Source organism: Alicyclobacillus sp. SO9 (genome assembly GCF_016406125.1).
Taxonomy (GTDB): Bacteria; Bacillota; Bacilli; order Alicyclobacillales; family Alicyclobacillaceae; genus SO9.
On the sequence record NZ_CP066339.1, the window covers coordinates 1268771 to 1326441 of the forward strand.

Below are 57671 nucleotides of genomic sequence, written 5' to 3' on the forward strand. Positions count from 1 at the left end.
TCAGACGGCGGGATGGGAGGGGGTTTTATGTGAGTGTAACGGGATCGGCGATGTATGACGAGGAAACGGGTCGAATTACAGGTGCCATTCTTATATACCGTGACTTAACAGAGAAAAAGCACGTTGAAGCAAGCCTCCTGAGGTCGGAGAAACTGGCTGTCGTAGGCGAACTGGCGGCTGGAATTGCACACGAAATCAGGAATCCCCTGACAGCGATTAAGGGCTTCTTGCAGATGATGCGCGATTCCCGCGGACCCCAGCACTTGGACATCCTCCTTTCGGAAGTCGAACGCATTTCCGATATTACAAACGAGTTGCTGTTTTTGGCCAAGCCGCAGGCGGCTTCGGTACAACGGGAAAACGCCGCTTCCATTCTTGACGAAGTTGTCGCATTCATGCGAACACAGGCAAATCTGTTTAGCATTTCCATTGAACCCACTTACTTACCGGGCGACGAGGATTTGGAGTGTGTCCGCAATCAAGTGAAGCAAGTTCTGATAAACCTGATTAAAAACGCGATTGAAGCAATGCCGAAGGGCGGAACGGTATACGTTGGATTGTCGGCGTCGGACGACGAGATTAGATTTGTAATTGAAGATACGGGAAGCGGTATTCCACAAGAAAAAATTCAAAGCCTGGGTCAGCCGTTCTATACTACCAAGAAGCGCGGAACCGGCCTGGGGCTGACAGTGAGTTATCGCATTGTCGAAAACCATCACGGAACCATCGCGGTTTCAAGCTCTGTTGGAAACGGGACACGCTTTGAAGTAGTTCTTCCACGCACAGCGGTGCCAAGTGAAGCATTGAACTATAACAATGCAAAAAAATATGCCCTTTAAACTAGACACATACCGTCTAGTGGCTCCTCCCAGCTACATACGATGGACTATCGCTCAAGAGAGGAGGATGTAAAGATGTACGGAGTATTCGGAGGATACACACGCTGGGCGGTTGTGTTTCTCATCATCTTCGTTCTGTTCTTCCTGCTCGTACCTGGCTATGGATATGGCGCGGGAGCAGGTGCTGGTGCCGTAGGCGGCTACTAATAAGCAAGCAACAAGATGACTACATCCGTCGACTACTATCACAACGCGTACACGTTCATGGAGTTCGTGCAAACGCAAATCAGTTGCAAATCTCTGTTTCACCCGCCCACAGAGGGCGGGATTTTCGTGTTGTAACGCTTTTTGCCGGCTGACTTTCAGGTTGACATCTGTATAATTATCCTTAAAATTGAATGCATTCTATCAGGGCGGTGAGTAGTTTGGAGTTTCCAGAAACGAGAGTGTTTCCAGGAACCATGCAGATCTCTGAGGACGGACAACTTTATATTGGCGGCTGCAGTACCACACAACTTGCCCAAACATATGGTACACCTTTGTTTGTTTATGATGAAGACTTATTACGAGCAAATATCCAGGCCTTTCACAAGGCTTTTCAGCAGTTTGATGTGGATTACAGCGTGGCTTACGCTTCCAAAGCGTTTTGTACAAAAGCCATTATACAACTGGTACAGGAAGAAGGCTGTGCACTTGACGTCGTTTCAGGCGGAGAGTTATACACAGCTTTGGCGGCTGGTATGAAGCCGGAGCACATCCATTTTCACGGCAATAACAAGACAAGAGACGAACTGGAGTATGCTGTGGAGCAGAGCATTGGTACGGTTGTCGTAGACAATTTTGATGAATTGATTCTGCTAAACAACATTGCCAAGGCTAAAGCAAAGGCAGTACGAATCTTGTTGCGAATTTCGCCCGGCGTGGAAGCACATACCCATGAATACATTGCGACAGGGCAACAGGACAGCAAATTTGGCTTTGACTTGGAGTCCGGTCAGGCGCATGACGCAATAGTTCGCTTGACCGAATTACCACACCTTCAATGCATTGGGTTGCACGCACACATCGGATCACAGATTTTTGACAGCCGAGGTTTCATGGAGGCGGTGTCCAGACTTGGCAAGTTGTTTGATGAAGCACAGCGGCTGGGTCTGGACTTTCCTGTTATGAATCTTGGCGGCGGATTTGGTATTCGATATACGGATGAGGACCATCCCATTCCAATCGTAGACATGATCCGTGACACAGTTCAAGCTGTCATCCAACATTTTGCGGAGAAAGGCCGCCCGTGCCCGGAAATCTGGGTGGAACCCGGACGCGCCATTGTTGGACCGGCGGGTGCCACGCTCTATACAGTCGGATCACGAAAACAGATTTCCGGCATCCGCAACTATGTTTCCGTTGACGGGGGCATGGTTGACAACCCGCGTTTGGCGCTGTACGGGGCCAGATACGAAGCGTTGCTGGCCAATCGAGCCAATGATACGGATGACGGCATCTGGTCTGTTGCGGGTAAGTCGTGTGAAAGTGGAGATATGTTAATTTGGGATATTCCGCTGCCTCATCCTCAGCCTAATGATATTTTGTGTGTACTTTCAACGGGTGCCTACAATTATTCGATGGCAAGTCACTACAATCGCATTCCTCACCCCGCGGTGGTTTTTGTTCGAGACGGTAAAGCACGGAAGGTGGTTCGCCGCGAGACGTGGGAAGACGTTACTCGGTTTGACTGTGATTGCGATGATGAACCCGTTTCACTTGCTGCGGTCAGTGCCAGTGTAAATGACGAAGTGTAAGAAGACGAAGTGTAAGAAGACGAAGTGTCAGTCGTAACGATTTATCCCTAGAATGTTCTTTGTCTTGGCAACACGACGGTACTTTTGAGTGTTAGTATAGAGACGGGAGCACATGTCAGTCTGCCCAAAAAGGGGTGTTTCTGGGCCTCATTTCGTATGCAGCTATGAAGGTGGTGGACCATGCCGTTTGTGGCACTGTTGCTGGTCAGCGCATTATGGGGAATTCACCCTGTGGTAGGGAAAGTGGCTGAGCAGGAATTAAATCCAACCGCATTGACGGTGTGGCGCTTTACGCTTGGAGCCCTTTGCTATTTGCCTTTTTACGGACGTTTTCGGAGATGGTTCCAGTTATCAGCGCGAATGGTGATTTTTCTTGGCTTGGGCACCCTGTGCTGGGCCATGCTGTATCCCTTGTTTTACTATCAGTCGTTACATGACTTACCGCCTGTTGAGACTTTACTTATCATCAATACAGCTCCGCTTCTCGCCGCTGTGTTTGGATGGATGTTTCTGCGTGAACGGCTGACGGGTCGGGAGTGGAGCGGAATTACCTTGTCTTTTCTCGGTATTCTTGTGCTAGTCGCAGGAGAATGGACAGGAACCCATCACATCCTTGGTGTTGTTTACGCTGGTTTGGCAGTGTTGGCTTTTTCCGCCTATACGCTGTTGTCCCGCGTCATGTTTAAAGAGTTACCGTTATTGGATGTGCTGGTGATGACATCGACAACCGGTGCTGTAATGCTGTGGGTGTACACTCTTGTTACGGGTCAGTTCGTACCCACTGCAAACGCTTTAGGCGCTTTGACAGCATCCGGCTGGATGCAACTTTTATACATTGTCCTGTTTGTAAGTACTTTGGCGTACGCCTTGTATGGGTATGGGTTGCGGCGCGCACCTGCTGGAATTGGCTCAGCCCTAACCTTTTATCCACAAGTGATCTTTACAGCGCTGGCCCAATGGCTTTGGCTTGGCCAGGCTCCAACGGGTCTGACTCTGATGAGCGCTGCTGCAATTCTTGGCGGTACAGCGCTTGTCAGTTTGCGCTTGAGAAAGGGGGAATCTGAACCAAGTGGCTGACGATCTCGTTCTATATTTCGCATTTGGATCATGCATGAGCCCACAGGACTTTCAGCGGACGGTACCGCAGTTTGAGATCCTCGGCCCGGCAGTATTGCAGGATTACAAAGTAGCGTTTACCCACTATGCAGCGGGACGTGCCGGCGGTGTCGCAGATATTGTGAGCGCACCTGGACGGCAAGTTGAAGGTGTCCTTTATCAGTTTCCTGTTGTGTATCTTAGTAGACTTGATGAACGGGAAGGTGTTCCCGAAAATACTTATGAACGCATCACAGTGGACGTCTCCCTCAATCATCAAACAAAATCTGCTGTGACGTATACCATTGTTACGAAGTCGGAGACTGAATTGGCACCGAGTAATCTCTACCGTGATATCATTCTTGACGGAGCTGCACTGCTCAGTGAAAATTACCGGCGACAGTTGCGGGAGCATATGGAGCAGTTGCAATCGGAGTGAGGGATTTTAGCTTTTTTGGCTTTTTTGGCTTCGGGAGTCAATCGCTGAGTATTGAGTTTTGGTGCGTGTTTCAATGCTGTATTTGAGTTGGTCCACTGCATTCGCATGCGGGTTAACCAGACAGGAGAGGGGAACAGATAATGCTGACAGCCAGACAACAGAGTTTGTTGGACTTAATTGTAGAGACATCCACCAATCTTCCGCCAGATGTAAGGCGCGCTTTGAAAAAAGCTCAAATTGAGGAAGAGACAGGAACGCGGGCCTCTCTTGCCCTGAACACGATTGTCGACAACATTGTGTCCGCTGAGGAAGACACTCAGCCAATTTGTCAGGATACTGGAATGCCTACGTTCATTGTCCATACTCCAGTCGGTTTCAATCAAATGGACTTTTCAAAAGACATTGAGGTTGCAATACAGGAAGCTACAAAGCTGGGGAAATTGCGTCCGAACTCCGTCGATCCGTTGACAGGCAAGAACACCGGGGACAACATCGGCCCTGGGACACCTGTCATTCATTATCACCAATGGAATCGTGACGATGTAGAAGTGAAATTGATCCTGAAAGGCGGCGGATGCGAAAACAAAAACATCCAGTATGCGCTGCCGACGGAATTAGAAGGCTTAGGACGAGCCGGCCGTGATTTAGAGGGAATTCGCAAGTGTATTCTTCACGCAGTGTATCAGGCTCAAGGATACGGCTGCAGTGCTGGCTTCATCGGCGTAGGCATCGGCGGGGACAGAACTGCAGGCTATGAACTCGCCAAGGAGCAGTTGTTTCGCCCGCTGGAAGACACCAACCCCAATGAGACCCTGGCCAAGTTGGAAGAGTACGTCATGGAGAAAGGCAATCAATTAGAGATTGGCACCATGGGATTTGGCGGCAAGGTCTCCCTGCTTGGCTGCAAAATTGGCGTCATGAACCGAATTCCTGCCAGTTTCTACGTATCTGTGGCTTATAATTGCTGGGCCTTCCGTCGCTTGGGTGTCATCATGAATGCACAAGACGGAACGATTACGAAGTGGCAGTATCGTGACAAGCCGGAAGGTATGGAGCGTCCAGAAGGCAGTTTCGATGAAGACAGTGCCATTGTTTTGCAAGCTCCTGTATCCGAAGAACAGATTCGCAGCTTAAAGGTCGGCGATGTGGTACTCATTAAGGGTGAAATTCATACCGGCAGAGATGAGTTGCATAAATACCTGATGCAAAACGACGCGCCGGTAGACCTAAGAGGCGGTATTGTGTATCACTGTGGGCCCGTCATGCTGCAGGATGATGACGGGAACTGGCAAGTGAAGGCAGCAGGACCCACTACAAGTTCCCGTGAAGAGCCTTATCAAGCGGACATTATTGAGAAGTTTGGATTGCGGGCTGTTATTGGAAAAGGCGGTATGGGACCGAAAACCTTGGCCGGCCTGCAGAAAAGCGGCGCAGTCTACCTGAACGCAATTGGCGGCGCAGCACAGTACTATGCACGCTCAGTGAAACAGGTCAAGAGTGTCGATTTTCTTGAAGAATTTGGAGTTCCAGAAGCCATGTGGCACCTTGAAGTAGAAGGATTCCCTGCAATTGTCACAATGGATGCCAACGGCAACAGTCTGCACAAAGAAGTGGCAGATGGTTCCATGGTAAAACTCGTTGAATTAAAGGACGACCCGGTTTTGATTTAACAGCAATCCTGTTGTGAATTGTTAGGGCTGCGTTGTTCTCACGGACAACACAGCCCTAATTTTGTAGTGCGAGCAGCAACTCTCAGCATGGCAATGTACCTGCTGCCTGCTGCCACTGAGCCTTGAGCATTTGAAACACACCGCTCGCGCGGATTGCCAAGCCGATGGTATGCCTCCATGGCAAGCCGCCCTCGTTCCCTGCCTGCAACGAACAATATACGATTCTCCTGATGCAGTTGCTTTTTTCATCAAATCCAGTGACTCCTAATGATTCTATTCATACCGTTCATACCATTTATGGTGTGGATCCCGTTGCCCTCGTTGCCCCTGTTGCCCCGGTGCTAGGTCTGGGACCGGTGCCAGGGCTGGTGCTGATGAGGGGTCAGGCTCGGTGAGGCTGTTAGTGACTCGAAAGATCATTATTGGCGGATGTCGCGATGCCTTAGTGATCGGAAAGATCACTAAGGCCACCTGACCAAGGTATTAGTGTCATGAATGGACACTAAACTCCCGAGCGTGCGGCGGGAGCGTAGGTAATAGGAATCAACGGGATCCCTATTGTAGAGGGACCGCTGGCAATAGTGAGAGAATCGATCACTAATGCTTCACCGGTGCCGTGATAGGGAGCGAAAGGATCACTAACCGGCAGGAGCGAGAGCAAACTTGCCTATAACGGGAGCTTGGAACGGTTCGCTGCCGGCCAGGACTGGGTGAGCGAGGCAGTTAGTGATCGCGATGATCCTTAATGGTGCTGGCCCAATGGGATTGTGATCCCAAAGATCATTAATGTCAGGTTGCCCAAGCCATTAGTGTCATGAAAGGACACTAATCTGAGTAGAGTCAGGGGGGACGTGGATTATAGGGATCAACGGGATCCCTATTGTAGAGGGACCGCTGGCAATAGTGAGAGAATCGATCACTAATGCTTCACCGGTGCCGTGATAGGGAGCGAAAGGATCACTAAGCAACGGCATCACGAACCAACTCGCCAAAATTCACGCCCGCATCAATTTAACGGGTTCTAAGTGTATGAGGAGCATTTTCCCGCCCGTCTTTTTCGCCAATATCGTTCGAACTCGCGGACCCCAGCGCGGTGCTGCCGAGACTGGGATGGGGCTGGAAACGGAAGGAGCAGAGACAAAGCGACCGCGTAGAGAGGACCGCCGGGCAGATGGCTGAGCAGGAGGTGAAGACGCGATCGCGGAGAGGGAGGACTAGGACCGTGGGTGGCGACGACTTCGAAGTATAACACCAGAGTCGAGGAAAATAGAGATCCGAGAGGTGCTTATCGTCTAAAATCAGTATCCGACCATCCAAATAAACCGCTGAGACAAGCTTATTTCCAAGTTTGTCTCAGAATTCGACAGCCATTGGGGTGGTTAAGCACTTGGGAGGAGCTTATTTGTATGGGCATAGAGCCTCAAGCCCATATAAGCGTCCCAGGGATCGCTATTTGTGCTGACCAGCTTCACGGGATCACCCACCGTCACAGTCTCGTCACATCTCAACTGCGTCAGGTGCCCATTTGTGGCGGATTTGTGAAGGGAGTGCTCTAGGAGTGCTCTAAGAGTGCTCTACCTGGGGCGGTCGATTGCTCCTCTCGTTCCGGCTGGAACAATGCTGTTTTCCGTTGGTGGAGTGTTTGCGTGAAGTGACTTGTGAAGTCACGATGGAAATGAAGTACAATACAAGGACACACGGATGCTATGTGGGTAAAAGCAGTTATCGCGAGCCTGACAGCAAAGGCTGCGGTTTTAGCTTGGATTTCAGTGAAGTAAAGTGAAAAGGTCATGACTTTGGGGGATTGTCCAAATGACTGAGCAAGTGGATGCACAGAACCTGATTCATAAGAAACGAACAGGAAATGCCTTGACGGATGCCGAACTGCAGAACCTGATTCGAGCCTACGTCGAGGGACAAGTTCCTGACTATCAAATGAGTGCGTTTGCGATGGCTGTTTGTCTTAACGGAATGTCTGATATGGAGACTACGGCCTTGACACTAGCCATGGCACATTCCGGCGATACGCTGGATCTGACATCCATTCCGGGTATTCCGGTGGATAAGCACAGTACCGGCGGCGTCGCAGACACCACGACGTTAGTGCTGGCCCCTCTGGCTGCGTCCATTGGCATTCCAGTAGCAAAGATGTCAGGGCGCGGCCTCGGCCACACAGGCGGAACCATCGACAAACTCGAATCCATTCCAGGTTTTTCGACGCAACTTTCCACTGAAGAGTTTCTGCGTCAAGTCCGTGAAGTTGGCATTGCCGTAACAGGTCAGACGGGCGATTTGGCTCCCGCCGACAAAAAACTCTACGCATTGAGAGATGTCACTGATACGGTTCAATCCATTCCACTCATAGCAAGTTCAATTATGAGTAAAAAATTGGCTAGTGGTGCTAAAGCAATTGTTCTTGACGTAAAAGTGGGCACAGGGGCATTTATGAAGACGGAGGCTGAGGCTCGCAAACTAGCCGAGACGATGGTCAACATCGGACGACTGGCAAAGCGCCCGGTGACTGCGGTGCTGACAAGAATGGATGAACCTTTGGGGCGGGCTGTCGGAAATGCCCTGGAAGTACGAGAAGCCATTTTGACTTTGCGAGGGCAAGGGTCTCCCGAGTTACGAGAACTGTGTCTCGTGTTAGGAAGTGAGATGGCCGTATTGGCAGGCAAGGCGGCGGATATAAAAGAAGGAAGGAGATTGCTCGAGGACGCATTGTCTTCTGGAATGGCGCTGAAAAAGTTTAAAGAGTTTGTTGTGGCGCAACACGGTGACTCAAGAGTGGCAGACGATCTGACGCTGCTTCCGCAAGCCAAAGTCGTGAAGTATCTAAAAGCGGACGTGGACGGCAGTGTGCAAGAAATTATTGCCGATCAACTGGGATTAGAAGCCATGCATTTGGGTGCGGGAAGAGCCAACAAAGAAGACCGGATTGATGTCAGTGTTGGCATTGTGTTGCACCGCAAGACGGGACACCCAGTGGTGAAAGGGGAAGTCCTTGCCGAAATTCATGCAGATTCCGAGGAAGCTGCACAAAGAGCACTGGATGGGGTTCGTGCATGTATTGTCATTGGCCCGATGGCTCAGTTCCCCACTCCTTTGGTGATTGACACCATCCGTTGGGTGAATTCGAAGACACCCGAAGGGAGTCGACGCGCTTCGGACAAAGTCGATGCCGCGATGAATAAAAGGGAGAGCAAGAGAATCGTCGCGAGCGAGGAAACAGTGGAGAGCAAGCGTCAGGTTCGGGAAATCAACAAGGATGAGTCAGGAGAGTCAGAAGAGTCACATGAATCAAAGGGATCCCTCAGTGCATCAGACCCGTCTTTGCACTTGCTCCACGAAGCAGAATCAGCTCTTAAAAAGGCATATGTTCCCTATTCCCATTTTCCTGTTGGCGCCGCTGTGCAATTGGCAAATGGTCAAGTGTTCACGGGATGCAACATCGAAAATGCTTCTTACTCACTGACAAATTGTGCTGAGCGTACCGCTGTGTTCACTGCAATCATGAATGGACTATCTCGTGATAATCCTCCAGTAGCGCTGGCGGTCACAGCACAAAGCAATGTACCAGTGGCCCCCTGCGGCGCTTGCAGGCAGGTTCTTGCTGAATTTTGTCCTCCGAGCATGCCTGTCTATTTGAGCAATGTTAACGGTGACACAAAGTTTACAACTGTAGGAGACCTGCTTCCGTACGCCTTTGACAGCAGTCAGATGGAGTGATGTCAATTCCATTGTGACCTTTGCCAGGTTGCTGCGTAAGCTGGTGTTTCAGTGTACAGTATAGGAATAAGATGTAATTCAGGAAACGGAGGTTGTCTAATGTTGATGGGAAACAATCATTTCGTAAATCACAGGTTGGACAGTGCAACAGATACAGAAGGTACCGCAGGAAAACTGCCGGCACGCGAGGAAGTCAGCGCTGCATATCGCTGGCGGCTGGAAGACATTTATGAGACCCAGGCGCAATGGGACGTAGATGCCAAGACTGTGCAGGAACTGGCAGCAAAGCTTGCTGCACTGCAGGGGAAACTCTCTGAGTCATCAGCCGTTTTGTTGCAAGCACTACAACTCGAAGATCAAATCGGAGAAAAAATTGGCCGATTATTTGCCTTTGCAAAAATGAAACGCGACGAAGATAACCGAAATACTACATACCAAGCACTGACAGACAAAGCGATGTCCATACTCGTACAGCTTGAGTCTGGCAAAGCCTTTCTCGTTCCAGAAATTTTAGCTATGGAAGAAGCGAGACTCGAAAAATTCCTTTCAGAGAACGAGCAACTACAACTGTATCGATTCATGATTGACGAGATTTTGCGGGAGAAGCCGCATGTACTTTCCGCAGAGGCCGAACAGTTGCTTGCAGCAGCAGGTGAGGTGACCGAGGCGCCAAGCCAGATCTTCACAATGTTCAACAATGCGGACATGACCTTTCCGATGGTCAAAGACGGTGACGGCAACGAGATTGAACTGACTCACGGTAGATTTATGCAATTGCTGGAAGACCCAAATCGTGAAGTTCGCCGCGAAGCTTTTGACAAAATGTACAGCACCTATGTCAAAAGTAAAAATACGTTGGCGTCCATTTACGCAGCCAGTGTTAAAAAGGACGTTTTCTATGCTCAGGTCCGCAACTATGAATCAGCTCGGCAAATGATGCTTGATGGAGACAATGTACCGCTGTCCGTATACGACAATCTGATTGCAGCGGTCGATGAGGCACTGCCGGCGCTGCACAAATACATCGGTTTGCGCCGTCGGATTTTGAATTTGGATACAGTTCATCCCTATGATTTGTATACGCCGATTGTAGGCGAGTTAAATGAGAAAATTCCATATGATGACGCAGTACAGACCGTTATCTCGTCACTGTCCGTGTTAGGTGAGGATTATCAGCGAATTGCACGGGACGGTTTAGCGGGCGGATGGGTAGACGTGTACGAAACAAGAGGTAAGACAAACGGCGCTTATTCGTGGGGTTCATACGGCGTACACCCATATATTCTGTTAAATTATCAGGATTCTCTCGACAACATGTTTACGCTTGCTCATGAACTCGGTCACGCTATGCATACCTACTTCTCTAATGCGTCACAGCCTTATGTTTACTCCAACTACACAATTTTTGTGGCGGAAGTTGCTTCCACCTGCAACGAGGCGCTGCTTTTGGACCATCTGCTGCAGACGACGGATGACAAGCGCCGAAGAGCATATCTAATAAACCATCAGCTCGAATCTTTGCGAGGAACGTTATTTCATCAAACCATGTTCGCTGAATTTGAAAAAGCGACTCATGAAAAGGTTGAACAAGGGGTTCCATTAACACCGGAAGTTTTGAACCAATTGTATTACGACTTGAATCAGAAGTATTATGGGTCAGCGGATTCTGTGGTGGATAAGGACATGGAAATTGGCTGGGCCCGGATTCCCCACTTCTACCGAGCGTTCTACGTCTACAAGTACGCAACAGGAGTATCGGCGGCAACAGCATTGTCACAGAAAATCCTGCGCGAAGGGCAGCCAGCCGTAGATGACTACTTGTCTTTCTTGCGAAGCGGTGGTTCGGACCAACCCATCAACTTGTTGAAAAAGGCTGGAGTCGACATGGAATCGCCAGAGCCAGTTCGGGCAGCGTTGCATCAATTCTCACAACTTGTTGACGAATTGAGCCAGTTGCTTGATTCCAACTAAAAGGCAGACTAGACTGTAAGACGTTGTTCTAAGTCTTCTTCGTTTTTTGGCGGCTGGTATCGCTTCAAAACGGTTGAGAGAGGTATAACTCTTTATTATGGATAAAATCGGGAGAAAAGTTGTTTTGACAGTTTCATTTCTTGTGGCCGCAGTTGCATTTGCGGCCGCGTTCTTGTTTCATCAATCTCTTACACCTATACCGCTTTGGGATAAGGTTGCAATGAGTTACGGCGGTGTGTTTTGCGTTTTCTGGTTCTTTGACACGGCAGGGAAGAAAGTATCCAAGAAGTTTGCCGGTGATGACGAAGAACCCCCTCGGCCAGCACCTCGGCCGCCGTCAGACACCAGGCAGCGGGTTGTTCTTCCTGGGGAGTCGCGGTATTCCAATGAGGGGTCTTCGTATGAATCTTTTAGTTTGACACAGACCCCCGAGGTCTCTTTGCAACCGGACCGTGAGCCGTGGATTGGTGACAATTCAGGTCAGGGGAGAAATGCTTCTCCGTCTCTTTCCTTGGAACGTGTGCGCACTCACCAAAAATTGCAGTGGCAAGAAATGTTGGACGTGTTCGCAGGCGAGATTTTAGCCCTTGACGGCGTGATGCCAGAAACCGATGAGGAGGGCCATGCAAAGGACTGGAGAGCAGAAAAGCTTCTTACTGCAGAAGGAGTCTACAGTTTTTGGATTGAGCTTGACAACGAGAAGATTGGAACCATTGTAGGCAGGATAGTGCAGAAGAATACAGCGGATACAGCAAATGATATCGAGAACGATGCGGATTCGAGTGCGAATGCGAAGACTCATGCGGATACAGCCTCGAAAAAAGCTGACGTGAAAACTGACGATGCAGTTGCGAAGTCGGACGTGAAAGCTGATGCGGTGGTGGAAATTCGAGTTGTTTTTGTACACACAGCCTGGCGGAGACGTGGAATTGCCCGGGCAAGTCTGGAGAAATTGACGGAATTCCTCTTGTTGCTGGAAGAGAGCTGTAAGCTCCACTGTGAGATTTCAGACAACAACTACCGAGCCCGGCGGTATCTTGAAGCCTGCGGGTTCAGGGCAGAGGCAGAGAATGCTGTGAACAATCAATTGAAAGAGCGGCGTCAAAGGGACTTGGAACATACCAAATTGGATGACGAAAAATCCCTCACCACAAATTCGCGTCAGATCTGGATACGTGTCATCTCGTGAACACAGAAAATTAACCCGCTGACTCGGAAATTTGCCTGGGATTTTTCAGAAGTTCCAGCGTGATTCTAACTGTTGTACCCTGATTGGGTTGGCTTTCAATTGCGATTTTGCCTCCGTGATCTTCGATAATACGCCGAGAAATAGCGAGTCCCAGTCCCGTTCCGCTCTCCTTGGTAGTAAAAAACGGCTGGAATATTTTATCCATCTCCTGTTTCGGTATACCAATACCTGTGTCGTGGATCTCGATGACACAAGCCGCGTCCATCTGTTTGACTGCGAGTGTCACCGTTCCTCGATTACTGGTACATGCATGCAGTGCATTTTGGACGACGTTTAGCAACACCTGCTTCAGATGATTCGCATCTCCCCAAGTCCACAACGGTTCGTCACTCATGTCCACTTCGAAGTTGACACCGTGTAATGCCGCTTCCGGTTGTGTAAAGTGGACTGCTTCGCTGACTGCTTGGGAGAGATCGATGCGGTTGTACTCTGTTTGTACCGGTCTGGCCAGTGACATAAAGTCCTTTACCAGTGCATTGATTCTATCCAACTCCGTCACCGTCAAGTCCAGAAATCTTCGCTCTTCGACGTCACTAATCCGCTCTGTAAACAACTGTAAAAAACCTTTGGCTGCTGTCAAAGGATTCCGAATTTCATGAGCAATTCCAGCCGCCAGCGAAGTAAGTGTAGACATCTTTTCCATATCTTTCAGTTGTGATTCCCATCGTTTGTGCTGGCTTAAATCGTGAAAGAGACCCAGCGTTCCTTTACTTTCTCCTTTATGGTCTGTTAGTTGGCGAATATCCACAAGATAGGTCCGCCGATCAATTTGCACCTCTTCATGCAACGGAGCCCCGTTCAGTGTTAGCGATTGCATCTGCGTTCGAGCAGTCTCGCTAATTGGAATCGGATGGCGTTCATCCAAGACGGACGAGCTTTCGTCGGTGAAAATCACGTGATAATCCAGCTGACTGATGAGACTGTGGTGAATCCGCGTAATGTTTCTTTTTGTCTCTTCAAGCTCCATCCAGTTGGACAATGCAACACTTGACGACTGCAACAGCATTTTCGCTGCAGGTAACGTGTCTGCCTGAGGGGTCGCAACAGCCAATACGCCGACAAGTAGACCACTCTCTCTGAACTCTACTTGAACTCCAGCCCAATTCCAGGATTGCCACTGTGACGAAGAATCGGATGAGCTATAAATCGTTGTATCTGATTGTTCCGCCAAAGTACATGCAATTACATTTTTTTCGTCAGTGCAGTCCCCTGCGACAATCCCCGGTCCAATGCCAGCTCGGTGAAGAGACGAAATGACACTCTCATCCCCGAAGTCTGCGAGCACAATTCCATAAGGATCGCTGACAAGAATAGCGCATTGAAAACTGTCCATCGTCGCAAACAGACGTTTGAAGTGTTTTTCCGCAGCCTTTACGAAAATAGCATTTGCTGTACGCCGGGACTCAAGTTCTGATTGAATTACGTGTTCGGGTTTGTGTGACAGGAGGGATGGTTGAAAGACGACTTCAGAACGTCTCCAAGGTTCCGCCGCAGATTTACGGCGGGATTGCGATGACCCTCTTTTTACCACTTTTGAACCCACCTATTCTTTGTCAATGTATCTGTTACTTTGTCAATGTATTGGTTCATTTGTTATAGTACACAATTGTATTATCCTTTTTTTGAAGAAGAAGAACAACCCTTGGGAGAAGGAATAGTCAGGATTCGACAAAGGTTCTTAGTCTTCGCCGAATCCTGGAAGTGTTTTATAGATCGGTGTGTGATGCAATCAACGGTGCGTGATGCAATCAACGATGTGTGTAGCAATCAAGGAAGGTCAGCGGGGGGGTCACGCGCTCCCTATTTTGACCGCACCAGAACTTGGGCGGTGTCCTTGTGTTGCTTCGTGCAAATGTACAAACAAATCTTGTGTATTTCGATGAAGGGACTTAACTCCGGTTTCGGTTACCCCTCCTGGGACAGACACCTTTTCGACAACTTCGGAAAGTGTCATTCCCTGCTGTAGAAGTTCCGCCAGCCCAATGACCATTTTTGTGAGCAGGTATTCTGCTTCACCGTGGCTGACTCGTCCTGTGCCGGACGCAGCTTTCGCCCACTTGCCAAGCAACAGGGATAAAAACGCGGGGCCGCAGCTTGCGAGATCGGAAGCGATACGGATTTGTTCCGGATAAACCACATAGGGTGTCGCAATCTTTCTCAACAACTCTTCAAACTCTTCTTGGCTCTCGTCGTCAAAACGACCTCCGTAATTGACAAGTATAACTCCACTATGCGCCGTTTGTGTGATACTGGGAATCACTTTTGCGACCTTTGCTTTCGTGAAGCTCTCCATTGTGTCAGATGGGAGGGAACTGATGGTTGTAACGAGCATTTGATGAGGATCCATTTGTGGCCCAATACGTTGAAACAGCTTCAATCCGTCAGCATACTTAGTGCATACGAATACGATGTCGCTGTGACTTGTCAGTTCCTGAACACTTGAGGAGATTTTAATAGTGGTGGCGTCTTGTTGCAGTTTCTTTGCCTTTGCGGTTGTACGGTTAAAGATCCGCACAGTCAGGTCCCTGTGTGCCGCAAACGCTTTGGCCAGCATTCCTCCCATATTGCCGGTGCCAATCACGCCGATGTTCATGGCTCTCCCTCCTCGCCCATTTTCAACGATTACTGTATATCTATTCGAGCAGCGCCCATTTGCTCACCATAAATTTTTTTGCATCTAAACTACGGTTACAGCATACATTGGTAAGAGCTTCTAGCAGGAATCGTGCCAATACATATTGAATATAACACAACGAACGATTATGACTATCGGAATTTATGAGAAATGTGCTATACAGCAGGGCATTATTAGTTATAATGAAACTGTCTATATGCATTATTTTATGGTAAAAAGAAGGCTCTATAGAGTGTGTCTGGAGAGGGGGGCTCATTATGAATATGGAGCTTGGGTTGTACCAGGAACAAACACAAAGACTGGTCATGACCATGCAGATGAAACAGGCCATCCAAATGCTTCAGTTTACAATGGAGGAATTGGACACGTATTTGCAGCAACAGTTTAACGAGAATCCCTTGCTGCAGTACCGTCCAGCGTCTGTACTTCAGGAAACATCCTACCCCGGCAGCGGATACAAGGTTCGCCAAAATCATAGTGGAAATTCAGGGACTCTGTCTTTTGAGCAATATGCACGCTCCCAAGAAACAATGCAGACCTATTTGTCTAACCAGGTCTCGATTCAGGATAAGCCGAGGCATATTTTGAGGGCTGCCCAGACTCTCGTTGGGTGCTTGGATGAAAGCGGTTACTTGCGGGGCAGCGATGAGGAACTGCAGTCGTTGTGCAAGTGTGACAAGGAGACACTGGAGGGTGCTATTGGGGTGCTCCAGCAATGTGATCCCGTTGGCATAGGTACCCGCAGCCTAACACAGTGCCTGCTGCTCCAAGCCGAACGTTTGCCGAATCCACTTCAATACCATGCGACTCTCGTTATCTCACATTACCTCTCGGATGTCGCCACCAGCAGACTTCATCATATTGGCAAGGAGCTTAACCTAACCCTGACTGAGGTTCAAGAAGCCGTTGACGCTATCCGGATTATGAATCCAAGACCAGGTATGAGTCTTGGCGACAATAATGCACAATATATCGTGCCCGAGGTTTTTGTTCGCAAGGAAGGGGACTTTTTCCGGGTCTTTACCAATGCGGATGCAGAGCCTGAGGTTCACATCGACAAAACCTACCAGGCCCTCTTGGCGCAGCAGTCTGACCCTGCAGCAAAACGCTTTCTGCAGCAAAAATTACAAGGTGTATATTGGCTGCGCAAAGCGCTTGTGCAGCGCCAAATCACATTGGCTCGCGTTGCGACAGCCATTGTCGATGTTCAGCAGCGCTTTTTTACCCAAGGCCCGTCGGGACTTCAGCCTTTGACACTAAAACAGGTGGCAGACACCGTTGATCTGCATGAGTCCACAGTCAGTCGAACCGTGCGAGGGAAGTATATGGAAACGCCTGTCGGCGTGTTTGAGTTAAAGTACTTTTTTACCTCCGAGTTACAAACCAGTTCCGGGAATCACAGTGTTTCCGCTCATTCTGTCAAACACCTGATTCGGACCCTGGTAGGCAGGGAAGACGCCCTCCATCCACTGTCGGACGAAGCCCTGTCAAAACAACTGCTTGAGCACGGCATCCGGGTCTCTCGTCGTACCGTAGCCAAATACCGTGACGAGATGCGGATTCCCGCATCGTCAAAACGCCGGCGGTTTGCATAGGTCTCATGGTGTCGGTCATAGGAGGAAGATAGGGGGAGATAGGGAGGGAGGCAGCAGGAGAGGTAGCAGGAGAGGTAGCAGGAGAGGTAGCAGGAGAGGTAGCAGGAGAGGTAGCAGGAGAGGTAGCAGGAGAGGTAGCAGGAGAGGTAGCAGGAGAGGTAGCAGGAGAGGTAGCAGGAGAGGTAGCAGGAGAGGTAGCAGGAGAGGTAGCAGGAGAGGTAGCAGGAGAGGTAGCAGGAGAGGTAGGTCCACGTTCACACATTGGACACAAATGCGGCTCCCTTCAGCTGGAAATGTGACGAGAGTGTGTCAGACGGGCGCCCGGGCCGGTCGTGCGGGAAAATAGCGATCCCACAAGTGCTTATATGGGATATGCCTCTTATCAGCTACAAAATAAGCTTGTCAGAAGTGCTTAAGTCCCCAAAATCACAAGAAACTCGGGCTTTGATCACCAATAAGCTCTTCTGAAGAGTCTATTTGTGTCACGGGTTACCGATGGTGGCGAATAAGCGCGTCTGGGATCTCTATTTTGTACTCGGGCACTCGGGCACTCGGGCACTCGGGCACTCGGGCACTCGGGCACTCGGGCACTCGGGCACTCGGGCACTCGGGCACTCGGGCACTCGGGCACTCGGGCACCCCGATTCCGATTCCGATTCCGATTCTGATTCTGATTCTGATTCTGATCCCGTTTACCTCAGTATTTGTAACACATGTTACAAATACTGGATGAGTTCTCGCCAGATTTTTAGTTGCGAAGCAAATCTAGGAGAGGTAAAATAACCCTAGCAGCGGTCACTTTTGCTATCAGTGGGACTAATTTTGTACCACCGGGACTACGAGAGTCCCTCGCCAGGCACCTCGCCGCGCACGCGCATGATACCTGCACGGCATCTGGATGATACTTGCATGGTATCTGCAGCAGATATGCAGCGACGGTGCCGGATATTTGGTTCCACACTGTGATGTGATTAGGACGTCGTGCAAGGAGGTTCGTCGTGAAGCCAGTGGATTTAGGCGCAATTCGGCGCGTTGTTCCAGAACTGATTGAAGATTTGCAGGCACGTGTACGCATCTTGCAGCGCGTGAAACTGCTGCAGCCTATCGGACGCAGAGGCTTGGCCGTCCAGATGGGTTTGACGGAAAGAGTGCTGAGGTCTGAAGTAGACGTACTGCGCCAGCAGGGACTGCTGGAATTTGCATCTGCAGGCATGTCTGTTTCGGATGAAGGCGAGAGACTTCTGGAACAATTAGATATAGCACTTGCTTCTCTTGATGGCCGAGATGCATTGTCAGGGGCATTATCGCGAATTTTAGAGATACCGCATGTGGTTGTGGTGCCAGGAGACAGCGACGAAGAGAACTGGGTAAAACAGACACTGGGTTATCAAGCTTCGCAGGAACTGGCTGCACGGTTGTCCAGGACAGATGTTTTAGCTGTGACAGGCGGAACCACAATGGCGGCTACAGCAAAGATGATGCCGCAACACGAATTTCCTTCTGTCAAGGTTGTTCCGGCAAGAGGGGGATTAGGCGAAAATGTGTCGCTGCAGTCCAACACAATTGCGTCGGAATTGGCAAAACAGCTCGGTGGGACTTCCATCATGCTGCATGTTCCTGATCAGCTGAGTCAAGACACATTTCACAGACTTGTCCAGGAACCGCATATTCAACAGCGATTGAGTGAAGTTAGGGACGCCACCTTTGTTCTCCACGGAATTGGTGACGCCATGAAAATGGCAAAACGTCGTCAGATGGACGACTCCGAAGTAGAAGTCCTAAATACTTCCGGAGCCGTGGCAGAGGCGTTTGGTTACTATTTTAACGCTTATGGCGAGACCGTTTACTCCATGACGACTGTCGGACTCCGGTTGGCTGATATCAATCACATTCGGGTCATAATGGCAGTCGCCGGCGGTCACAGCAAAGCGCGCGCAATGGCGGCAGCGGCAAAAGCTTATCGGATTGACGTGCTTGTCACCGATGAGGGAGCTGCCAAACAAATCATTCAGCACTATGGAGGCGATGAGCAATGACATTGAAAGTTGGAATTAACGGATTTGGACGCATTGGACGCAACGTGTTTCGCGCTGCTATGAATCGTGAGGATATGGAGATTGTTGCCGTCAACGACTTGACGGATGCAGAGACGCTGGCAATGCTGCTGGAATATGACTCTGTGCACGGCAGGCTTCAAGCTGATGTCCGGGCTGTAGAGGGAGCCATCATGGTGGATGGGAAGAAGGTTCAGGTTTTGGCTGAACGCGATCCCGGAAATCTTCCTTGGGGTAAACTCGGTGTCGATCTCGTTATCGAATCCACCGGCCGCTTCACTAAGAAGGAGCAGGCAGAAGCACATATTACCAAAGGCGGTGCCAAGAAGGTTGTCATCTCTGCACCTGCCAAAGGCGAAGATATTACCATTGTCATGGGTGTCAACGAGGATAAGTATGATCCTGCCAACCACCACGTGGTTTCCAACGCCTCCTGTACGACCAACTGCTTAGCGCCAGTAGCGAAAGTGCTGGATGAGGAGTTTAAAGTTGTCAAAGGCTTGATGACAACAGTTCATTCCTATACAAATGACCAGCAAATTCTTGACTTGCCCCACAAGGATATGAGGCGTGCTCGTGCCGCAGGACTCTCCATCATTCCAACGACGACCGGCGCAGCAAAGGCAGTCTCCTTGGTTCTGCCGCAATTAAACGGTAAATTGAACGGTATGGCTATGCGTGTACCGACACCAAACGTATCCATTGTTGACTTGACAGTGGAAGTCGAAAAGGATGCTACTGTCGAGAGTGTTAACGAGGCATTGAAAAAGGCAACGGAGGGAAGCTTGAAAGGCATCATGGGGTATTCCACCGAGCCTCTGGTTTCAAAGGATTACAACGGAGATCCTCGCTCTTCCATCGTAGATTCACTATCCACCATGGTGATGGACAACATGGTGAAAGTCTTGTCCTGGTATGACAACGAGTGGGGTTACTCAAACCGTGTTGTTGATTTGGCTGCATACATCGGAAGCAAAATGCCTGTCAACGTGTAATGTACATCCAACTCTGCAACTTTTGAGTCTGCAGAGGGTCTGATACAATAGAAGCCAATGGGGAGGATCCGCGTGTTCTCCCCATTTTACTGGGGAAAACACGTGATCTGCTGGTGTGACATTGATGTTGTTAAGGCATGAATGAAGTGCATGCACCCATGAACATGAACGCCGCCGTAAGGAACCACGAAAGACCGGAGAACGAAGCTCGTACGAGCCAAGGAGGCTTCTTTCCATGAACATGAACAAGAAAACGATTCGCGACGTGGACTGGCAAGGTAAGAGAGCGCTGGTACGCGTGGACTTTAACGTGCCGATGAACGGAGATACGATTACCGACGACACGCGGATTCGCGCCGCCCTTCCTACAATCCGTTATTTGATTGAAGAGGGTGCGAAAGTCATTTTAATGAGCCACTTGGGACGTCCAAAAGGAGAGCGGATGCCTGAGTACTCGCTGCAACCGGTAGCGTTGCATTTGATGGAGCTTTTGAAGGAAGCTAACGTCAAGTATGTGCGTGATTGTGTCGGCGACGATGCGGAGTCCGCGGCAGCAGCCATGGAAAACGGGGACGTACTGTTGCTGGAAAACCTCCGTTACCATAAAGAAGAAACTAAGAATGATGAGAGCTTTGCGAAGCAGTTGGCTGGTCTTGGCGATGTGTATGTCAACGATGCCTTTGGCACAGCCCATCGGGCTCATGCATCGACAGCTGGTGTTGCAGCGTACTTGCCAGCAGTCGCAGGTTTTTTGATGGAGAAGGAAATTGCGGTTATGGGGGAAGCGTTGGCTAATCCTGATCGTCCCTTTGCAGCCGTTATTGGCGGTGCCAAAGTATCTGACAAAATTGGAGTCATTGAAAACCTGTTGGACAAGGTCAACCAAATTTTGATTGGCGGCGGAATGGCCAATACGTTTTTGAAGGCTCAAGGTAAACAGCTTGCCCAATCGCTAGTTGAAGAAGATGCGCTCACTACAGCTTCTACATTACTCAAAGCGGCTGAAGCCAAAGGATGTGAGTTTTTACTTCCCACCGATTTGGTCGTGGCAGAGAGTTTCGACAAGAACGCTGCATACGAAACCTATGCCGTCGATGCTATGCCTGAACAGGGGATGGCTCTCGATATTGGACCGGAAACTGCCAAGCGCTACCAGTCCGTCATCGAAGCGGCGAAGACGGTCGTCTGGAACGGCCCCATGGGCGTCTTTGAAATGCCTTCATTTGCAGTGGGTACCAAAGCGATTGCAGAGGCTATGGCAAAAGTCGACGGGACTACGATTGTAGGCGGCGGAGACTCCGTGGCTGCAGTTGAAGAAATGGGCCTGGGGAACAAAATGTCCCATGTTTCAACAGGCGGCGGCGCTTCCTTGGAATTTCTTGAAGGCAAAGATTTGCCAGGCGTAGAAGCTCTTACAGACAGGTAATTGGTTCGGTTTTAGCTTGCATCCTGGTTTAGCACCAAAGACTCACAGGAAAAATTCAAAGGAGGACTGCTGCGTGGCGAGAAAACCTTTGTTAATGGGGAATTGGAAGATGAATAAAACCGTTGCAGAGGCTCGTGAGTTTGCCGAGCAACTTGGACAACAGTCGCAAAGCCTGTGCAACGATGCGGACTATGCTGTCTGCGCCCCTTTCACAAGCTTACATATTCTTCGTGTGATGCTGCCGGCCAATGTGAAACTGGGGGCACAGAACGTACACTTTGAAGAACACGGTGCATATACCGGCGAAATTTCCGCGTCTATGTTGAAAGAGTTTGAGACAGTCTATGTGTTGGCAGGTCACTCAGAACGCAGACAACTCTTTGGAGAGACCGACGAAATCATCGCCAAGAAAGTAAAGGCCATACTCAGTCAGCAAATGACGCCCGTGCTTTGCGTCGGTGAAGTGCTCGACCAACGAGATGCGGGGAAGACTTTGGATGTAGTTCGGAATCAGTTGAACAAGGGACTGGCCGAACTAACCGAAGCAGAAATAGGCCGCTGCGTCGTGGCTTACGAGCCAGTTTGGGCAATCGGCACAGGCCGTACCGCCACGTCCGAGCAAGCTGAAGAAGTCATAGCGGAGTTGCGCGCCGCTCTCCGTCAAAAAGTCGGTGCTACAGCAGACGACATTCGCATTCTTTATGGCGGCAGTGTCAAACCCGCCAATGTAGCTGAACTGTGCTCACAGCCGAATATTGACGGTGGACTTGTCGGTGGAGCCAGCCTGCAGGCGGATTCTTTTGCGCAAATGGCGGCTGAAATTTGTAAGGGGGTGTAACCCATGGACAACGCAGACTTTACACGTCAGAAGGCGCCTGGGACGAGCCCGGTTGCGCTTATCATCCTAGACGGCTTTGGCATGCGTGATACGGTCGTCGGAAACGCAGTCGCTCAAGCTAACAAGCCAGTTTTTGATGGTATCTGGAAGGAGTATCCGCACAATTATCTACGTGCCAGTGAGTTAGCTGTGGGATTGCCTGAAGGACAGTTCGGAAACTCGGAAGTCGGACACTCAAATATCGGGGCAGGCCGCATTTTATATCAGGACTTGACCCGTCTGAACGAAGATGTGAAGACAGGTGGATTTTACGAGAATCCAGTTTTGAAGCAAGCCGTCAACCACGCGTCGGAGCATAACAGCAGTCTTCATCTCTTGGGTCTTGCGTCTAACGGCGGCGTGCACAGTCATATCCGGCACTTGTACGCATTGCTAAAACTTGCAAAGAATAGCGGACTGAAGAAGGTCTATGTGCACGTTGTGACAGACGGCCGCGATGTATCTCCCACATCTGGAATCGACTTTGTACGCAATTTACAGCAACAGATGGATGAAATTGGTGTGGGTCAGATTGCGTCTATTGTGGGCCGGTATTATGCAATGGACAGGGATAATCGCTGGGAGCGCACCGAACTGGCATACAGAGCCATGGTTTACGGCGATGGCAAGAAAATGACAGACGCGGTTCAGGGCGTTCAAGAAAGCTATGATGCGCATGTGACAGACGAATTTATTAAGCCCATTGTCATGACAGATGAGAACGGCAATCCGGTGGGTCAAATCAAGAGTGACGACGCCGTCATTATGTTCAACTTCCGTCCTGACAGAGCAATTCAGATTTCTCGAGCTTTCACCAACGAAGACTTTCGCGAATTTGACAGAGGAGCGGATTCCCCTCATGTCTACTATGTTTGTATGACAAAGTTCAGTGAGTCCGTCAATGCAGACGTCGCCTACAAGCCCGTCAGTCTGGACAATACTATGGGAGAGGTCCTGGCTCAAAATGGACTAACCCAACTGCGGGTCGCAGAAACTGAAAAGTACCCTCATGTCACATTCTTTTTCTCGGGTGGACGGGAAGCAGAATTTCCTGGGGAAGAACGCGTTTTAATTCCTTCGCCCAAGGTCGCAACCTATGACCTGCAGCCTGAAATGAGCGCTTACAAAGTGGCGGATGCCGCAGCCAAGCGAATCAAATCAGGGGATATTGACGTAATGATTCTCAACTTCGCCAACCCGGATATGGTTGGACATACGGGTAGTCTGGAAGCTGCCATTAAAGCTGTAGAAGCGGTGGATACATGCCTTGGAACAGTCCTGGAGGCCATCGAAGAGCAGGGTGGGGTCGCCTTAGTTACGGCCGATCACGGTAATGCCGACATCATGATTGACGACAAGGGTGATGTCTGCACAACACATACCCTCAGTCTCGTACCGCTGGTGGTGACGAAGCGCGGTGTCACTGTGCAAGAAGGCATACTGGCAGACCTGGCTCCCACAATGCTGAAGCTCTTGGGAGTAGCACAGCCTGAAGAAATGACGGGCAAACCGCTGATTTAAGTAATAGCGCTGATTTAAGTAATGGCGAGGTAAGACCGGTATGGTGCAGATTCCGCCTCCGTGCCATAATAAGGGGCGGTACATAACCGGATAGTTGAGAAGGATGCAAAGGTCTTAAAAAATACACTGCGAAGGAGAATGCCTGATGTCCGAGATTTTTGATATTCATGCAAGAGAAGTCCTTGATTCTCGTGGAAATCCTACTGTAGAAGTTGAAGTTGAACTAGACAGCGGTGCTGTAGGACGTGCAATTGTGCCGTCTGGTGCATCTACGGGTGCCCATGAGGCTGTCGAGCTGCGAGATGGAGACAAGAATAGGTTCAATGGCAAAGGTGTGAAAAAGGCAGTTGCCAACGTGAACGAAATTATCACACCGGAGTTGGTGGGTGAAGAATCTACTGAACAAGTAGACATCGATGAAGCACTGATTGCTCTTGACGGAACCGACAACAAAGGAAAACTGGGTGCCAATGCGATTTTGGGTGTCTCCATGGCTGTTGCAAGGGCTAGCGCCGCAGAACTGGGATTGCCTTTGTATCGCTATCTTGGCGGGACGTACAGTAAGGTACTGCCTACACCCATGATGAACATTCTGAACGGCGGCAAGCACGCAGATAATACTGTGGATATCCAGGAATTTATGATTGTCCCCCATGGCGCAGAAAGCTTCCGTGAAGCACTGCGGATGGGCGCAGAAGTGTACCATAGTCTGAAGAAGGTTTTGAGTGCAAAGGGCCTCGAAACCACCGTTGGCGACGAAGGCGGATTTGCTCCGAATCTGAAAACCAATGAAGAAGCGATTGTGGCAATTGTGGATGCCATTGAGAAAGCGGGCTATAAGCCAGGAGAGCACGTCTCCATTGCTCTGGATGTAGCGTCTACGGAACTTTATGAAGACGGCAAGTACAACTTCAAGGGTGAGGGTGTCGTAAGAACAGCAGATGAGCTCATTAGCTACTACGAGTCCCTCGTGTCCCGTTATCCCATTGTCTCTTTGGAAGACGGTTTGGCCGAAGATGACTGGGACGGTTGGCAAAAACTCACCACGGCTCTTGGCAGTAAGGTTCAGCTCGTTGGCGACGATTTGTTTGTGACCAATACTAAACGATTAAGACAAGGCATAGAGTCTAAAGTAGGCAACTCCATTCTCATTAAGGTAAATCAGATTGGAACCTTGACAGAGACATTTGCGTGTGTTGATATGGCAACCAGGGCAGGTTACAGCTCAGTGATTTCGCACCGATCAGGTGAGACCGAAGACACCACAATTTCGGACATTTCTGTCGCACTGAATACCGGTCAAATCAAAACCGGTGCTCCAACCAGAACAGACCGAGTTGCGAAATACAATCAACTGCTTCGTATTGAGGAGATGCTTGGTGCCAGTGCCACTTATGCAGGTCTATCCACATTTGTCCGCTCGGCCAATTCGTGATAGACTTAATCTCACGTATGCGGGGACGAGTGGAGGTGACACGGGATGTTAACGGCTGCCAAGATTGTCTTGGTCATCCTATGTGTCTTGTTGATAACAGTGATTTTGTTCCAATCTGGACGAAGTGCAGGACTGTCCGGAGTCATCACAGGAGGTGCAGACCAGTCCGTAAATAGGAAGTCGAGAGGACTGGATTCCTTCCTTGCCAAAGTCACTGTGGTCATTGCAGTTCTGTTTTTTGCAACGACACTTTTTATTGCTTATATGTTTACGCACACACTCTAAGAGAAAGGCGTCGTCCTCGCAGGTCGGCGCCTTTCCTGCGGCTATTGTGGACAAGGCGAATGGCAGGTACATATGACGGTACATGCAATTTCTATTTGAACTGCAGGATTTGGAAATTGACGAGGATGGACGCCGGGAAGTACACTCGCAGAGTCTCGAGATTTCTTGTGTTCACAGGAACAACCGTGGGAGGAACGTAGCATGGGCAAAGACGCGTGTATCCTTGTGCACGGATTTACAGGGAGCCCAGAGGAATTAGAACCCTTAGCCAGTGTGTTGGAGAAATCCGGATACCAGGTTCTGTTGCCAGTTCTCGCAGGGCACTGCGGAACCAAGGAAGACCTGAAGAAAGCCACGGCTGTCGGATGGATACGGGGTGTAGAAGAAACCCTGAAGGAAGCTATGCACCAGTACGAAAAAGTACATTTAATCGGATTTTCTGCAGGTGCTATGGTCTGCGCAGTTTTAGCCGCAAAATACCCCGTTGAATCGGTCACCATGTTGGCTCCAGCAGTGTACTACCTTGGCTCAAAGCAAACGTTTCGAGAAATGGCCAACCTGATTAAGGCAACATGGAACTCCAATGGCTTCTCTCGTGATGACCTCAAAACGCGGATGGATAAAATGTCTCAGGTTCCTCTTAAGAGTGTTCAGCAGATGCGGCGCCTAGTCACCAGAGGAAAGGCAGCTCTTCCTGATATATCGCAGCCAGTGTGCATTATACAGGGCCGCCAGGACGAAATTGTAGAACCAAGAGGTGCTGAATACGCCCACGCGACCGTCTCTTCATTTATTAAAGAGATTCACTATTTAGAAAATTCCGGTCATATGCTTTGTCTCGAAGGAGACCGAAACAAGGTGCAACAGTACGTATTAGACTTCCTTGACAGTCTGCAAGTGGAGCAACAGCGGAATTCGTCTTAAGTTGACGTTGATGTTGTTAAGGTTGTCAGGACCGGATGGGTGCGGGCGTTAAGGTGAGGCAGTTGGAGTTAATACGGTTAGAGTTGGTGCGGTGAGTCAGGGAGGGTGCGGTTCAGGTGGGGCTGTTAGAGTTGGTACGGGGTGAGTTGGTGAGGGCGGTTTAGTGCCTGAAAAGATCCCTATTCACCGTAACGGCTGTGGGATTGTGATCCCAATGATCTCTAATGCCACCTTGCCGAAGAGATTAGTGTCATAAATGGACACTAATCTCGGCAGCGTCAAAAGGGTGCGGGGGTGTTAAGGAGCAAAGGGATCCCTATTTTGGAGGACCTGTTGGTGATAGTGATCGAAACCATCACTATTGTCTGGGAGGTATCAAAATAGGGAGCGAAACGATCACTAAGCCACAATCTTCCTCATATCTTCCTCATATCTTCCTTATATCTTCCTCATATCATTCCTCGAATCGAAGCAGTTTTCAATTTTCCACCAATCTCTAGTTGGAAGTTGCGTTCCTTTTTACCACATTAGCTTTTCGTCGATGTCATCAGAGACCGCGCACCGGCTCTGCTGTGCATCGAACTGGATGTAACAGTATTCAAAGTTAATAAATTCCTCTATTCTGCTCATGTCTTGTTCAAACCCGTTAAATCCTGTCGATCCCGCTGCCGTGGCAGGCTGGCAGGACTGGCGTGCGGCAGTTAGTGATCGCCGTAGTCCTTAATGGTGCTGGCCCAATGGGATTGGGATCTCAATGATCCTTAATGCTCCGTGCCCGGGAACGTTATTGTCATAAATGCTCCCTAATGTGGGAGACGGCAGAAAGGAGGGTAGGTAATAGGGAGCAACGGGATCACTATTCAAGACGGTCCGCTTGCAATAGTGATCGAATGGATCACTATTCTTTGGCGCGCTTAGTGATAGGGAGCAAAAGGATCCCTATCACTAAGCGCACTGGACAGGAGAACTGAGCCCGGACGAAGAACCTTAGAGCGACGCTCAGCTGCGTTCAGCACCATCTTCCTCCACTCCATTTCCGAAAGTGTATTTGTCCATGGCCAAACCCGCTCTTTGCTTTTTTGACATTATGGTATAAAGTGGACGCTTAGAGTATTGTCAAGCTGTGCCTGGAAACAATGATAGTAAGACAGCGCTGAAGACAGCAGTTGCTTGCTGCGCGAGTAATTGTAGACCCTTGTTGTAGAAGTAAGTCCAGTTGCTTACTGGGAAAGTAAATCCAGGTGATCTACTGGAGAAGCGACGGCGGCTGCTTTACTGGAGAAGTACAGCAATGACGGTGACGTCAAAGTACAGGGCTAGTTCAGGCCAGCGTGAAAGCGGGAGTTGAGTGTATTGTTTGACCGTGAAACGGTTTTGGAATTTATGAGGCACGATGTGTACAGGCCTCTTACCGTGCAAGAACTGACAGAGGAATTTCAAGTGGAAGCGGCAGATGACTTCAAGGAGTTTGTACGGCTTTTGAATGAAATGGAGGATAACGGAGACGTTGTCCGGACCCGAACCAATCGCTACGGTGTGCCGGAGCGGATGAACCTTGTGGTGGGCAAGTTGCAGTTGAAAGCACGGGGGTTTGGGTTTCTGTCACCGGATCAATCCGATGAAGAAGACGTCTACGTCGCTGCCACCGATTTAAACGGGGCCATGAGCGGTGACCGAGTGATGGTGCGCATCGAAAAGCGGGCCTCAGGGAATCTGCGCGAGGGCCAGGTGATTCGGATATTGGAGCGGGCTCAACAGCGAGTCGTCGGTGTTTTTACCCGCCATCGGAACCACGCCTTTATTGCACCCATGGACAGGCGGTTCCCTCAAGATATTTTCATTGACAAGGACGACATGGCAGATGCCCATGACGGCTATGTTGTCGTTGTTGAAATTACGTCGTTTCCGACCGTAACCAGGGGGCCGGCAGGCAGGGTTGTAGAGGTTCTGGGTCATCCGGATGCACCAGGCATCGACATTTTAGCTGTGGTTCGCAAGTACGGTCTGGAGGAAACCTTCCCTGAAGACGTTCTGACCGCTGCTGAGGAAATTCCCTTGGAGTTGTCCGAGAAGGATTACGAAGGCCGCAGAGATTTGCGGGATGAGACTATTGTCACCATCGACGGCGAAGATGCCAAAGACTTGGATGATGCCGTTCACGTGCGGCTTCTGGAAAACGGAAATTATTTGCTTGGTGTCAGCATCGCGGACGTCGGCTATTACGTGAAGGAGAACGGTGTGCTCGACAGGGAGGCTTTGAGCCGTGGTACCAGTGTCTACCTGGTCGATCGCGTTATTCCCATGCTCCCCCAACGCCTCTCCAACAACATCTGCTCTCTGAATCCTCACATTGACAGGTTGACCATGACCTGTGAGATGGAGTGGACACCTGATGCTGAGTTGGTGCGGCACGACATTTACCCAAGTGTCATCCGGACAACGGAGCGTATGACCTATACCAATGTCAAGAAGATTCTCGCCGATCACGATGAAGCCGCTCGCCAAAGGTACCGCCCGCTGATTCCAATGTTTGAGCATATGGAAAAGTTGGCGTTGGTCTTGCGGGGTCGGCGGATGAAACGCGGCGCAGTCGACTTTGACTTTGACGAAATCAAGGTTGCCGTTGACAACCTCGGGCGTCCTATCGATATTGCTCCGCGCCAGCGATCGATTGCCGAACGCATCATTGAAGAGTTCATGCTCGCTGCCAACGAAACCGTTGCAGAGCACTTCCACTGGCTCAATGTACCATTTTTGTACCGTGTTCACGAAGAACCGGATGTCAGTAAGATGTCCGAGTTCAACGAGTTCATCCATAACTTCGGTTATCACGTAAAGGGCGTCGGGAACGTTGTGCATCCCCGTGCACTGCAGGAAGTCTTGGATAAAGTGCGGGGCAAACGCGAGGAGCGGGTGATTTCAACCTTAATGCTGCGATCGATGCGGCAAGCTCGCTATGCACCTGACTGTACAGGCCACTTTGGTCTTGCTGCTGACTACTATACCCACTTTACGTCACCCATTCGTCGTTATCCGGATCTTATGATTCACCGGATTATGCGTGAGATTCTCACGAAGGGCAAACTGTCCGAACAGCGGGAAGAGCAATTGCATGAAAAGGTTGACTACGCAGCCCTTCGTTCCAGTGACAGGGAGAGGAATGCGCAGGATGCTGAGCGCGAATGTGATCAACTCAAAATGGTCGAATACATGCAGCAGCACCTCGGTGAAGAATTCGATGGTCTCATCAGCGGTGTGACTCAGTTCGGTTTATTCATCCAGTTGAAGAACGGTGTGGAAGGCCTGATTCACATCAGTTACTTGACCGATGATTATTATGTTTTAAACGACAGGCAGATGGCTCTGGTGGGTGAGCGAAACCGACGTGTTTTCCGCCTCGGCGATCCCGTTCGCGTCAAAGTTGCCGCCGCCAACAAGGAAGCCCTCACCATCGACTTTGAGATGATGGAGCATTACAGAGAAGGTACAATGGTCTTTGCATCAGGGCAGGCCGTCGTCGAATACGACGAAGACTTGGGTCCCGAAGACAGAGAGCGCCGCGTTGCAGAGCGCGAATACCTCTCGCGGCCCCAGCGTCCCGGCAGAGGCGGCCGAGGACGCGACAGGTCTGCACGAGGTAGAGACGACCGAGACAGGAACGACAGCAGAGGCGGTCGGAGTCGAAGCCAAGGAAAACGGAACGGACCCGGAACCCGCAAGGGCTCAGCAACCCGGAGAGCAGGCGGGTTTGGTGCCGGGGATGACAGCCGCACAGGCAGCAGCCAGAGCAGCAGTAAAGGCAGTAGCAAGGGCCGAAAAGGAAAGTATACCAAGACCAGGTATGGAAAAGGCAAGGGCAAAGGTAGAAGTAAAGGTGCCGTAGAGACTTTGGACCATGACGTTGATGGTGCAGTGCCCGGGACTTCAGAAATTGAGAGTAAAGCCAAGTCCAGCCAAAAGAACGGAAAAAAAGGCAAGAAGAAGCGTAAAAAGAGCAAGAGCAAGGCAGCCAAGTCAGAGTGAGCTCGTAAAAGCTTGTAAAGGCTTGTAAAGGCTTGTAAAGGCCGAAGTCACCTCAAGTTGCATGGTCGGGAACCAGGTTGACGCTTTTGACCATTCCGCGGTATAATTGCAACCCGCCCCGAAGGCCATGACTGACTGCGTCGGTCATGTCGCCTGATGACAGGGCGGAAAAAGCAGGAAACGACGGAACGAATTTAGACTGTCGTAAAGTCGCCGCATGATGTAGAATAGAAGTGTAGCCAAGCGCAGTAAGTACTGTGTGCTACGCGTACTTCGTGCAAGGCAACAAACAGGCATTACAGGAATTACAAGCACTACGGTGTTTAACCAGTTACCACTTGTGCTCGAGCTGTACAGCTATGCTGGTGTTATGCAGTTGTGTTGTGCAGTGACGTCGAGCCTCATACATGGGGGCGTTTTGGATTCGACGGGGATTGTTTGAGCATGAATGGCGGGTCGTGGGGCTGCGAGGCCACGTAAAAAACGCAGACCTAAATGTAACTGGCAAAGCAAAAAGCTTTACCTCAAACAGCAATTTAGCCCTAGCTGCTTAATTGTAGTTAGGCCATCACATTGAGTGTCGCCCGTGCACACGCTGTGATGCCAACCTAGCGGGATAGCTGACGGTAGATGTTCGCGGACCGCCAGCGAAAAATCGCGAACTTACTCATGGCGGAGCGTGTGCGTCCGCGTCGTCTGAGGACATCTAGTAGGCGTACTACACCCGTAGAAGTTCATGTGGCGAGGTCTTCGGACGCGGGTTCGATTCCCGTCGCCTCCACCACACGAAAGCACCCGAAAGGGTGCTTTTTTCGTGTGGTGGAAGGGATGAGGCAGAAAGGCCGCCACGGGTTCAGTCCCGCGCGGACGAGCGGTCTGTGCGAGGAGCACGGCATCTGTTTCAGTCCGCTAAGGTTTGCATCGTGGAGTTGGCGTCCGCAGGCAAAAATTAATGGAGAAACGGATATTCCCGTCGCCTTCACCAAGGACGTGCCAGTGCATTCATAACTCCACCGCAAGATACACGAACTTCATGCCAGGAACCGACCCGACTTATATCAATCTACTCCACATTCGTTCGATTATGGCTAAACAAACACAGACCAGTCCGCGATTGCAAAAATCGTCTATACGCTCAATGACTTTCAGCTAGTGTCTAACAGCCAATCATCTGGAACTACATATTCGTATCATCGAAAAACTCTAGCGCCAGCTTCTCGAGTTCGCCGAGTTTTCGGAGCAAGTCGTCCTCTTCAATCATCCGTATTACTTTTTGCAGGACATTCTGTTGACTCTTACTGAATTTGAATACATTCTGAACCATTGCTTCTCCTTGCGAACTGAGAGAAAGTTCGGTGATTCGGCCATCGTCTGGATAGGGATGTTTCTGGATAACACCCGACTTAACAAGTCCCTTGACTAAAGTGGAGACGGAATTGTGGGACAAGCTAGTGCGTTTTGCAAGTTGCGTATACGAGAGTCTCGAACTGCTGAGTGCCAGTGCCCGGACCAAATAGTACTGAGCTTCAGTTAGACCAATACTCTTGCCAACTTTGGTTCGGATGCGTTCCTGTACTTTACAATAACGGCGCATGGCCATGTATAACTGAAATGGTAAGTCAGAATCAGTCGTTGAAACATTAATTTGTTGGTCGACATCGGACATGAAAATATCCTCCAATCCTTATGGGGTAACAGGGCGACATCATGACATCAGAAAATCTGTATTGCATATCAACATATCGTCCTGTAACACCAGCCCGGAACCATTGACCATCTGATGAAGAAGGCGTCTTGTCCTAAGATCTCTACCTTGTCTTGTCATCTCCAATACAAGAATCCCAATTCATGTGTAGCCAACTCATTACGTGAGGTTATCAAATAAGGCTTATTACTAATCTCGTTTGGACATATGTCGTTATTGATATTTTATAGTATAATTGTGCATGTCAAATATGTTCAACTGGGGTCGAAAGTGGTGTAACAAGTGAAGAATCATATCTGCAATTCCTACCTCCCTATGTGGACCACTCCAAGAGCAAGTGTGGAATTACTTTCGTGATAATCCCCCAACGTGTTGGAATAACCCGATAACCAAGAACGGATAACGACGTGCACTCATTAAAGGGGAGAAAAATGTGAAAAAACGCAAGCATTGGCTACGAAGTGGTGCTGCTCTTATGGCAGCTGGGTGGGTGATGCTGCTTACACCTGCACCATCCGCTTTTGCAGGCACAACGGTTTCTGCGCCTACGCAGACCACTAATCTCGGTGGAAAAACATATTACGAAATCACTTCGGTTGGACAACTAGAATACATCGATGAGCACCAGACTTCTACGTGGTTGTCTCGGAACTATTTGTTGATGAGCAATATTGACCTCAGTGGTTACAACTGGGTCCCGTTTGGGAGCAGCAGTATTTCATTTACCGGCACATTCGACGGTGGCGGCTATACGATATCCCATGTAACCATCAATAATAAGACGTTTTATACAGGTTTCTTCGGTTATATTCTTAAAGCTGGAACTATTGAAAACGTCGGATTGACTAGCGTGAATGTAGCCGGTACCGGTTATGTCGGTGGGTTAGTGGGAGAAAGCTTTGGAAGCATTACAAATGCCTATGTCTCCGGGAGCGTGAAATCAACCGGATCAAACGTCCCTGCCGGCGGTTTAGTGGGAATGAACTACGGATCCATTACAAACGCCTTTGCCATCGGGAGTGTGAGGGGAGGGAGCGCTTCTAATGCCGGCGGATTAGTGGGAGACAACGAAAGTTCCATTTCGAATGCCTATTTCACCGGAAGTGTGAGTGTTGGCAGTGGCGCTAAGGCCGGAGTTGTGGCATATAACCATGGAAGTGTGAGTGATAGTTATACGAATGTTTCTCCATTAAGTGCTTACAATGTAAAAGGATGGAGCTCCGTCACTGGATCTTCCGTGCAGTCGTTATCGAATATGGAACTACAATCGACCTACGGTTCCGGGTGGGATTTTACGACCTCGGCAACAGTTGGAATTCCCAGTCCAAAAACATTTCCTACTAATCTTAATTCAGTCACGGTATCCGGTACCACAGGGGCGGCAATCACGAAAGGAAACAAAATAACTTATAAATATCTAGAAAATACGATTGGTACAATAACGCTCAGTGATTCTAGTGGACACTCACAAAATGTGTCTGTTAGTCCCGGTCAGTCAACGGTAACTATCACCAATGGGGCATTTCAAGGTTTGACGCTTCATTATACGGATCACAATAATAATCAAATATATGCAAATACCATCACCATTACAGGACCCTCGTGGGGGATTCGATCCGGGAGCACGACACCCTATTTGCTTGGGTTCAAGCCAAGTCTTACTGTGAATCCGCTCGCGCCGACGACGTATGGTCATTCGGCCGCGAAGGATACGTTGTCAGTGACCAGTTCGCTAGTTGACGGAAGCATCGGAGAACCTATCACTATGAAATATGACATTTTCAACCACTCGAATGTTTCCGTAGCCAGTCTCACCTCTACCGTGTACGCTACCGGCGGCGCCCAATCAATCAATTACCCGATTTCCCTTGCTGGACTGGCCGCTGGAACCTACACCTTGCACGTGAGTGCAAAGGATACTTATAATACGGCAGTGTATGCGACGCAGCAGTCTTTTTCTATCGAGCCGACTTTAAGCGGCCTGAGTCTAAACCAAGGGACGCTGTCATCTCCTTTTGCGAGCGGGACAACAAGCTACACCGACAGTGTGGCATATAGCGTGAGTTCCATCACGGTGACACCAACTGTGGGAGACCCTGGGGATACTGTGAAAGTCGATGGCAACACCGTGGCAAGCGGCAGTACGTCAGGCAGTATTCCACTGACCGTTGGAAGCAACCCGATTACAGTCGTGGTGATCGCGAAAGACGGCACGACGACGAAAACCTACACGGTTGACGTAAATAGAGCGCCGGCGAGCAGTAACGCCAACTTGAGCGGTTTGACGCTATCCAGCGGCAGTTTGAGTCCAACGTTTACATCCGGGACAACGAGCTACGCAGCGAGTGTGGCAAATAGCGTGAGTTCCATCACCGTGATCCCAACCGTGTCTGACAATACTGCTGCGGTCACGGTGAATGGGAAGTCGGTGACGAGCGGAAGTGCTTCGGGCCCAGTCGCCTTGACCGTTGGAAGCAACCCGATTCTGGTGGTGGTGACAGCACAAGACGGAACGACAACCAATACCTACACAGTTGATGTAAACCGCGCGAAGAGCAGCAACGCCAACTTGAGCGGTTTGACGCTGTCCAATGGCAGTTTGAGTCCAACATTTGCTTCTGGGACAACGAGCTATACAGCGAGTGTGGCAAATAGCGTGAGTTCCATCACCGTGACGCCAACCGTGTCCGACAATACTGCTGCGGTCACAGTGAATGGGAAGTCGCTGACGAGCGGAAGTGCTTCAGGTCCAGTCGCATTGACGGTCGGAAGTAACACCATCTCCATTGTGGTGACTGCACAGGATGGAGTTACACAGAAAACTTATACACTGAAGGTTTCAAGGGCAGTCGGCCATACGGTGACATACAACGGAAATGGAAGCACAAGCGGCACGGTGCCGACAGACAGCAACATCTATGCGAATGGGTCACTTGCCAGAGTGCTGGGAAACGCGAGCAACCTGACTAAGACGGGCTATACCTTTGCAGGCTGGAACACGAAGGCTGATGGCACTGGAACGGGTTATGCAACAGGCAGCACGCTGACCATCGGTACCACAAACGTCATGCTGTACGCCCAATGGAGAGTTGACCCGTCCGTATCAACGTCTCCTTCACTACCGAATGTACTAGAAGGAACATCATACAGCCAGAAACTCCAAGCATCAGGTGGTATGTCGCCGTACACCTTCTCCATAGCTGATGGTTCCTTACCAAACGGCTTGACACTGCAATCCGATGGGGGTCTGGTTGGGACACCACAACAAAGTGGAACCTTTCACTTCACTGTTCAAATCAAGGGTCACACAGGCACCACAACCACTAAGCAGATGAGTCTATACGTGATTCCGACGGCACCCACAGGTTACTTGAAGACGACATCCACGAAGCAGGTGGTCGGCAATAGTGGCGGCACACTCACGGCAAAAGGCAACCATACGACGGCCACATTGGTGATTGTATCAGGCACATTTAAGAACCCGTTGCAGATGGACATTACGACCGGGACAGTCCCGTCGAACCTGGTTCCATCGGGCTGGAACATGGTGGCTGCATACGGAGTGAACTTCGACAGGAACGACACCCCGACCCACCCGTTGTCCTTCACACTGTTGAATGCAGGCATCACGCCACAATCGAAGGTGTACAAGATTGTGAACGGGAAGTTGATTCCGGTCACAGCCACAGTGACCAAGGGGAAAGCGGTCATCACATTTACCACAGACCCGGATTTCGTGGTGTTGCAGCCCAAACCAAAACCAGTGCCGCAAGCCACAAAACCTGTGACAGGGTTTCCTGCATTTCCGTGGGCTGCAGGCGGATTGCTCAGTACCCTGACAGGTGGGCTGGTGCTCTGGTGGCAGAGACGCAAGAAGACACTGGAGTAGGTAGAACATCTCAAAAAGCAAATCACAATGACAAAATAGATGAGGTTTCCCTATATGGGGAACCCATCTTTTTTTCTCTAACCGATACCATCGTGCTCGGAATTTTACTCGAGGGGACAGCTATGGGTACGAGATATACAAACGCATCGCTAATTAAAGCGGCGGATTGTATCAAATTTGGGGGCTTCATGCGGAACATAGATACATATTTATACAATCTGTTCATGGTACTCTTATGTAAGAGCCGATGCCAAAATTACTGAGGACATGGGAGTAATGCGAAGAGCGGTCAAATGGCCCAGAACTCGACCGGTTGGGGCGTTCTGTTACTGAAGGACCGTGGGTGTTCGTTCCTGTCGGAAAAAATGGGCGTAGGAAAGCTGAGAATAAGGTCCGCCAGCCTCAGTTTTTGTGGGTAGTAGTTTTCATTGAGCCCGCCTCAGTCTACTTCGTGTCCAGCCTCGATTTACTGTGCCGGTTTGAGCGTAAGCGCAGTAGGCCATCACGTGCATACAGAGGATAGCTTGGTCGACGTGTGCCTCTACCGCCTTACGTCCACGTTTGTGTACACGCCGTAAACTGTACCCATCCTTCAGCATTCCAATAATTCGCTCAATCCCTGTTCGGGCGTCATACAACGTATCGAACGTACGGCTGTGCTGTGGGAACTCAGGGTCGACCTGAGGTGTCGTCGAAAAATCAACCCGGAGTACCCGGCCTTGCGTGGCACCGCCGCAGCATTCAATGTGCTTGTGGTGAGGGCAGACAAGCCCTGCCTGTGTTGCCTGAGGATTGTGAACTGGATACGTGAATATGTACTGTTGCTTTTTGAGGTCGCACCCCTTCAATACCATCTTGTGTCCAACAATACAATGGGGTACCCCGTAACGGTCAATCATATCCATGCCACGGATATCGCTCGGTTTGTCCTGCCGGCCCCTGGGATTAATGGGAGCAACCAGCTTCGCCCCAAGCACATCCTTTGTTGTCTGCTGGTTCCTGGGACTCTGGTAAATTCCATCGGCAAGCACGTATTGCACAGGCTGTGCCAGTTCCTCAAATTCAGACTTGAATCTCTCAAGTGTAGGCAGCAAAGTGAAGGCATCGTATTCCCCGCCCTTGCATACCTCTCGAGTAAGTGGAATCTGTCCCTTAGCGCCACTGAGTAAAGAAACTTTGTGGCCAATATAGGACACGGCGTTACTCTTACGGACAATGCCTACGTTGTCTTCTGTGGGTACCATGGCACAATCACAATCTTCTTTGTGCCCTCAGATTTTCATCTGTTCTCCGTATGTCGCTTCTGCTTCAACGTGTGTCGTGTCAGCCACCAACGTGTCTTCAGCCTCTAGCACACCCTGGTTCAAATTGAATTCAACGACTCGTCGTCGAGCCTTATCCCATAATCCGAAGTTTGTCATGATTTCGTCGAAGCGGGCAAATGAGCGGTAACTGGGGAGTTTGCCTGTGAACCCACAAGCTTCAGCAAATAACGGGTTTGAGCGAACTTGCAGGTAAACACTCTCTGCCATGCTTTCGACGTATAGCAACCGAGCCAGCTCAAACGACCGCATCATAGGCATAAAATCATGAGGCTTGCGGCCTGAGCGGCTTCGTCTGACGGTCGAGGTATCAGCAGTTTGTTCGGTTGGGGTTGCGAGTCCTAGGTCAAGAGCAGAGTCAGTGAGGCTGGCGCCTCTATCTGACCGATTCATCCGTTTCTCACGTAACGAGTCATACAGATGTTGGTAGTATTCTTGCTCAATGTCTCGAAAGATGTCCCAAGGGAAAGTCAGTGCGGGGATCACGAACGGAACGTCCAGATATTGTTCCCACTGACGAGAAATCAACGGGAGGGGAAGCAAACACGATTGCGTTTGTCGTGATATACTAGATAGCGCCATGGTTCTTCTCCTTTGTAGGTAGGTTTTCGTCGACTTTATTCTACCAAAGAGGGTTCCGTGGCGTATTTATGTCTAATGTCACACTGACGATTTACGTCCACCATGATTTTCGTCGCATAAACGTTCAGCAATACTTATAAACATACAAATCGCCTTGATTCATATCGCAATATTGGTCGTCAAATGCCTGAGAACAAGTTCTCTCACTCTTCTGAGTTCCTTTCGCGAAATAAAGCAACTTTATTCGTGTTCCTGATTTACCTACTGTAACGGCGAGAATTTAATTGTGGCATCGGCTCTAAACTTAGGGGCAGCTATGTTGAAGAAGAAGTCTGGCAAATTGAACAAAATAGGTCGGCGTAGACAACAGACATGATGTCTCCATGTTGGCTTAAATCAGGTGTCAAGCTAACGTCCGAACTATTCGCGGAAGGGGTATTCAATGGGCAAAAAAGATGCAAAAAGCTTTTTGATCAAAGAGAAACAGCTCTTTTGTCCAATTTGTGGTCACGATAAATTCTGGAAAGATGAAGCACGTGTTGAGAAGGGAATTGGTCAGTTTCGTCCAGATTGGGAGGCGGTCACCTTGACATGTGAGGAGTGCCGACACATTCTCTGGTTTGAACATTAAATCGACATAGATACACACCTCCAAGAAACACTGTTTCCATCGCGTCAGGGGATCTCCCCGTGACACTCGTTGGACCATGGTAGAGTCCTATCCTAATAATAGATATAGCCAACGGAGGCGAGACCTGTTGAAAACGCTGTTGATTTCGAGTATTGCTCTTCTCACACTAACTGTAAGCGGTTGTGGCTCGCCGGCGCAGGTCAACGTGGGTAATAAAGTAAACGAAATCCAAAACTCCACAAGCAAGCAGGTCTCCAGGAAACCGATGGCTCCGAGCTTTTCCCTGACGGAGCTAGACACAAGTAAAAAAGTTTCTCTAAAGTCTCTGTTGGCAAAGGGGCATCCAGTGATTTTAAACGCGTTCGCATCATGGTGTGCTCCCTGTAACAAAGAAGCCCCAGAACTGCAGAAGTTAAGCAAGCAGTACCAAGGCAAAGTAACCTTTGTTGGTGTGGACACCATGGATACAGTATCTGGTGTTAAGAAATTCGTCAGAAAGCATAATTTAACGTACCCCGTATTGCTGGACAACCAAGAGAACAGTTTTGGCAGCGAATATGATGTGATAGGACTGCCTGACACGTACGTTATCAGTTCCGGTGGGAAGATTGTTATTAGGCACGAAGGTATTCTAAGTAAAGGCGAAGCTGCGTCTATATTCAAGTCTGCCGCAAAGTTTAGTTGACGTGTGTTTAAGCACTATGTGCCCTGCGGAACGGAAGCCGACTGTCGCTGGAGCTGCACGAATATTAATTCTTGATACTGTTTGCTTCCGGGACAAGCGGGCAGGATGACGTAAGAACCTCACGTGGAGGGAATCTATGGGTACGCCAATGAAGAGTCTTGAAGGACAACGTGTGACACTTCGCCCAATTGACGTTGAACGAGATGCTCAGGAATGGTTTGAGGCGATGCAAGAGCCGGAAATGCATTTGTGGACAGGTAACAACATCCCGATCGATGTAGATGAAGTTAGGGATGTTGTTTTAGCAACCTATGCCAATCATCCTGAGATTTTTGCTTGGTGTATCAGGGAGTCTATAACAGATAAGATGGTCGGGATATACTGGATTGGCGTCCCATTTATATCGGACGAACAACGCCTAGTCACACTTGACGCACAACGCATTGCGAAACCATTTTGGAGAAAAGGATACACAAGAGAAGCGAGGTCACTCGTTTACGATTACGCATTTACAGACCTCGGCGTAGAAGAGATACGAGCGTCAGGCTCAAGGGCAGCTTAGTTAAGTAAAGATTATCCTCCCATACCTTCATTATACATCCTTTTACCTCCGATTTGCAGACTGTTTTTTCCATTATTTGTATTGTACTCTCTTAGTGAGTGGAGTTTGCGGAGAGGTGGATGATTATGAAGGTACTTCTAATTGGGGGCTCTGGACTTATTGGCTATTATCTGGTACCTCTGCTTGTGCAAGAGGGAAATACTGTTACCGTTATGTCCCGTGGTAACAAACCAATAGCTGAAAGGAACGTAACTCATATTACTGTTGATCGGTCTACAGCTTTTGAAGAGCAAGGACTTTTAGGTGAATATGACGTTGTAATCGACAATGTGGCGTATACACCTGAAGATTGTAAAAGCCTGTTAGATGGTTTGCGAGGTAGAATAAATCACTACATTGTTACCAGTACGGCTTTTGTCTACCCGCAACTCGAGCGTTCCTTGGCAGAACCTTCACGTCCTCTCAGAGAAAGTGATGCGTCTTTTGACGACGAACTGCCAGAGAGAACTCCTAACAATGCTCATGACCGCTACGTTTATGACAAACAGCGGATGGAACGTTGGCTTCGTCAACATCGAGAGAGATACGGTATCAAAATCACTGTGATTCGCCCCTTGCTTCAGATGGTAGGACCCAATACAGAAGACGGACGCTTTGCATGGTTTTGGTTGCGAGTCATCGACGGCGGCCCCATATGGTTGCCGGACAGTGCCAGGCACAAGGCCGGTCCTTGCCAACTTTCCTTCTCAGGCGATGTCGCCAAAGCAATTATCGCCGTCATGCAGCATGCTACGGCAGATTATGCCGTGTATAACATTGGACAACCAGAGTTGTGGACGTATGAAGAGTATATTGACATGATGGCAACCGAGGCTGGACGACATACAGAAGTTCACTACGCTCCTGAGGAAACTCTAAATATAAGAGCGGGTGGATTCTATCGGATTTCGTTGCCATATCCAGTAGCATTTGATGTTTCAAAAGCTGAACAGGAATTGGGAGTCAAACCGACTCCAATGAGAGACTGGGTGCGGGAAACCGCAGCATGGATGACGAATCACTACAGAGATACGTCACCCAGTTGGTACGAAAACAGAAAGAATGAACTCACATGGTCGATAGATGTTACTGCAAAAAACTAGTTGTTCGCTGCATAAATATGCTTGGTCGCTTACTGATTCATCTTGGACTTATGGGAGCTAAGTGCAATATAGATCCAGCCTGTATTTCCGAGAGAAATGGTATAATTAGTTAATGACTCGGTGTCTCGTGTAATTGATGACGAGCTAAAGTTGTCAATCTGAGGTGAGGTTATATGTCGGCTAGAAGATTGTTAACCGTCGATGAAGCTCGTCAGTACTATGACAGCTTCGGAGCAAAACAGGATTCACAGAGCTTTTATGAAGATCCCGCTCTAGAAGAGCTCATTCGTGAATCACATTTTGGGACCGCTGAGTCGGTGATTGAATTCGGGTCTGGCACGGGTCGATTTGCGAAGCAGTTGTTAGTGAAGTCCTTACCTCCACACGCTACATATTTGGGGTTGGATACGAGTTCAATCATGGTTGATCTCGCCCGAACACGTCTGAATGACTATGACCAACGTGCAGAAGTCATACTAACTGACGGTTCTATTCACCTTCCCGCTTCAAACCGTTCTTGCGATCGAGTTGTTTCGAATTATGTTTTGGATTTACTCTCACCCTCTCATATTGATGCTTTTGTTGAGGAAGCCCAACGGGTGCTTAAGCCGGAAGGTTTGCTTTGTCTGGTCAGTCTAACTTTCGGAAAGGGAATGTTAAGTCGGTTTGTATCAATGACTTGGGATCGCATTCATGCGATTCAACCTAAGATAGTGGGCGGGTGCAGACCAGTAAATTTGCTGAGTTATTTGAATGAGAGCTACTGGCAAATCAAGCATCATAGTGTTCAAGTTGCGTATGGAATCAGCTCCGAAGTTGTCGTTGCGAAACCTATCGGTAGGGTGTTAAGATATGTTCCAGTGTGCCTTTGCAAAGCTCCATTGCTTGAGTTTGAAAGTCTGACTTGAAGTTGTTACGAGGAGAATTGAACGTTATTGCTACGTACAAGGAGGGATATTCCCTCCTTGTTTATTGTAGCGTCATTAGTTTTGTTCTTCATTCAACCAGCACAGCATGAAAGCTTTGATACGTCTTTGTCGAAGGTCAGTGCTGCCAGCTTTATCCCTTCCGTCATGGTTAGATATGGGGCAAGCGTTGACCGCAGATCTTCGATGGTCAGTCCAAACTTCACTGCGAGCACGCCGGAGTATATGACATCACCTGCGTTTTCCGCCACCACATGGACACCGAGGATCTTCCGTGTCTTTGCATCCGCTACGAGCTTGAATACGCCAGTCGTCTCTCGATTGACCAGAGCCCGAGGTACAGCATCAAGCGGAAGGACGGAAGTTAAAACCGCGTATCCACTGGATTGTGCCTGATCTTCTGTAAGCCCAACGGTCGCAACTGCAGGATGTGTAAATGTGACACCAGGAACGGCTGTCAAATCGACCCTTTCTTCGCTGCCAGCCAGTGCGTTCTTTGCTACAACTCCACCTTCATAAGCTGCTACATACACGAATTGGGGTCCCATGGTAACGTCGCCTGCCGCATAAATCTGGTGATTACTCGTGCGAAGATAGTCATTCACCAGAACTTCACCGCTATCACCAACTCGTACATTTGCTGCACTCAGATTTAACGCTTCAGTATTGGGCTGACGACCTGTTGCAACGAGCAAGGCTTCCGCTTCGACAACTTCCTCCTGACCATTCACCGTGAGATATACCCGTTTGAGATCTCCGTCCTGCTCGACACGATGAAATGTCGCACCGGTGATGATATTGATTCCTTGATCCGTCAACGCCGTGGTGACCGCCTCCGAAATTTCTGGATCGTACGACTTCAATACACGAGCACCCCGCTGCATCAGGGTAACCTCTGCACCAAGATTGTGGAACATCTGACCAAGCTCCATGGCGATATATCCAGAACCAATGACAGCCAACCGTTTGGGCAGTTCCTTAAGTTCAAGTGCCGTGGTGCTGACTAGGTAATCCACGTCTTTCAATCCAGGAATATTGGGCACAGCAGGTGATGCTCCGGTCGAAATCAGGAAGTTTCGAGCCTTGATCTTTCGCCCGTTCACTTCAACGGTCGCCTCATCTACAAAACGAGCCTCGCCCTGAATGAATTCAAAACCGTATTCGTCAATCAAGTCAATATACTTCTGTTGGCGGAGTGCTCCGACCAACTCATCTTTACGGTCGATAAGTTTCCCTAAATCTACAGGCTCAGCGGATGTGTTAAGCCCTTGGAATGGATTTTGCGCTGCCAGATGATTGATTTCACCCGCACGAAGCATGTTTTTTGAGGGGACACAGCCAATGTTGACACATGTTCCACCGACGGTTCCCCGCTCCACCATGGCAACTTTCGCACCATACGACACGGCTTGAATTGCCGCTGAGAATGCTGAACCGCCTGACCCGATGATAAGCAAGTCGTAGTCGAAGTTCCCACCAGTGTCGGGTAGAACGCTGGGCTGTGGATCGCTGAAGACGGTAGCGTCACCAGGCTTGTACCCTGTATCCGTAATCGCCTGTTTCGCAGCATCAAGCTGATTGAGGTCTGTCAGTTCAAATGTAGCTTCATTGCGGCGAAAACTAGCCGATATATTGTCAGCTCCCACGCTTTTAAGCGCATGGGACACATGGCGTTCACAATCATCACAAGTCATTCCATCTACGACGAGTCGAATGTGCTTTTTGCTGCTTGATTCAGTCATATGAAATCCCTCCGTTAAAATTCTGCATCACATATGAATGTATGGAAACCAGTACATAACGAGGTACACACCTGTGGCAAAAGTGATGAGACCACTCAGTCGTCCCATCCATCGGGCGCCCATTCTCACCCATTTCATAACCACTTGTTGTGACAATGTCGCTCCTATGGAAATTCCGGTGACTACTACGCCCATACCCAACGCGTAGAGAATAAAATCCCACATACCTTTCGCAAAATCACCAGCATGGAAAGAGGAAAGGACTAAAACAGCGAATAGAGGTAACGTACACCCTAGAGAACCCAATGCATATAACACACCATAGAGAATAAATGAAATTTTTGACCCTCGGCGTAGGTTCTGATTCGTGCCTCTTAACTCTAAAGCAAGCACATTCTTACCGAATATCATTAATATCCCAAAAATAATAAAGAATACCCCGACCAGAAAAGCAAGCCAAGCTACCAAGGTACCTAGTACGGAAGCAACCAAAGATGAGAGAAACCCAGCTACGATAAAAATGCCAAGAAACCCGACAGTCATCAACAAACCTGCCCAAAGTCCATCCCATGCCCGTTTTTTTTCGCCGCCGATTAAATAGACAATATAAGAGGGTAACATAGCGACACCACAAGGATTAAATGTCGCCAGAATTCCTGCTGCGAGTACGACGGGAAGTCCGCTTAAATAGCTCATGTAGATATCACCTTTTGAATCTTTTGTAGGGAAGGAGCAATTCCCTTGTAAATTTGCTTATGATGATAAAGGACGATCACAGTATCCAACGATTGAATTTTGAAATGGTTCACCCACTTACTCTGCTTGTCAATCACGTGTGTCCAATTTGCCCCAACAGAATGTTTGAAATTCTGGATTTCCTTTGGCGTATTAAATCCTTGAACGTCAATTGAAATCAGTTTTGCGTGAATTTGCGAACGGTCTTTGGCAAAACGCTTTTCGCCAGCAACGCAGGAACCGCAACTCGGAGACATAAAATACAAGATGGTTTTTTGATTCGGGTTGACAGAGACGGTTTTCCCATCGGCAGCTTTAAACTGTAACTCGTGGCTTGAAGTGGGGGATTGTACCTTTCCAGTTCTAGCTTGCCCTGCGTTCGTTCCGCATCCTGCCAGTAGTGATGTGACGGCAACCGCAGTAAGCCCTATAGCATACTTCATCGCGCATAACCCCCCCTTTTACATCCGCGTGCAACTGCTGATGTGCGCTGCATTGTCAGCCACAATACCCTTCGCAAGTTGCAATATCGTTCGGACGCGCTCATCTGCAATTCGATAAAAGACGTATTTTCCGCTCTGCCGAGAACTGACATAACCGCACCATTTCAGACAGGCTAAATGATTGGATACTTGTCCCTGGGATATATTGAGTCGTTGAACCAATTCACTTACAGTCTGCTCTCCATCCAGTAGCATTTCCGTGATTTTTAATCGTGTTGGGTTTGAAAGACCATGAAAGAACTTAGCATATAATTCTGTTTGCAGGTCTTGATCTTCGGAGAGAAAAAGTTCCAAAATAGCTCACCCTTTCTGAACTCATATCGAAAACGACAAACTTGATTTTGATACGCTTTTAATAAATTCAGTGGTTACAAATTCCCGTCTAATATATTTTCATATCTAAATATGACTGTCAATGAGGATCACAAATATTATAGGTCGAGAAAGAAAAGGACAAATTGTATATACTGTTACGATTCATCTGTCGGGTGATCTTCAGGACTTTGATAGCTTTTCTAGCCCTTTCTTTGATAGAGATTTTATTGCGCTTATGGGCTGCGACTTGAAAGTCGTCGGGAATCATGCGGTGCAAATCCGCCCGTCCAGAACTGCGGATGCGAACCTACCGTGACGTGGGACAGTGGTAACGCCGTCTTGCGATAGCTCACGGAACAATGTAGCCGCGCCAGATAGGGTGAATTCTGGCCGGAGCTAGGTTGAGAAGTGCATGGTGAACACCAGTGAACCCCATATAAACCGCGTTACGCAAGACAAGCGAAACACCATGACACGCTTGAGCCAAAAGGCAAGTAGCCGGAATCGTCACTCCCGTTTTGGCGATTCGCAGTTCTAAGCGCTACCGCGGGACTCGGGGTACCTAAACACTTCAGAGACGGGTTGTCGACGGAACAAGGTAAGCCCCACGGGGTCTGTCCTGTATGGACAGTAAGCGGAACGTAAGTGAAGCCGAACTCCCTAGGGGGTAGAGGAACGGGCAAAAAGCAAAAGCTGTCTTGTAATGGGACAGATAAGGGTAGCGGACATGCTAAGATGCCCTGACGCGAAAGCGTGCAGACTTGCCCAAGGTCATCCAGCCGGAAATCCTGCAGCATGAGACGAAAGAGCAGCGGTACGATGTCAAGGCCCTAAGGTGACATAATATTTGTCGAATTGCTACTACGTTGGACGTGGTGCCAAAATTAGCAATACTCAACTAAGCCCACCCTACCTAGATTTTTAAAATATGGTGAAAAACCTAGGAACTGGTGGATAGAGGTCGATCGCGGTAAGTTTATGCGCGTTGTCGGACCCCTCCTTCCGGAGTGTAAAGTCGGTTGGTCTTTAGCAGATAGAAGACCACTCGCATCAGTTTCCGGGCTGTAAGCGCAAGGGTACGTCCCTCGGCAAATTCCTTTGGCTCCGCTCTCTTCTTGGCATAGTACTCGGCGAAAACAGGGTCGTGCACCCGGACACTGTTTGCCGCTTCAACCATGTAGTACTTGAGGTAGCGGTTGCCAGAATGAATCAGTCGAGTTCGGTTGGCTGTGAATTTCCCGGACTGGTGAACGGTCCAAGCGAGCCCGGCGTGTTTAGCGGCTTCCGCGTGGCTCTTAAACTGGCTTACATCCAGCTCAGCTACAATGCCGGAAGCAAGAATGGGACCGATACCGGGAATGGAATCAAGGGTTTGCGGGATCGTCGCCAAGTGGTCCTCAATTCCTTTGCGTAGTGCCTTCAGTTGCTCTTGTACCGTTCGAATCACGCGAATACTAGAAGCCATTGCGAGATTGACCGAGTCCGACATCGACTGGGGTAGCCGGTACGAGGAGCGAGCAGCCTTCTGTAGCACTTTAGCAACGACCTCAGGATTTTCGAATCGGTTCTTGCCATGTGCCACAAGGAATTCAATGAGACGCTCAAGGGGCATCTCACAGAGTTCCTCAACGGATTCGAATTCCTCCATGACAGCAATGGAAGTTGCCGAGAGCTTGTTTCTCTTAAAGGGACCTGTGCTGCTGTAGTCACTGAACTTGAGATACAAGTTCGTCATGAGGAAGTTGCTCTCTCTAGACAGATCCTGCATCAGGTGGTAGCGGGCTCGCGTCAAGCGCTGCAACGCCATGAGCGGCTCGCTCCAGGTAAAGGGATGCGGGAGAAGGCCTGTCCGAAGCTTAGCTGCGATAAACCAGGCATCTACTCTATCGTTCTTGGGGGCACTCAGGTAATGGGATTTCTTAAACTCCCTGATAAGACTGGGGTTAAAGACGTAGACCCTACGCTGAACACCAAAGTCCAAATGACGTTGCAGATACATGGCGGCATGGGTTGAGTAGCATCCAGTATGTTCGAGACCAAAGAGAATCTCTTCAGCCTGTTTCTGTTTTGCCAGCTTGGAGATACGATCCTGAAACTCTAAAATCCCAGGACGATTGTTGGTAACGGTGAATCGACTCACAGGTCGTTTCTCATCGTCCTGTGTTAAGCAGCAAACCACGTTCTCTTGGCTGCCTACATCAATTCCGACAAACAAGGAGGAAGTCAATATAATCACCTCCTTCAGGTTGGGATGCAGATGCCTGCGACCTCGGGATGACCCTGGGAAACCCATGAACGACAGCCTTGCGAGCTATTGGAATACACCAGACGTCATCGGTGCACGAGCCTCCTTCTGCTGGCAGGAGGGATGACGGACCGGGAAACAGTCAGCGTGTAGGTCTATTCCATGGGGCCAGGGGAACAATCTTTCCTCGGAAGACACCCTCAGATGAGGGGCAACGGGAGGGATAGGAACATTCCCTTGGTAGACACCTACGGCTATTTTCCCAAGATCAGCCCGAGGTCGTAAACACTCACTTTGTCACAGAAAGGTCTATCAACATTTGATTAGGTTTTCAAGGAACAGAAATTTAATAGAGCAACTACATTATGGTTTTACGTAAACCAATTCAGCAGCTGTTCTTAATATACAAGGAGTGGTCTGTTATGAACCGAAAAGCCGTCTCACAAGACGAGTCAACAGGCCACATTCGTGAGAATCCCCGCGAAGTCCACGAAGACGCAATCATGCGCGCGTGGGTAGAAGCTCAAACAGCGGATACCAGTGAGCATGCAGATGAGTGGATAGATTGGAAGGGAATCGAACGTCACGTTCTCAGGTTACAGCGACAACTGGCCCACGCAGTCGAACACAACAATCGTAAAGCTGTGCGTCACTACAAGTGGCTCATCCGCACTAGCCATCACACCAGGCTTCTGGCCATTCGGCACGTGACACAAGAAAACCGTGGACGCCATACACCGGGAGTGGACGGAAGGACCTACGCCACGCCAGAAAAGAGACGTGAGTTAAGTGGACTCGTCAATCTCCAGAGTCGCCTCTTACCCGTTCGGCGTGTGTATATCGTCAAGAAAAACGGAAAACTCAGGCCGCTCGGCATTCCAACTACCCATGATCGCGTGTGTCAGGCCATTCATAAAGCGGCTATGGAACCAGAATGGGACATCCAGTTTGCGCCCAACACGTACGGATTCCGTCCACAACGATCGACATGGGATGCCATGAGTCAAGTCTTCGCGAACCTCTGCAAGTCAGGCTCGGCACCATGGGTCATCGAAGGGGACATACGCGGCTATTTTGACAACGTCGACCATGCGAAACTCTTGGCCAAATTGGCCCCGGAGGACCGTGTATATGTTCGGCGTATGTTGAAAGCCCCGGTCCTCGACCCCGAAGAAGGCCTGCAGGCAAGCACGCGGGGCACTCCGCAGGGTGGCCTAGTTTCGCCGTTAATTGCGGTCATCGCGCTGCAGGGTATGGAGAAGGATTTGCGGCAAAAGGCCTTCCAAATGAAATTCGGAAGTAGCCGTGCTAACCCTGGCATCAACATCGTCTCTTACGCGGATGACTTCATTGTCACGTGCAAAACGAAGGAGCAAGCAGAGCAGTTCGTTCCAGTCATCGCCCAGTGGCTTGCGGATAACGTAGGCGTCGAACTCAGCCTAGAAAAAACTCACATAACCAATGTCAATGACGGATTCGACTTCCTCGGATTCCATGTCCGCAAGTACAAGGGACAGCTATTGATTAAACCCGCTAAGGACAGTAAACTCGCTGTTCTACGGAAAATCAAAAGTATACTGGACGCGAACAAGTCAGCCAAACAATCCATGGTCATTCGACTGCTTAATCCTATTATTCGCGGGTGGGGCAATTACTACAGCACACAGGTCAGCAAAAAAGTCTTCGCATACTGTGACCATCGAATTAACCAGATGCTGTGGAGATGGGCAAAACGACGTCACCCTAAAAAGAGTGCAAAGTGGCTATACCAGAGGTATTTTGCCCGAATCGGAAGCCGAAACTGGGTATTCTCCGACGGCACCTTCACTCTAGCCACCATGACTGATGTTCGCATCATTCGTCACATCAAGATACAGGGACGCCGTTCGCCTCACCGACCAAGTGACCACGAATACTTTGAGGCAAGGCGACAACAACTGCTACTCAAGCGTTTGAATGGCTTCCAGAAGAAAGTGGTGCGCAAAACTAACGGACGATGTGCTCTCTGCGGATGTAATATATCTGCAGAGCACTTCCGTCGCTGGCAGGTCAACGGAGATAATGACATCCTTTTCGCTCGAATGATTCCCGAACGATTAGGTGGGCACAACACGATTGAAAATGTAGTCGTCACGCATCGATGGTGCTACGAAAAATATCGCTCCATCAATGACTATGATACTTTGCCAGACAATCCAGAACGCTATCTTTCCGGTCAGGAAAGCATTGTTAATGGACAAGTGGTTTGGCATGAAAAACGCTCAGAAGGCCAACGACGACAGCAAAACTGCAGGATGGCTTGAGCTGCATAACGGTAAACTGTTACGTGCAGTTCTGAGGGGAGAAGGAGGTCGCAAGGCCTCCGACTTACCCGACGGCGTTAGCGACGTGCGCCATGAGGCGCTATGTATCGAAGCCACAGACACTGTGGCTGACGGGTACCTCACCCCGTCAAGGCTAGGATGGCATGCGTTGGGTTTGAGTAAACCCTGGGTGTGGAGCCCATCTAACAATGTACCTGTGAGGGAGAACCGACCTCCCAAGAAGCGGGGCTAGCCTCCAAGACCTGCTATGGTCAGCGAAAGCAAAGGCATGTCTGAAGCGTGGTCAAGCCCAACACCGGAAATCGTCGGATGATACGGGTGGGATGGAACGAACACACCCCCCTGTCGCTTGGGGGTATGGCCCGGTTTAACCGGTGGTCAAGGTGGTATAGAGGTACAACCCCCTTGAATCTTCCCCGCGTATAGTGGTGACCTAAGGCAGTGAGACGATACGTGGTGAACATGGGAACCGATGCATTCGTCCCGATGGGATGGACAGCTACGTTGAAGTGAATGTGTCGGGGCGGAGGAACCGTAGTAGTCGGAGATGGGGAAAGCCCACCACATGGCGAAGGGTTCCAGTTTAAAGTAGGTGCGCGCAAGTAAAGTAGGACTCCCACACGGGAGTGATTGCGATTTCTTCCACCATCACTCGACTCTCCGTTGAGGAGATAAAGAGATTCAAAACACAAACGCGCCTTGCACGACGGTCTTTGGAACAGCAACCTTTTTCAAGATTACATCATTTGCTGAGATGGAATGTCTGGATAGACTACTCAATTGAAAGGGTGCTAAAGAACTCTGGTGCACATACACCCGGAGTCGATAACAAGGCAAAGAAAGATTACACTACGTCGGAAACTAGAGAACGACTGCGGGAGGACGTGAAACATGCGCTCCGCAGTATCCTAGAACCCATTTACGAGGGCAAGCAACACCCACACAGTTATGGCTTTCGACCGTACCGCGGTACCCATCAGGCCATTGAGAGAGTCCGCTTTCTCATTGGCCGACTCGATACGACTGGGTCGTAGAGATTGATATTAAGGGGTTCTTCGACAACGTAGACCATGAAATCCTGCTGAATATTCTGCGCAGGACGATTCACGACCGAAGATTAATAAAAATCATCCGCAATATGCTCAAAGCCGGCCTCGTATATGAAGGAGAGTTCGAAGAAACTGACCTTGGCACACCTCAGGGTGGCGTAGTGAGTCCGATTCTTGGGAACCTATATCTGAATGAACTGGATGAATTCATCGGTAACAAATACGAATTTCTGTCACCCAGGGAAAGAAGGAAAGCCCCTATCCCTTGCTACATCGTCAGGTACGCAGATGACGCAGTCATCCTCTGCAGAAGCAAGGAACACGCCGAAACGATGAAGAAGGAAGTTTCGGAGTTCCTAAGTAACCACCTAAAACTTCAGTTGTCTGCAGAGAAGACACTTGTGACACATGCGAAAGATGGATTCGACTTCCTCGGATTTAACATCCGAAGGTGGAGACGACAAGGAAAAGACCGTGTCCTCGTTAAACCGAGCCGAACAGCAATCCAACGGTTTAAGAGTTCGGTAGCAAGAGATTCGAGAGCACTACAGATAGCACCCGGTACTGCTGCAATCGCGCTGTTGAACAAAAAGATTCGTGGTTTTGCTGAACACTTCCGAAGAGGGAACGCAAAGAAGATATTCAGTACCCTCGACAATTATATATGGTGGTTGGTGCTTCACAGGCTCAAGCAGAGAACCCGAGAACCGCCAAGAACTGTAGCACGACGATTCCTGTACCCCTACAACCAGGCGGCGAACCTCCCATACCACCGGAAGTCCACGGCGAAAAACTTTGAATTTAAAGACGATGACGGCAATGTACACATGCTAGATAAGTTGGGTTTCTACAAAATAGAATACCCAGACAAATGCTCACAAAAGAATCCTTACGTGCTTGAAGACCGTGAATGGCTTGATGGGAACCGGAAACTACGTGAACTGATGAAAATTCGAGAGGCACGATTCATTCAGAAAATATATGGGCTATCTAAGAACTGGGCATCTTACCGAAAACACGTGGTGCAACGACAGGATGGACGCTGTGTGAAATGCGCTCGCAAACTCACAGCCCGAACTACTCATGTTCACCATTGGCCACGCTTCGCAGGAGAATGTCAATCCGAGAGGGAACTCATACCAGACTATCTTGTAGCCTTATGCATTCCGTGCTACAAGAAAATCCGACAGCAGAATGTACGCAAGAAGAAACAAGCGAGTCCTAACAACGTGCAAACAACACTACTTTAGATGGAAAGCCGGATGCGTCGAAAGGCGCACGTCCGGTTTGGGGAAAGGCTCGGGCGCCAAACTGCCCCTTTGTCGGGGGTAAGTCGGCCCGGGCCTATTCTACACAAGAGAACGCTGACCAAACTGCATAATTATCAAAAAAACGGTATATTTAGAGCATCGCGTTTCTCTGCATTTTTAAGTCGCGGAAAACAGATACGAAGTGTCACATAGGAAGAATTTGCTCCGTCTAAGCTATTGAATGGAGGAATTTGTGCATGGAGCGACATAAGACACTTATGGTGTCGGGTATAGCTCTATCTCTGATGCTTCTTGTGGTGGGGGGTGGTATGCCCCATTCGCCGAACTCAACGGAACATACTACAAGCAAATCGACCTCAATAAGACAGAACTCCACAGTCCCTGCCACAAACAATCAATCGCCTGCTGTGATACCTGATGGTATCCGTCAAAAATATGGCGAAGTCCGGAATGAGTTTCTGCTGGGGAATGAATGGGTAGTGACTACTCTTGGCAATCAAAACTCCCGTGGAGTCATTGGGATTTACAATTGTTCGCCGAAAGACACTGCATGTCTAAGTGGGCAGAAACATCTTCCATTGGCCGCTTGGAAGTTCTATAAGCCACCGTTTGCTGGAGGAGTTACCTTACTGTTAAAGAGGAGAGATACACTTATCGTAGATAATGGTGGACACCAAATTACCTTCAGTATTTCTACACATCAGTGGATGAGCAAGCCGTGAAGAAATAAATCCTATAGATCTAAATACAGGAAGTTTCTTGTTGTGGGTAGGGTGTATGATATTAAGTCTATCTTGCCAATACGATAACTGGAGGGAAGTACACAAAACTCATCTGTCGCTCGAACAATGGTACTGGGCTTAACAGTTCATGCAATGGTGGATCTCGAGTCAAGCAAGTTGTACCTGAATTCCTCCCAAGCCGTGCACTATAAAAATTCCTCTTGTAGTGCGGTAACGGAACTCTCTTTAAACTTCAGACAGCTTTTGAACATCCAGCATGGGCGGCCGTCCGTACATACGGGCATATTCCCGGCTAAACTGGGACGGACTCTCGTAGCCTACCCGGAAGGCTGCCTCGGCGGCCTGTATGGTTTCGGTCAGCATCAAACGCCGGGCTTCTTGCAGACGCACGGTCTTTTGGTATTGCAGTGGACTCATTGCTGTCACACGCTTGAAATGTTTATGAAATGCCGAAGTGCTCGTGTTCACGGACCCTGCAATCTGTTCCATGACTAGGGACTGATTGAATTGTCGGTTGAGTAACTGAATGGCCTGTGCGATTTTGTATGCATGACTACCGATAATCGCGAATTGACTTATGAGGGGTCCTTGTTCACCTTGAAGCACTCGATATAGAATTTCACGGACTAGAAGCGGAGCGAGGACGGGAATGTCTTCTGGTGCACTCTGTAGTTCCATGAGCCGGACCAGGGATTCGATTAACGCCGGGCTCGTCTTGTTCACAGTTATACCCCGACTTGATTCGGCCGGCACCGAAGCCGAAACAGAGGTTGGGTTGCTCATGTTTTTTACGATATCTACTATGACATCAGCGTCAAAGTTCAGTTTTAAACTCAGGGAGGGTGTGTCTAGTGAAGCTTCAACGATTCTTCCCTTTATCGGCAGTTCGACGGAAGTAACCACATAGTTCAAAGGATTGTACCTATAGGTTTCAGACCCCAAAGTGGCCGTTTTGGCTCCCTGTGCCACAACGCAAATGGATGGCGTATAGACAGATTCCAGCCGTTCTGAAGTGTGTGTTGCATGCATCAGTGTCAAAGCAGGCACGTGGGTTCGATGCGTACCACTAGACGGTGCATGGCGACGTATCAAAGACGCCAATTGTGGCAACGCGTTTTCCATGCGTTGTGAGTCGTTGACTGTAGGCATTTGAGTGACTCCCATCTAGGCATGATATCTGATATTTTAACCTTTCAGTATAGGTACACCGAGGAGAATTAGGCAAGGAACGGATAGGAATGGTCTAACGGTACGGCTTCAGTACTCCCTATAATCAATTTGTGAAACGCTACTCGGTCAATGACCGGTATGTTTATAACAGCATTAGGGGAGTGGAACGTCAATGAATTCAACTGGAAAAGTAGCCATTGTAACCGGAGCATCACGAGGTATAGGACGGCAGGTTGCGATTCAATTAGCGCAATCCGGAGCAAAGGTAACGGTCAATTACTTCTCAAATCGGGTGCAAGCGGATGACGTTGTAAAGACAATTGAGCAATTCGGTGGAAAGGCACTGGCCATTCAAGCAGATGTGAGTAAGGTGAGCGAGATCGAAACATTGTTTTTGGAGACCCTTAAGGAATTCGGGCGGGTGGATATTCTGGTTAATAACGCTGGAGTCATGGAAAACAACGCGCTGACGGATGTGACGGAGGAGCAATTTGATTTGCATTTTGCGACAAACGTGAAAGGGACTTTTTTCGCATGTCAACAAGCGATGAAGCATATGACGCAGGGTGGGGCAATCATCAATTTCTCGACGTCCGTCTCAGGAGCAACGCTCCCAACCTACAGCGTATACGCCGCAACCAAGGGTGCAGTTGAGCAGCTCACACGTCAACTGGCTAAGGAATTTGGTCCCAGGGACATCGTCATCAATTGCATCGCGCCTGGGCAAGTGGCAACCGATCTGTTCCTTCATGGCAAGTCGCCTGAGTTGGTCGATTCGTTCCGTCGAATGAACGCGTTTTCGCGTCTTGGAGAGCCGGAGGACATCGCGAATGCCATTGAATTGCTCGTTAGTGACAAAGCTCGTTGGATAACGGGACAGACGATTCGTGTGAACGGGGGGTTCAATTAACTGACGTGTGGAGCAGAGGGAGAGCGGACCACGCATCATAAGGTTGTGCGTTAGTCTGTTTTCCCCTTCCTCAAAATAGACGCAATCTAGGTGCACATAAAATGGATTACATGTAAATTTATTTGTCTTTCCAACTTATAGTGTTATCGTAGATTTAAACGCTTGTACTCCACATGAGGGGGTGTCATTGCATTTAGTTTTTATCAGGGTATCCGGTAAAGATATGAGATTCTATACGATACGAATAGCAGTTGGACCGCCACTCTCTGAAGTAACTATTTTCAATATGGATACGTCTATGTGGTGTGAACGAAAGGAGCGAGTCATCGAGTGAGTCGTTATCAGCAATTTGCTACAGCATGCCTGACACTAAGCATCGCTGGAATTCTCGTTGGATGTGGTTCTGAAGGCAACGGGTCAATTCCAACCACAAACAGTACAGGAACCACAGCGAAAGTGTCTTTATCAAATGATGCGTCCAATCATACTAAGATGGTTGCAAACAGCACAAACGTTCAAAAATCCTCGTCGAATCCACTGTTTCAGACAACTTTGAAGTTGCCGAATGGTAAAGTTGTCAAGCCAAATAACTCTGTACGTTGGAAAGACTTATCTATTCAGCTTATCATCACCTCCCCTCAATCATACCGCGGGGTAATTGGTAACCATTCCACAGTCATCAGTCACACGAGCGTGTTTACTTCAGCTGGACCAGCAACACTTGTTCTTAACAAACGGACACAACCAGCTGCATCAGAGTCCAATGCGGTGACTCATGAGTATTGGGTAATTGTAAATAGAAGTCAGTATGCCTATGCAATCGATGCTACCGTAATGGGGAACCTAAAGAAGTCCAAGAGTGAAGTCATGCAACTCTTAAAACAATGGCAGATTCCCAATTGACTCCTTTGCGACCGTCTCACTTACGAATAAATCGCAGGGTGCTCTCAGTCAAACGTACTAGTCCCCACATTACGATAACTGCAGCAAAAGCGGCAGTGAACAGAATCCCTGCGATGATGACACTACCTTGAATATGCAGCCAGATGGCGCCGGCATATCCAGCTGTGAGCGCCATGTGAGAGATGCGAACTGCTTTCGCTCGTATCGGTGACTTGTGGAGTCTACTGGTGAAAAATCCGCTTATGGCCAAAAGAACCAAGGCAATCCACGCACCCACTCCTGTGTAAAATTCCTCCCAACTGTTGGGCTGGTGGAATAAAAAGTACAGTCCATGAGCTGTTGCCGCTGCTAGCGTCACCCAACCGAAGAGGTTGTGATGGTCTTGGGCAAGCAGAACGATACGTCGTATAACATCCCCATCTTTGATGCGCTTACTTCTCAATTTACGGAACAACCGTTTTGAAAACAGAATGAAGACGGCAGCCAGTCCCCACAGGAATCCCGAAATACCAATCGAATTGCTGACACTTTCAAGGGTGCGACCAAGGATAAACATCGGACGAGCATCAATACTGAATACCGTAACTCCATAAACAGATTGAGCAAGGACAAGCAGACTGGATCCCCAAATCACCCAAGTCATGATTTTCAGGCTCCGATTATGAAATACGTAGGGCAGCCCCCACAACACCACAAAAAATGCTGTGAGACCGCCTGTCACGGCGACAAACTTTATCATATTTACCCTCCTGTACATTACCCTCCCGACTGAATTCGTCTTCTTCTAAAGATGGCCTTCGCCGGGAAACGTATGACTAGTTACGGTGCCTTACTTTAATGAGTGTTGGTGCGGATTCCCTGATTCGGAGACCATCGACCATCGCAACACCATTTACTAAGCAATACTTATTAATATAAACTTAGTAATTTAAACTGAATAATAGCTTGTGTAGCTTTCCGTGTCAAGGTCAGCAGTTCAGAGGTTTAAAACCCATGCAGAAGTCGTCGGGGCTGGCTCCGGGTGCGCCTGTCGATGAACGACATGGAACCTGCCCCGTGCTCCGAGCAAAGTAGCCGCGTCCCAGTATTTTTTCAAATTCAATGTAACCAATGGAGTCTGCAGTACACTAATAAAAGAGGGGGGAGAACAGGTTTGGAGTCGCTCAGTCCGAAAGAAGCAGCCTCAGTGTTGTTTGAGAGGCACGGAGACGAGGTTTACCGATACATACGTTACACCATAGGAAATGTTCCCCAGGCTGATGATATCCTCCAGGAGGTTTTTCTTCGCGTACTCCAGTCCTGGCATCGTTTCCAACACCAATCGACGCCGAAGACCTGGCTCTGGGCAATTGCGAAGAACTGCATACGAGATTACTTTCGCAGCAGTAAACGGACAAACCAGCAGGTGCCCCTTGATGAGCAACTTCTTGATGAAACAAGCGGCGATTACCTCCTGAAACTCCAGCTTGAAGACAGCCTGCAGTCATTATCGGTGGCACACCGGGAAGTCTTCGTTGAACGTATTATTCATGACAAGAGTACTGAAGAGACGGCACAGACACTGGGTTGGAGCGCGTCAAAAGTGAAAACAACGCTTCATCGGGCCATGAAGCAAATAAGGAAATCCCTTGCTGAAGGAGGCCACCATCGTGGATGAAACTGAAGAACTACGCAAGAAATTCCGCCCCCTTGCTCAGACCACGGTGCCACAGGCAGCTCGCGCGAGAGTCCAGGAGATGATTGATACCCATAATCCCAA

General features: G+C 49.3%; 46 protein-coding genes, 1 other RNA gene and 1 pseudogene (2 of these 48 running past the window's edge). 35 read left to right on the forward strand and 13 right to left on the reverse strand.

Annotated elements, in window-relative coordinates; translation table 11 throughout:
• The 6 genes from GI364_RS05640 to GI364_RS05660 all read left to right on the forward strand — a co-directional run.
• On the forward strand, positions 1 to 839 hold the end of the coding sequence (locus GI364_RS05640) for a PAS domain-containing sensor histidine kinase (RefSeq protein ID WP_198852711.1). 1219 nt of this gene lie to the left of the window's left edge; the window shows 839 of its 2058 coding nt (coding positions 1220–2058); its start codon lies beyond the left edge, outside the window; its stop codon occupies positions 837 to 839.
• 75 nt (positions 840 to 914) lie between these two features.
• Complete coding sequence (locus tag GI364_RS25095; RefSeq protein ID WP_255524601.1) at positions 915 to 1046, forward strand: hypothetical protein; 132 nt, start codon at positions 915 to 917, stop codon at positions 1044 to 1046.
• Between the two features lie 254 nt (positions 1047 to 1300).
• Positions 1301 to 2635 (forward strand): diaminopimelate decarboxylase, encoded by a 1335-nt coding sequence (gene lysA / locus GI364_RS05645; protein ID WP_233096146.1) that lies wholly within the window; start codon positions 1301 to 1303, stop codon positions 2633 to 2635.
• Between the two features lie 180 nt (positions 2636 to 2815).
• Positions 2816 to 3712, forward strand: a complete 897-nt coding sequence (locus GI364_RS05650) for a DMT family transporter (RefSeq protein ID WP_198852713.1) — start codon at positions 2816 to 2818, stop codon at positions 3710 to 3712.
• A complete protein-coding gene (locus tag GI364_RS05655; RefSeq protein WP_198852714.1) occupies positions 3705 to 4169 on the forward strand; it encodes a gamma-glutamylcyclotransferase family protein in 465 nt (154 codons plus the stop codon). Before GI364_RS05650 ends, GI364_RS05655 begins: the two co-directional genes overlap by 8 nt.
• A 140-nt stretch (positions 4170 to 4309) precedes the next feature.
• On the forward strand, positions 4310 to 5839 hold the full coding sequence (locus GI364_RS05660; RefSeq protein WP_304503172.1) for a fumarate hydratase: 1530 nt from the start codon (positions 4310 to 4312) through the stop codon (positions 5837 to 5839).
• 38 nt (positions 5840 to 5877) lie between these two features.
• Here the strand turns inward: GI364_RS05660 and GI364_RS05665 are convergent, their stop codons facing one another.
• Positions 5878 to 6054: a hypothetical protein gene (locus tag GI364_RS05665; RefSeq protein ID WP_198852715.1), complete on the reverse strand. Its 177-nt coding sequence runs from the start codon at positions 6052 to 6054 to the stop codon at positions 5878 to 5880.
• Positions 6055 to 7651: 1597 nt separating this feature from the next.
• Between GI364_RS05665 and GI364_RS24840 the strand changes: the two are divergent.
• From GI364_RS24840 to GI364_RS05685, 4 genes and pseudogenes are all read left to right on the forward strand, one after another.
• Positions 7652 to 8962, forward strand: a pseudogene (locus GI364_RS24840) (pyrimidine-nucleoside phosphorylase); the annotation flags it as partial.
• Between the two features lie 63 nt (positions 8963 to 9025).
• A complete protein-coding gene (cdd, locus tag GI364_RS25330; RefSeq protein ID WP_370541850.1) occupies positions 9026 to 9568 on the forward strand; it encodes a cytidine deaminase in 543 nt (180 codons plus the stop codon).
• Positions 9569 to 9667: 99 nt separating this feature from the next.
• On the forward strand, positions 9668 to 11539 hold the full coding sequence (pepF, locus tag GI364_RS05680; protein ID WP_233096025.1) for an oligoendopeptidase F: 1872 nt from the start codon (positions 9668 to 9670) through the stop codon (positions 11537 to 11539).
• A 124-nt stretch (positions 11540 to 11663) separates the two neighbouring features.
• Positions 11664 to 12728: a GNAT family N-acetyltransferase gene (locus GI364_RS05685; protein WP_198852716.1), complete on the forward strand. Its 1065-nt coding sequence runs from the start codon at positions 11664 to 11666 to the stop codon at positions 12726 to 12728.
• A 10-nt stretch (positions 12729 to 12738) separates the two neighbouring features.
• On the opposite strand, the gene GI364_RS05690 is transcribed toward GI364_RS05685, so the two are convergent.
• Both GI364_RS05690 and GI364_RS05695 read right to left on the reverse strand, forming a co-directional pair.
• Positions 12739 to 14319: a two-component system sensor histidine kinase NtrB gene (locus tag GI364_RS05690; RefSeq protein ID WP_198852717.1), complete on the reverse strand. Its 1581-nt coding sequence runs from the start codon at positions 14317 to 14319 to the stop codon at positions 12739 to 12741.
• A gap of 258 nt (positions 14320 to 14577) precedes the next feature.
• Positions 14578 to 15381, reverse strand: coding sequence for a pyrroline-5-carboxylate reductase dimerization domain-containing protein (locus tag GI364_RS05695; protein ID WP_198852718.1), 804 nt, complete (start codon positions 15379 to 15381; stop codon positions 14578 to 14580).
• A 299-nt stretch (positions 15382 to 15680) separates the two neighbouring features.
• Between GI364_RS05695 and rpoN the strand changes: the two genes are divergently transcribed.
• The 11 genes from rpoN to ssrA all read left to right on the forward strand — a co-directional run bounded on the left by rpoN (position 15681) and on the right by ssrA (position 31342).
• A complete protein-coding gene (rpoN, locus tag GI364_RS05700) occupies positions 15681 to 17018 on the forward strand; it encodes an RNA polymerase factor sigma-54 (RefSeq protein WP_198852719.1) in 1338 nt (445 codons plus the stop codon).
• A 998-nt stretch (positions 17019 to 18016) separates the two neighbouring features.
• On the forward strand, positions 18017 to 19054 hold the full coding sequence (locus GI364_RS05705) for a sugar-binding transcriptional regulator (protein ID WP_198852720.1): 1038 nt from the start codon (positions 18017 to 18019) through the stop codon (positions 19052 to 19054).
• Positions 19051 to 20067 carry a type I glyceraldehyde-3-phosphate dehydrogenase gene (gene gap / locus GI364_RS05710; RefSeq protein WP_198852721.1) on the forward strand — a complete coding sequence of 339 codons (1017 nt, stop codon included), beginning with the start codon at positions 19051 to 19053 and terminating at the stop codon, positions 20065 to 20067. Before GI364_RS05705 ends, gap begins: the two co-directional genes overlap by 4 nt.
• 241 nt (positions 20068 to 20308) lie before the next feature.
• Positions 20309 to 21493, forward strand: coding sequence for a phosphoglycerate kinase (gene pgk, locus GI364_RS05715; protein ID WP_198853868.1), 1185 nt, complete (start codon positions 20309 to 20311; stop codon positions 21491 to 21493).
• A gap of 73 nt (positions 21494 to 21566) precedes the next feature.
• A complete protein-coding gene (gene tpiA / locus GI364_RS05720; protein ID WP_233096026.1) occupies positions 21567 to 22331 on the forward strand; it encodes a triose-phosphate isomerase in 765 nt (254 codons plus the stop codon).
• 3 nt (positions 22332 to 22334) lie between these two features.
• Positions 22335 to 23891, forward strand: coding sequence for a 2,3-bisphosphoglycerate-independent phosphoglycerate mutase (gpmI, locus tag GI364_RS05725; protein ID WP_198852722.1), 1557 nt, complete (start codon positions 22335 to 22337; stop codon positions 23889 to 23891).
• A gap of 145 nt (positions 23892 to 24036) precedes the next feature.
• Positions 24037 to 25326, forward strand: a complete 1290-nt coding sequence (gene eno, locus GI364_RS05730) for a phosphopyruvate hydratase (RefSeq protein ID WP_198852723.1) — start codon at positions 24037 to 24039, stop codon at positions 25324 to 25326.
• 45 nt (positions 25327 to 25371) lie between these two features.
• Positions 25372 to 25611, forward strand: a complete 240-nt coding sequence (gene secG, locus GI364_RS05735; protein WP_198852724.1) for a preprotein translocase subunit SecG — start codon at positions 25372 to 25374, stop codon at positions 25609 to 25611.
• A gap of 201 nt (positions 25612 to 25812) precedes the next feature.
• Positions 25813 to 26535: an alpha/beta hydrolase gene (locus GI364_RS05740; protein ID WP_198852725.1), complete on the forward strand. Its 723-nt coding sequence runs from the start codon at positions 25813 to 25815 to the stop codon at positions 26533 to 26535.
• Between the two features lie 1353 nt (positions 26536 to 27888).
• A complete protein-coding gene (rnr, locus tag GI364_RS05745; RefSeq protein ID WP_233096027.1) occupies positions 27889 to 30558 on the forward strand; it encodes a ribonuclease R in 2670 nt (889 codons plus the stop codon).
• Positions 30559 to 30967: 409 nt separating this feature from the next.
• Positions 30968 to 31342: a transfer-messenger RNA gene (gene ssrA, locus GI364_RS05750) on the forward strand.
• Positions 31343 to 31735: 393 nt separating this feature from the next.
• Here the strand turns inward: ssrA and GI364_RS05755 are convergent.
• A complete protein-coding gene (locus GI364_RS05755) occupies positions 31736 to 32224 on the reverse strand; it encodes a MarR family winged helix-turn-helix transcriptional regulator (protein ID WP_198852726.1) in 489 nt (162 codons plus the stop codon).
• A gap of 472 nt (positions 32225 to 32696) precedes the next feature.
• Between GI364_RS05755 and GI364_RS05760 the strand changes: the two genes are divergently transcribed.
• The gene (locus GI364_RS05760) at positions 32697 to 36152 is read left to right on the forward strand and encodes a cadherin-like beta sandwich domain-containing protein (protein ID WP_198852727.1); all 3456 of its coding nucleotides are present in this window, start codon (positions 32697 to 32699) and stop codon (positions 36150 to 36152) included.
• Between the two features lie 425 nt (positions 36153 to 36577).
• On the opposite strand, the gene GI364_RS24845 is transcribed toward GI364_RS05760, so the two are convergent.
• On the reverse strand, positions 36578 to 37396 hold the full coding sequence (locus tag GI364_RS24845) for a transposase (RefSeq protein ID WP_233096028.1): 819 nt from the start codon (positions 37394 to 37396) through the stop codon (positions 36578 to 36580).
• Positions 37397 to 37423: 27 nt separating this feature from the next.
• Complete coding sequence (locus GI364_RS24850) at positions 37424 to 38056, reverse strand: hypothetical protein (RefSeq protein WP_233096029.1); 633 nt, start codon at positions 38054 to 38056, stop codon at positions 37424 to 37426.
• Positions 38057 to 38498: 442 nt separating this feature from the next.
• On the opposite strand from GI364_RS24850, the gene GI364_RS05770 reads away from it, so the two are divergent.
• The 5 genes from GI364_RS05770 (at position 38499) to GI364_RS05790 (ending at position 41984) form a co-directional block, all read left to right on the forward strand.
• Positions 38499 to 38687, forward strand: coding sequence for a hypothetical protein (locus tag GI364_RS05770; protein WP_198852728.1), 189 nt, complete (start codon positions 38499 to 38501; stop codon positions 38685 to 38687).
• A 127-nt stretch (positions 38688 to 38814) separates the two neighbouring features.
• A complete protein-coding gene (locus GI364_RS05775; RefSeq protein WP_198852729.1) occupies positions 38815 to 39372 on the forward strand; it encodes a TlpA family protein disulfide reductase in 558 nt (185 codons plus the stop codon).
• 136 nt (positions 39373 to 39508) lie between these two features.
• Entirely contained in the window at positions 39509 to 39934 is a 426-nt protein-coding gene (locus GI364_RS05780; protein ID WP_198852730.1) for a GNAT family N-acetyltransferase, read from the forward strand.
• Positions 39935 to 40059: 125 nt separating this feature from the next.
• Positions 40060 to 41076, forward strand: a complete 1017-nt coding sequence (locus GI364_RS05785) for an NAD-dependent epimerase/dehydratase family protein (RefSeq protein WP_198852731.1) — start codon at positions 40060 to 40062, stop codon at positions 41074 to 41076.
• 173 nt (positions 41077 to 41249) lie between these two features.
• Positions 41250 to 41984 (forward strand): class I SAM-dependent methyltransferase, encoded by a 735-nt coding sequence (locus tag GI364_RS05790; protein WP_198852732.1) that lies wholly within the window; start codon positions 41250 to 41252, stop codon positions 41982 to 41984.
• Between the two features lie 92 nt (positions 41985 to 42076).
• On the opposite strand, the gene merA is transcribed toward GI364_RS05790, so the two are convergent.
• The 5 genes from merA to GI364_RS05815 form a co-directional block, all read right to left on the reverse strand.
• A complete protein-coding gene (merA, locus tag GI364_RS05795; RefSeq protein ID WP_198852733.1) occupies positions 42077 to 43744 on the reverse strand; it encodes a mercury(II) reductase in 1668 nt (555 codons plus the stop codon).
• Positions 43745 to 43771: 27 nt separating this feature from the next.
• Positions 43772 to 44440 carry a cytochrome c biogenesis CcdA family protein gene (locus tag GI364_RS05800; RefSeq protein WP_198852734.1) on the reverse strand — a complete coding sequence of 223 codons (669 nt, stop codon included), beginning with the start codon at positions 44438 to 44440 and terminating at the stop codon, positions 43772 to 43774.
• Positions 44437 to 44922: a TlpA family protein disulfide reductase gene (locus GI364_RS05805; protein ID WP_198852735.1), complete on the reverse strand. Its 486-nt coding sequence runs from the start codon at positions 44920 to 44922 to the stop codon at positions 44437 to 44439. The genes GI364_RS05800 and GI364_RS05805 overlap by 4 nt, the downstream gene beginning before the upstream one ends.
• 18 nt (positions 44923 to 44940) lie before the next feature.
• The gene (locus GI364_RS05810; RefSeq protein WP_198852736.1) at positions 44941 to 45276 is read right to left on the reverse strand and encodes an ArsR/SmtB family transcription factor; all 336 of its coding nucleotides are present in this window, start codon (positions 45274 to 45276) and stop codon (positions 44941 to 44943) included.
• A 997-nt stretch (positions 45277 to 46273) separates the two neighbouring features.
• Positions 46274 to 47524, reverse strand: coding sequence for an IS110 family RNA-guided transposase (locus tag GI364_RS05815; protein WP_198849677.1), 1251 nt, complete (start codon positions 47522 to 47524; stop codon positions 46274 to 46276).
• A gap of 440 nt (positions 47525 to 47964) precedes the next feature.
• Here GI364_RS05815 and ltrA point away from each other — a divergent pair, with 440 nt between their 5' ends.
• The 4 genes from ltrA to GI364_RS05835 all read left to right on the forward strand — a co-directional run bounded on the left by ltrA (position 47965) and on the right by GI364_RS05835 (position 52908).
• Positions 47965 to 49845 (forward strand): group II intron reverse transcriptase/maturase, encoded by a 1881-nt coding sequence (gene ltrA / locus GI364_RS05820; protein WP_198852737.1) that lies wholly within the window; start codon positions 47965 to 47967, stop codon positions 49843 to 49845.
• Positions 49846 to 50612: 767 nt separating this feature from the next.
• Positions 50613 to 50900 carry a hypothetical protein gene (locus tag GI364_RS05825; protein ID WP_233096030.1) on the forward strand — a complete coding sequence of 96 codons (288 nt, stop codon included), beginning with the start codon at positions 50613 to 50615 and terminating at the stop codon, positions 50898 to 50900.
• Between the two features lie 8 nt (positions 50901 to 50908).
• Complete coding sequence (locus tag GI364_RS05830) at positions 50909 to 52165, forward strand: group II intron reverse transcriptase (RefSeq protein WP_233096147.1); 1257 nt, start codon at positions 50909 to 50911, stop codon at positions 52163 to 52165.
• Between the two features lie 257 nt (positions 52166 to 52422).
• The gene (locus tag GI364_RS05835; protein ID WP_198852740.1) at positions 52423 to 52908 is read left to right on the forward strand and encodes a hypothetical protein; all 486 of its coding nucleotides are present in this window, start codon (positions 52423 to 52425) and stop codon (positions 52906 to 52908) included.
• A 246-nt stretch (positions 52909 to 53154) separates the two neighbouring features.
• Here the strand turns inward: GI364_RS05835 and GI364_RS05840 are convergent, their stop codons facing one another.
• Positions 53155 to 54078: an AraC family transcriptional regulator gene (locus tag GI364_RS05840; protein WP_198852741.1), complete on the reverse strand. Its 924-nt coding sequence runs from the start codon at positions 54076 to 54078 to the stop codon at positions 53155 to 53157.
• A 193-nt stretch (positions 54079 to 54271) separates the two neighbouring features.
• On the opposite strand from GI364_RS05840, the gene GI364_RS05845 reads away from it, so the two are divergent.
• Both GI364_RS05845 and GI364_RS05850 read left to right on the forward strand, forming a co-directional pair.
• A complete protein-coding gene (locus tag GI364_RS05845; RefSeq protein ID WP_198852742.1) occupies positions 54272 to 55009 on the forward strand; it encodes an SDR family oxidoreductase in 738 nt (245 codons plus the stop codon).
• 330 nt (positions 55010 to 55339) lie between these two features.
• Entirely contained in the window at positions 55340 to 55912 is a 573-nt protein-coding gene (locus tag GI364_RS05850) for a hypothetical protein (protein ID WP_198852743.1), read from the forward strand.
• Positions 55913 to 55928: 16 nt separating this feature from the next.
• Here the strand turns inward: GI364_RS05850 and GI364_RS05855 are convergent, their stop codons facing one another.
• The gene (locus GI364_RS05855; protein ID WP_198852744.1) at positions 55929 to 56651 is read right to left on the reverse strand and encodes a hypothetical protein; all 723 of its coding nucleotides are present in this window, start codon (positions 56649 to 56651) and stop codon (positions 55929 to 55931) included.
• 414 nt (positions 56652 to 57065) lie between these two features.
• Between GI364_RS05855 and GI364_RS05860 the strand changes: the two genes are divergently transcribed.
• Entirely contained in the window at positions 57066 to 57569 is a 504-nt protein-coding gene (locus GI364_RS05860) for an RNA polymerase sigma factor (protein WP_198852745.1), read from the forward strand.
• Positions 57562 to 57671 carry the beginning of a hypothetical protein gene (locus GI364_RS05865; protein WP_198852746.1) on the forward strand. It continues 664 nt past the right edge of the window, so only the first 110 of its 774 coding nucleotides appear in the window; it begins with the start codon at positions 57562 to 57564; its stop codon lies off the right edge, out of view. The genes GI364_RS05860 and GI364_RS05865 overlap by 8 nt, the downstream gene beginning before the upstream one ends.

Excerpts from the sequence above, each read along its gene's own strand:
- GI364_RS25095 (WP_255524601.1), top strand. The coding sequence starts at position 915 with ATGTACGGAGTATTCGGAGGATACACACGCTGGGCGGTTGTGTTTCTC.
- lysA (WP_233096146.1), top strand. The coding sequence starts at position 1,301 with ATGCAGATCTCTGAGGACGGACAACTTTATATTGGCGGCTGCAGTACC.
- GI364_RS05650 (WP_198852713.1), top strand. The coding sequence starts at position 2,816 with ATGCCGTTTGTGGCACTGTTGCTGGTCAGCGCATTATGGGGAATTCAC.
- GI364_RS05660 (WP_304503172.1), top strand. The coding sequence starts at position 4,310 with ATGCTGACAGCCAGACAACAGAGTTTGTTGGACTTAATTGTAGAGACA.
- cdd (WP_370541850.1), top strand. The coding sequence starts at position 9,026 with ATGAATAAAAGGGAGAGCAAGAGAATCGTCGCGAGCGAGGAAACAGTG.
- pepF (WP_233096025.1), top strand. The coding sequence starts at position 9,668 with ATGTTGATGGGAAACAATCATTTCGTAAATCACAGGTTGGACAGTGCA.
- GI364_RS05695 (WP_198852718.1), bottom strand. The coding sequence starts at position 15,381 with ATGAACATCGGCGTGATTGGCACCGGCAATATGGGAGGAATGCTGGCC.
- rpoN (WP_198852719.1), top strand. The coding sequence starts at position 15,681 with ATGAATATGGAGCTTGGGTTGTACCAGGAACAAACACAAAGACTGGTC.
- gap (WP_198852721.1), top strand. The coding sequence starts at position 19,051 with ATGACATTGAAAGTTGGAATTAACGGATTTGGACGCATTGGACGCAAC.
- pgk (WP_198853868.1), top strand. The coding sequence starts at position 20,309 with ATGAACAAGAAAACGATTCGCGACGTGGACTGGCAAGGTAAGAGAGCG.
- gpmI (WP_198852722.1), top strand. The coding sequence starts at position 22,335 with ATGGACAACGCAGACTTTACACGTCAGAAGGCGCCTGGGACGAGCCCG.
- eno (WP_198852723.1), top strand. The coding sequence starts at position 24,037 with ATGTCCGAGATTTTTGATATTCATGCAAGAGAAGTCCTTGATTCTCGT.
- secG (WP_198852724.1), top strand. The coding sequence starts at position 25,372 with ATGTTAACGGCTGCCAAGATTGTCTTGGTCATCCTATGTGTCTTGTTG.
- GI364_RS05740 (WP_198852725.1), top strand. The coding sequence starts at position 25,813 with ATGGGCAAAGACGCGTGTATCCTTGTGCACGGATTTACAGGGAGCCCA.
- GI364_RS05755 (WP_198852726.1), bottom strand. The coding sequence starts at position 32,224 with ATGTCCGATGTCGACCAACAAATTAATGTTTCAACGACTGATTCTGAC.
- GI364_RS24845 (WP_233096028.1), bottom strand. The coding sequence starts at position 37,396 with ATGGTACCCACAGAAGACAACGTAGGCATTGTCCGTAAGAGTAACGCC.
- GI364_RS24850 (WP_233096029.1), bottom strand. The coding sequence starts at position 38,056 with ATGGCGCTATCTAGTATATCACGACAAACGCAATCGTGTTTGCTTCCC.
- GI364_RS05770 (WP_198852728.1), top strand. The coding sequence starts at position 38,499 with ATGGGCAAAAAAGATGCAAAAAGCTTTTTGATCAAAGAGAAACAGCTC.
- GI364_RS05780 (WP_198852730.1), top strand. The coding sequence starts at position 39,509 with ATGGGTACGCCAATGAAGAGTCTTGAAGGACAACGTGTGACACTTCGC.
- GI364_RS05785 (WP_198852731.1), top strand. The coding sequence starts at position 40,060 with ATGAAGGTACTTCTAATTGGGGGCTCTGGACTTATTGGCTATTATCTG.
- GI364_RS05790 (WP_198852732.1), top strand. The coding sequence starts at position 41,250 with ATGTCGGCTAGAAGATTGTTAACCGTCGATGAAGCTCGTCAGTACTAT.
- merA (WP_198852733.1), bottom strand. The coding sequence starts at position 43,744 with ATGACTGAATCAAGCAGCAAAAAGCACATTCGACTCGTCGTAGATGGA.
- GI364_RS05800 (WP_198852734.1), bottom strand. The coding sequence starts at position 44,440 with ATGAGCTATTTAAGCGGACTTCCCGTCGTACTCGCAGCAGGAATTCTG.
- GI364_RS05805 (WP_198852735.1), bottom strand. The coding sequence starts at position 44,922 with ATGAAGTATGCTATAGGGCTTACTGCGGTTGCCGTCACATCACTACTG.
- ltrA (WP_198852737.1), top strand. The coding sequence starts at position 47,965 with ATGAACCGAAAAGCCGTCTCACAAGACGAGTCAACAGGCCACATTCGT.
- GI364_RS05835 (WP_198852740.1), top strand. The coding sequence starts at position 52,423 with ATGGAGCGACATAAGACACTTATGGTGTCGGGTATAGCTCTATCTCTG.
- GI364_RS05840 (WP_198852741.1), bottom strand. The coding sequence starts at position 54,078 with ATGCCTACAGTCAACGACTCACAACGCATGGAAAACGCGTTGCCACAA.
- GI364_RS05845 (WP_198852742.1), top strand. The coding sequence starts at position 54,272 with ATGAATTCAACTGGAAAAGTAGCCATTGTAACCGGAGCATCACGAGGT.
- GI364_RS05855 (WP_198852744.1), bottom strand. The coding sequence starts at position 56,651 with ATGATAAAGTTTGTCGCCGTGACAGGCGGTCTCACAGCATTTTTTGTG.